Source organism: Roseibium porphyridii (assembly GCF_026191725.2).
In the GTDB taxonomy this organism is placed as follows: Bacteria; Pseudomonadota; Alphaproteobacteria; order Rhizobiales; family Stappiaceae; genus Roseibium; species Roseibium porphyridii.
This window is the reverse complement of sequence record NZ_CP120863.1, coordinates 3,496,631-3,552,501: the sequence shown is the minus strand read 5'-3', so window position 1 is coordinate 3,552,501 and position 55,871 is coordinate 3,496,631. Positions and strand designations below refer to the sequence as shown.

General features: G+C 52.8%; 57 protein-coding genes and 2 tRNA genes (2 of these 59 running past the window's edge). 24 read left to right on the top strand and 35 right to left on the bottom strand.

What is annotated here, in order from left to right:
- The 3 genes from K1718_RS16540 to K1718_RS16530 all read left to right on the top strand — a co-directional run.
- Positions 1 to 449 carry the 3' portion of a hypothetical protein gene (locus K1718_RS16540; protein ID WP_152502000.1) on the top strand. Its footprint begins 109 nt before the window's first position, so the window shows 449 of its 558 coding nt (coding positions 110-558); its start codon lies off the left edge, out of view; its stop codon occupies positions 447 to 449.
- 309 nt (positions 450 to 758) lie between these two features.
- A tRNA-Pro gene (locus K1718_RS16535) sits at positions 759 to 835 on the top strand.
- 283 nt (positions 836 to 1,118) lie between these two features.
- A complete protein-coding gene (locus K1718_RS16530; RefSeq protein ID WP_152501999.1) occupies positions 1,119 to 1,829 on the top strand; it encodes a hypothetical protein in 711 nt (236 codons plus the stop codon).
- On the opposite strand, the gene K1718_RS16525 is transcribed toward K1718_RS16530, so the two are convergent.
- Together K1718_RS16525 and K1718_RS16520 are read right to left on the bottom strand one after the other, a co-directional pair.
- Positions 1,801 to 2,307, bottom strand: a complete 507-nt coding sequence (locus K1718_RS16525; RefSeq protein WP_265681509.1) for a hypothetical protein — start codon at positions 2,305 to 2,307, stop codon at positions 1,801 to 1,803. The two genes, K1718_RS16530 and K1718_RS16525, sit on opposite strands and share 29 nt — an antisense overlap.
- Before the next feature lie 24 nt (positions 2,308 to 2,331).
- A complete protein-coding gene (locus K1718_RS16520) occupies positions 2,332 to 2,565 on the bottom strand; it encodes a hypothetical protein (protein ID WP_152501997.1) in 234 nt (77 codons plus the stop codon).
- A 331-nt stretch (positions 2,566 to 2,896) separates the two neighbouring features.
- Here K1718_RS16520 and K1718_RS16515 point away from each other — a divergent pair, with 331 nt between their 5' ends.
- On the top strand, positions 2,897 to 3,202 hold the full coding sequence (locus K1718_RS16515) for an ETC complex I subunit (protein WP_265681510.1): 306 nt from the start codon (positions 2,897 to 2,899) through the stop codon (positions 3,200 to 3,202).
- Between the two features lie 136 nt (positions 3,203 to 3,338).
- Positions 3,339 to 3,415: transfer RNA gene (locus tag K1718_RS16510), tRNA-Arg, on the top strand.
- A 143-nt stretch (positions 3,416 to 3,558) separates the two neighbouring features.
- On the opposite strand, the gene K1718_RS16505 is transcribed toward K1718_RS16510, so the two are convergent.
- On the bottom strand, positions 3,559 to 3,816 hold the full coding sequence (locus K1718_RS16505) for a hypothetical protein (protein ID WP_152501995.1): 258 nt from the start codon (positions 3,814 to 3,816) through the stop codon (positions 3,559 to 3,561).
- Positions 3,817 to 4,044: 228 nt separating this feature from the next.
- Here K1718_RS16505 and K1718_RS16500 point away from each other — a divergent pair, with 228 nt between their 5' ends.
- A complete protein-coding gene (locus K1718_RS16500) occupies positions 4,045 to 5,988 on the top strand; it encodes a BTAD domain-containing putative transcriptional regulator (protein ID WP_265681511.1) in 1,944 nt (647 codons plus the stop codon).
- A 6-nt stretch (positions 5,989 to 5,994) separates the two neighbouring features.
- Here the strand turns inward: K1718_RS16500 and K1718_RS16495 are convergent, their stop codons facing one another.
- On the bottom strand, positions 5,995 to 6,276 hold the full coding sequence (locus K1718_RS16495; protein ID WP_265681512.1) for a hypothetical protein: 282 nt from the start codon (positions 6,274 to 6,276) through the stop codon (positions 5,995 to 5,997).
- Between the two features lie 68 nt (positions 6,277 to 6,344).
- Entirely contained in the window at positions 6,345 to 6,635 is a 291-nt protein-coding gene (locus K1718_RS16490; RefSeq protein ID WP_265681513.1) for a hypothetical protein, read from the bottom strand.
- Between the two features lie 267 nt (positions 6,636 to 6,902).
- On the opposite strand from K1718_RS16490, the gene K1718_RS16485 reads away from it, so the two are divergent.
- Positions 6,903 to 8,294 carry a YcaO-like family protein gene (locus tag K1718_RS16485; protein ID WP_265681514.1) on the top strand — a complete coding sequence of 464 codons (1,392 nt, stop codon included), beginning with the start codon at positions 6,903 to 6,905 and terminating at the stop codon, positions 8,292 to 8,294.
- A 176-nt stretch (positions 8,295 to 8,470) separates the two neighbouring features.
- Here the strand turns inward: K1718_RS16485 and K1718_RS16480 are convergent, their stop codons facing one another.
- Positions 8,471 to 9,022, bottom strand: a complete 552-nt coding sequence (locus tag K1718_RS16480; RefSeq protein ID WP_265681515.1) for a CAP domain-containing protein — start codon at positions 9,020 to 9,022, stop codon at positions 8,471 to 8,473.
- The gene (locus K1718_RS16475; protein WP_265681516.1) at positions 9,019 to 9,855 is read right to left on the bottom strand and encodes a phosphodiesterase; all 837 of its coding nucleotides are present in this window, start codon (positions 9,853 to 9,855) and stop codon (positions 9,019 to 9,021) included. The genes K1718_RS16480 and K1718_RS16475 overlap by 4 nt, the downstream gene beginning before the upstream one ends.
- 163 nt (positions 9,856 to 10,018) lie before the next feature.
- On the opposite strand from K1718_RS16475, the gene K1718_RS16470 reads away from it, so the two are divergent.
- The 4 genes from K1718_RS16470 to K1718_RS16455 all read left to right on the top strand — a co-directional run bounded on the left by K1718_RS16470 (position 10,019) and on the right by K1718_RS16455 (position 13,906).
- Positions 10,019 to 11,863: an ArnT family glycosyltransferase gene (locus K1718_RS16470; protein ID WP_265681517.1), complete on the top strand. Its 1,845-nt coding sequence runs from the start codon at positions 10,019 to 10,021 to the stop codon at positions 11,861 to 11,863.
- On the top strand, positions 11,847 to 12,758 hold the full coding sequence (locus K1718_RS16465; RefSeq protein ID WP_265681518.1) for a phosphatase PAP2 family protein: 912 nt from the start codon (positions 11,847 to 11,849) through the stop codon (positions 12,756 to 12,758). The genes K1718_RS16470 and K1718_RS16465 overlap by 17 nt, the downstream gene beginning before the upstream one ends.
- The gene (locus tag K1718_RS16460) at positions 12,755 to 13,516 is read left to right on the top strand and encodes a glycosyltransferase family 2 protein (protein WP_265681519.1); all 762 of its coding nucleotides are present in this window, start codon (positions 12,755 to 12,757) and stop codon (positions 13,514 to 13,516) included. The genes K1718_RS16465 and K1718_RS16460 overlap by 4 nt, the downstream gene beginning before the upstream one ends.
- A 75-nt stretch (positions 13,517 to 13,591) precedes the next feature.
- The gene (locus K1718_RS16455) at positions 13,592 to 13,906 is read left to right on the top strand and encodes a lipid-A-disaccharide synthase N-terminal domain-containing protein (protein WP_152501986.1); all 315 of its coding nucleotides are present in this window, start codon (positions 13,592 to 13,594) and stop codon (positions 13,904 to 13,906) included.
- Positions 13,907 to 14,020: 114 nt separating this feature from the next.
- Here the strand turns inward: K1718_RS16455 and metC are convergent, their stop codons facing one another.
- Positions 14,021 to 15,199 (bottom strand): cystathionine beta-lyase, encoded by a 1,179-nt coding sequence (gene metC, locus K1718_RS16450; protein ID WP_152501985.1) that lies wholly within the window; start codon positions 15,197 to 15,199, stop codon positions 14,021 to 14,023.
- Positions 15,200 to 15,660: 461 nt separating this feature from the next.
- Between metC and K1718_RS16445 the strand changes: the two genes are divergently transcribed.
- The 5 genes from K1718_RS16445 to K1718_RS16425 all read left to right on the top strand — a co-directional run bounded on the left by K1718_RS16445 (position 15,661) and on the right by K1718_RS16425 (position 20,872).
- On the top strand, positions 15,661 to 16,680 hold the full coding sequence (locus tag K1718_RS16445; protein WP_265681520.1) for an amino acid ABC transporter substrate-binding protein: 1,020 nt from the start codon (positions 15,661 to 15,663) through the stop codon (positions 16,678 to 16,680).
- A gap of 228 nt (positions 16,681 to 16,908) precedes the next feature.
- Positions 16,909 to 18,114 (top strand): amino acid ABC transporter permease, encoded by a 1,206-nt coding sequence (locus K1718_RS16440; protein WP_173006246.1) that lies wholly within the window; start codon positions 16,909 to 16,911, stop codon positions 18,112 to 18,114.
- A 13-nt stretch (positions 18,115 to 18,127) separates the two neighbouring features.
- Positions 18,128 to 19,279: an amino acid ABC transporter permease gene (locus K1718_RS16435; RefSeq protein WP_265681521.1), complete on the top strand. Its 1,152-nt coding sequence runs from the start codon at positions 18,128 to 18,130 to the stop codon at positions 19,277 to 19,279.
- Between the two features lie 69 nt (positions 19,280 to 19,348).
- Positions 19,349 to 20,152 carry an amino acid ABC transporter ATP-binding protein gene (locus tag K1718_RS16430; protein ID WP_152501981.1) on the top strand — a complete coding sequence of 268 codons (804 nt, stop codon included), beginning with the start codon at positions 19,349 to 19,351 and terminating at the stop codon, positions 20,150 to 20,152.
- Positions 20,153 to 20,173: 21 nt separating this feature from the next.
- Positions 20,174 to 20,872 (top strand): TIGR02117 family protein, encoded by a 699-nt coding sequence (locus tag K1718_RS16425; protein WP_265681522.1) that lies wholly within the window; start codon positions 20,174 to 20,176, stop codon positions 20,870 to 20,872.
- A 32-nt stretch (positions 20,873 to 20,904) separates the two neighbouring features.
- On the opposite strand, the gene K1718_RS16420 is transcribed toward K1718_RS16425, so the two are convergent.
- Positions 20,905 to 21,516 (bottom strand): TetR/AcrR family transcriptional regulator, encoded by a 612-nt coding sequence (locus K1718_RS16420; RefSeq protein WP_265681523.1) that lies wholly within the window; start codon positions 21,514 to 21,516, stop codon positions 20,905 to 20,907.
- Between the two features lie 72 nt (positions 21,517 to 21,588).
- Here K1718_RS16420 and K1718_RS16415 point away from each other — a divergent pair, with 72 nt between their 5' ends.
- Together K1718_RS16415 and K1718_RS16410 are read left to right on the top strand one after the other, a co-directional pair.
- Positions 21,589 to 22,401, top strand: coding sequence for an HD domain-containing protein (locus tag K1718_RS16415; protein WP_265681524.1), 813 nt, complete (start codon positions 21,589 to 21,591; stop codon positions 22,399 to 22,401).
- Positions 22,402 to 22,680: 279 nt separating this feature from the next.
- On the top strand, positions 22,681 to 24,027 hold the full coding sequence (locus K1718_RS16410) for a globin-coupled sensor protein (RefSeq protein ID WP_265681525.1): 1,347 nt from the start codon (positions 22,681 to 22,683) through the stop codon (positions 24,025 to 24,027).
- Between the two features lie 19 nt (positions 24,028 to 24,046).
- Here K1718_RS16410 and sseA read toward each other — a convergent pair whose 3' ends face one another.
- The 8 genes from sseA to K1718_RS16370 form a co-directional block, all read right to left on the bottom strand.
- A complete protein-coding gene (sseA, locus tag K1718_RS16405; RefSeq protein ID WP_265681526.1) occupies positions 24,047 to 24,892 on the bottom strand; it encodes a 3-mercaptopyruvate sulfurtransferase in 846 nt (281 codons plus the stop codon).
- A 9-nt stretch (positions 24,893 to 24,901) separates the two neighbouring features.
- Positions 24,902 to 25,375 carry a GFA family protein gene (locus K1718_RS16400; RefSeq protein WP_265681527.1) on the bottom strand — a complete coding sequence of 158 codons (474 nt, stop codon included), beginning with the start codon at positions 25,373 to 25,375 and terminating at the stop codon, positions 24,902 to 24,904.
- A gap of 21 nt (positions 25,376 to 25,396) precedes the next feature.
- Positions 25,397 to 26,113 carry an alanyl-tRNA editing protein gene (locus K1718_RS16395; protein WP_265681528.1) on the bottom strand — a complete coding sequence of 239 codons (717 nt, stop codon included), beginning with the start codon at positions 26,111 to 26,113 and terminating at the stop codon, positions 25,397 to 25,399.
- Positions 26,114 to 26,222: 109 nt separating this feature from the next.
- Complete coding sequence (locus K1718_RS16390; RefSeq protein WP_265681529.1) at positions 26,223 to 27,140, bottom strand: NAD(P)/FAD-dependent oxidoreductase; 918 nt, start codon at positions 27,138 to 27,140, stop codon at positions 26,223 to 26,225.
- Positions 27,140 to 27,784, bottom strand: coding sequence for a LysE family translocator (locus K1718_RS16385; protein WP_265681530.1), 645 nt, complete (start codon positions 27,782 to 27,784; stop codon positions 27,140 to 27,142). The genes K1718_RS16390 and K1718_RS16385 overlap by 1 nt, the downstream gene beginning before the upstream one ends.
- 127 nt (positions 27,785 to 27,911) lie before the next feature.
- Positions 27,912 to 28,412 (bottom strand): hypothetical protein, encoded by a 501-nt coding sequence (locus K1718_RS16380; protein WP_152501972.1) that lies wholly within the window; start codon positions 28,410 to 28,412, stop codon positions 27,912 to 27,914.
- 116 nt (positions 28,413 to 28,528) lie between these two features.
- Positions 28,529 to 30,043 (bottom strand): cardiolipin synthase, encoded by a 1,515-nt coding sequence (cls, locus tag K1718_RS16375; RefSeq protein WP_265681531.1) that lies wholly within the window; start codon positions 30,041 to 30,043, stop codon positions 28,529 to 28,531.
- Positions 30,044 to 30,072: 29 nt separating this feature from the next.
- The gene (locus K1718_RS16370; RefSeq protein WP_265681532.1) at positions 30,073 to 31,107 is read right to left on the bottom strand and encodes a cysteine synthase A; all 1,035 of its coding nucleotides are present in this window, start codon (positions 31,105 to 31,107) and stop codon (positions 30,073 to 30,075) included.
- A 317-nt stretch (positions 31,108 to 31,424) separates the two neighbouring features.
- On the opposite strand from K1718_RS16370, the gene K1718_RS16365 reads away from it, so the two are divergent.
- Positions 31,425 to 32,081, top strand: a complete 657-nt coding sequence (locus K1718_RS16365) for a ChrR family anti-sigma-E factor (protein ID WP_152501969.1) — start codon at positions 31,425 to 31,427, stop codon at positions 32,079 to 32,081.
- A 67-nt stretch (positions 32,082 to 32,148) separates the two neighbouring features.
- On the top strand, positions 32,149 to 32,955 hold the full coding sequence (locus tag K1718_RS16360; protein WP_265681533.1) for an SDR family NAD(P)-dependent oxidoreductase: 807 nt from the start codon (positions 32,149 to 32,151) through the stop codon (positions 32,953 to 32,955).
- Positions 32,956 to 32,989: 34 nt separating this feature from the next.
- Here the strand turns inward: K1718_RS16360 and K1718_RS16355 are convergent, their stop codons facing one another.
- The 5 genes from K1718_RS16355 to K1718_RS16335 form a co-directional block, all read right to left on the bottom strand.
- Entirely contained in the window at positions 32,990 to 34,222 is a 1,233-nt protein-coding gene (locus tag K1718_RS16355) for an SAM-dependent methyltransferase (protein ID WP_152501967.1), read from the bottom strand.
- A 19-nt stretch (positions 34,223 to 34,241) separates the two neighbouring features.
- Complete coding sequence (locus tag K1718_RS16350; protein WP_265681534.1) at positions 34,242 to 35,093, bottom strand: DUF1365 domain-containing protein; 852 nt, start codon at positions 35,091 to 35,093, stop codon at positions 34,242 to 34,244.
- Positions 35,090 to 36,385 carry an NAD(P)/FAD-dependent oxidoreductase gene (locus K1718_RS16345; RefSeq protein ID WP_265681535.1) on the bottom strand — a complete coding sequence of 432 codons (1,296 nt, stop codon included), beginning with the start codon at positions 36,383 to 36,385 and terminating at the stop codon, positions 35,090 to 35,092. Before K1718_RS16345 ends, K1718_RS16350 begins: the two co-directional genes overlap by 4 nt.
- 285 nt (positions 36,386 to 36,670) lie before the next feature.
- Positions 36,671 to 37,270 carry a hypothetical protein gene (locus K1718_RS16340; RefSeq protein ID WP_152501964.1) on the bottom strand — a complete coding sequence of 200 codons (600 nt, stop codon included), beginning with the start codon at positions 37,268 to 37,270 and terminating at the stop codon, positions 36,671 to 36,673.
- A 1,072-nt stretch (positions 37,271 to 38,342) separates the two neighbouring features.
- Positions 38,343 to 38,786: a MarR family winged helix-turn-helix transcriptional regulator gene (locus tag K1718_RS16335; protein WP_265681536.1), complete on the bottom strand. Its 444-nt coding sequence runs from the start codon at positions 38,784 to 38,786 to the stop codon at positions 38,343 to 38,345.
- 292 nt (positions 38,787 to 39,078) lie between these two features.
- On the opposite strand from K1718_RS16335, the gene K1718_RS16330 reads away from it, so the two are divergent.
- Positions 39,079 to 39,306, top strand: coding sequence for a hexameric tyrosine-coordinated heme protein (locus tag K1718_RS16330; protein ID WP_152501963.1), 228 nt, complete (start codon positions 39,079 to 39,081; stop codon positions 39,304 to 39,306).
- 180 nt (positions 39,307 to 39,486) lie between these two features.
- Here K1718_RS16330 and K1718_RS16325 read toward each other — a convergent pair whose 3' ends face one another.
- The 5 genes from K1718_RS16325 to K1718_RS16305 are packed head-to-tail and all read right to left on the bottom strand — an operon-like array spanning position 39,487 to position 44,919.
- The gene (locus K1718_RS16325) at positions 39,487 to 40,932 is read right to left on the bottom strand and encodes a M81 family metallopeptidase (protein WP_265681537.1); all 1,446 of its coding nucleotides are present in this window, start codon (positions 40,930 to 40,932) and stop codon (positions 39,487 to 39,489) included.
- 19 nt (positions 40,933 to 40,951) lie between these two features.
- Positions 40,952 to 42,862 carry a beta-N-acetylhexosaminidase gene (locus K1718_RS16320; protein WP_265681538.1) on the bottom strand — a complete coding sequence of 637 codons (1,911 nt, stop codon included), beginning with the start codon at positions 42,860 to 42,862 and terminating at the stop codon, positions 40,952 to 40,954.
- A gap of 4 nt (positions 42,863 to 42,866) precedes the next feature.
- Positions 42,867 to 43,667, bottom strand: a complete 801-nt coding sequence (locus K1718_RS16315; RefSeq protein WP_247649250.1) for an SDR family oxidoreductase — start codon at positions 43,665 to 43,667, stop codon at positions 42,867 to 42,869.
- Complete coding sequence (locus K1718_RS16310; RefSeq protein ID WP_152501959.1) at positions 43,660 to 44,526, bottom strand: MurR/RpiR family transcriptional regulator; 867 nt, start codon at positions 44,524 to 44,526, stop codon at positions 43,660 to 43,662. The genes K1718_RS16315 and K1718_RS16310 overlap by 8 nt, the downstream gene beginning before the upstream one ends.
- A gap of 6 nt (positions 44,527 to 44,532) precedes the next feature.
- Entirely contained in the window at positions 44,533 to 44,919 is a 387-nt protein-coding gene (locus K1718_RS16305; RefSeq protein ID WP_265681539.1) for a RidA family protein, read from the bottom strand.
- 87 nt (positions 44,920 to 45,006) lie between these two features.
- Here K1718_RS16305 and K1718_RS16300 point away from each other — a divergent pair, with 87 nt between their 5' ends.
- The 3 genes from K1718_RS16300 to K1718_RS16290 are packed head-to-tail and all read left to right on the top strand — an operon-like array spanning position 45,007 to position 48,118.
- Positions 45,007 to 45,528, top strand: a complete 522-nt coding sequence (locus tag K1718_RS16300) for a hypothetical protein (RefSeq protein WP_371419537.1) — start codon at positions 45,007 to 45,009, stop codon at positions 45,526 to 45,528.
- Between the two features lie 2 nt (positions 45,529 to 45,530).
- On the top strand, positions 45,531 to 47,054 hold the full coding sequence (locus tag K1718_RS16295; RefSeq protein ID WP_152501956.1) for a M81 family metallopeptidase: 1,524 nt from the start codon (positions 45,531 to 45,533) through the stop codon (positions 47,052 to 47,054).
- A complete protein-coding gene (locus K1718_RS16290; RefSeq protein WP_152501955.1) occupies positions 47,051 to 48,118 on the top strand; it encodes a D-TA family PLP-dependent enzyme in 1,068 nt (355 codons plus the stop codon). The genes K1718_RS16295 and K1718_RS16290 overlap by 4 nt, the downstream gene beginning before the upstream one ends.
- Before the next feature lie 91 nt (positions 48,119 to 48,209).
- Here K1718_RS16290 and K1718_RS16285 read toward each other — a convergent pair whose 3' ends face one another.
- The 8 genes from K1718_RS16285 to K1718_RS16250 form a co-directional block, all read right to left on the bottom strand.
- Entirely contained in the window at positions 48,210 to 49,337 is a 1,128-nt protein-coding gene (locus tag K1718_RS16285; RefSeq protein WP_152501954.1) for an ABC transporter ATP-binding protein, read from the bottom strand.
- A gap of 70 nt (positions 49,338 to 49,407) precedes the next feature.
- Positions 49,408 to 50,622: an ABC transporter substrate-binding protein gene (locus K1718_RS16280; RefSeq protein ID WP_265681540.1), complete on the bottom strand. Its 1,215-nt coding sequence runs from the start codon at positions 50,620 to 50,622 to the stop codon at positions 49,408 to 49,410.
- Positions 50,623 to 50,663: 41 nt separating this feature from the next.
- Entirely contained in the window at positions 50,664 to 51,506 is an 843-nt protein-coding gene (locus K1718_RS16275) for a carbohydrate ABC transporter permease (protein WP_152501952.1), read from the bottom strand.
- Positions 51,503 to 52,393, bottom strand: a complete 891-nt coding sequence (locus tag K1718_RS16270) for a carbohydrate ABC transporter permease (protein ID WP_152501951.1) — start codon at positions 52,391 to 52,393, stop codon at positions 51,503 to 51,505. The genes K1718_RS16275 and K1718_RS16270 overlap by 4 nt, the downstream gene beginning before the upstream one ends.
- 8 nt (positions 52,394 to 52,401) lie before the next feature.
- Positions 52,402 to 53,568, bottom strand: coding sequence for a Gfo/Idh/MocA family protein (locus tag K1718_RS16265; protein ID WP_265681541.1), 1,167 nt, complete (start codon positions 53,566 to 53,568; stop codon positions 52,402 to 52,404).
- The gene (locus tag K1718_RS16260; RefSeq protein ID WP_265681542.1) at positions 53,565 to 54,329 is read right to left on the bottom strand and encodes a copper homeostasis protein CutC; all 765 of its coding nucleotides are present in this window, start codon (positions 54,327 to 54,329) and stop codon (positions 53,565 to 53,567) included. Before K1718_RS16260 ends, K1718_RS16265 begins: the two co-directional genes overlap by 4 nt.
- Positions 54,326 to 55,237 (bottom strand): ROK family protein, encoded by a 912-nt coding sequence (locus K1718_RS16255; RefSeq protein ID WP_265681543.1) that lies wholly within the window; start codon positions 55,235 to 55,237, stop codon positions 54,326 to 54,328. The genes K1718_RS16260 and K1718_RS16255 overlap by 4 nt, the downstream gene beginning before the upstream one ends.
- 262 nt (positions 55,238 to 55,499) lie before the next feature.
- A protein-coding gene (locus K1718_RS16250) for an N-acetylmuramic acid 6-phosphate etherase (RefSeq protein ID WP_265681544.1) crosses the window boundary here: on the bottom strand, positions 55,500 to 55,871 show its 3' portion. It continues 510 nt past the right edge of the window; only the last 372 of its 882 coding nucleotides appear in the window; its start codon lies beyond the right edge, outside the window; the stop codon is at positions 55,500 to 55,502.

Genomic DNA, 55,871 nt, shown 5'->3' with positions numbered 1-55,871 from the left:
GAGGACGCGGCGGATACCTGGACGACGAAAAAGCGATCAAGTTGCGATTCATGCCTAGGATAGGCAATGCGCGTCATGCCAGTACGCTCGCAAACGAAGCTGTCCACGCAGCGACCCATTTTTACGAAATACCGCACAACATGTTGAAAAACGAATACGTCTCAACTGTTGCCGGTGCGGTTGCAATGGGCGTGACGAGTGAACGCGTCTTGCGGCGTTACATCAATCCTCGGCACTTCAAGAATTGGGGTTACTACTATTCAGGTTGGGTCTGGCTCAATGACTTTAAACCTCGTGGCGGCTGGTCGATTACCCTCGATGACCTGGACCATCAGTTCGAGCACCCATATTTGTCGACCACAGCGAACCCGGTGAGCGAGCTCAGGGTTTCGATGGCAGGCAGCTATGGCTGGAAGGGGAAGGTGGAAATCATACCTGAGTGGGACTGACCATCTGCCGAGGATAGCTGGACACTCTTCGGTTGGGGGCTCTGGTGTGTTCAAACACAGAATTCGACTTGGAACCCGATCTAACCCCAAGAAACTTGAACCTTGGTTGGTTATGAAGGCACCAGGCTAGAGCAGTTTCTTGCGCGGTCTCTCGGAATACTAGATCGAGAGGTGAGGGAACGGGCATTCGATGCAGCCCAGAGTTCGATTGGCCTGTTGGACCTCTTTCCACAAGCCTTGGATTGCTCTTAAATTCTTCGCTCTTGACGCCAACGCCGAACGCGGATACACCCCTCGAAATCAACGGATCGGGGTATAGCGCAGCCTGGTAGCGCATCTGGTTTGGGACCAGAGGGTCGCAAGTTCGAATCTTGCTGCCCCGACCATTTTTCCCAAAATATTGGTTTGAATACTGGACTGCACCATCGTGGTGTCGGGACTTCTGGCTTGTGTTTGCTGACGCGATTCTTTCTTTGGACGGGTTGGGAGCGACGGCGCATGCATTGCTGCTGCTAATCATAGGGCAATTATTGATTATGCCGGGATAACTTGGCGCGCACACACAAGCGACCTTGTGCATCACGCCTCAGAAGAACACTCTGGCACTCCGACGAATTTGATCCTTCAGGGGAGGCGCTTTCACAAGTTGGACGGCGCCAGGCAGGGCAGATGGGACCGGACCCGGACGAGCAGGGCACGCTGGAAATATCCGCGGCCATTGCCGCCATTCAAACCAGAATTCATAAAACCGGGCTGTCCTTGAAGGAGAGCGCGGATTTTGGGCTATTTGAAAAAACGATCCGATCCACCGAAGACAAATATCTGATGGAGGATTTCTCGCCCAGGTTCTTCGATCTTCATGGCGCGACTGCGTTCTGGATCGGCGCTTATAACAGCAGCGGCAATATTGTTTCCGTTCAGGCAGCCAAAGTGGAGGACCTTAAGGACAGGAGCCTCGCAGACCATTGGCAACAGCAGCAACGTAGGATGTTTGTCGACCCGAACCCACAGGTTCGTTTTGGCAGTGAGCATGCCCACGACGCCTATTTCATGCGTGGCAGGATCGTCTATCACGGAAATCTATGGCTGAGAGGTGACATTCGAGGCAAGGGACTGGCCGAACCGCTGACACAGCTTGGTTTCCTCGTTTCCTTGTTGAAATGGTCGCCCGATTATCTCTATGGCCTTATGGCGTCAAAGGCTGCAGAAAAGGGCTTTGGCGTCCGGGTTGGGTACCGCAGGTTTGTTCCGAGAGGTACGCACTGGCACATCGCGCCAGGCCACATCAGGCCGGATGACTGGCTCGTCTATTCGACCAGGAGCGACCTGTTCGGGCTGGCGAAATTGATCGTCAGGACTTTGGCTGAAGATCCTGAATGACGCCGAGATACGCGCAGATCCGGTAGTTGGCTCTGATATGCGGACGTACGGCAATAATCAGTCGCTCGAAAGCAATCTCATATTCCTGTCCATCGACGGAAATGGGTGTCCTGGCGTAGCCGTAATAGGGTCTGCCTGATAGCGCACTGCGGTAGCCTTCAGCTGACGCTCTTTCAAGGTCGGCATCAGGTGTGCGAAGTGCAGAGTTTGAGCCGGTCGAGGTTGCCCAATCGTCACCAAAAAGCTGACGTTGCCCACTTTCCTTGCCAACGTAAAAGATTGGCGGCGGTGCGAAATCGGTTACCTTGTCCGAACACAGGCTCAGGTGCGGCAAAAAAGGTTGCATTGTTTGCCTGAAACTACCGTCAGCGGACGTCATGACTGCCTCGTAAAAGCCAGCCAGCAACGGGTCAGCAAGGCCATTTTCAATGGCCTCGGTCCCGAGTTCCGTAAAAACTGTTTGTGGGCGGTTCAGCAAATAAATTCCGTGGTCAGTTCAGGGTTATCGATTGAAGGCTTTCAGAAGCAGGGACATGACATTCAAAAACTCATCCTGCTTTTCCGGGCTAAGTTCATCAACTTCGGACACACCATAATCCAGTGTCAGGATCATGTCCCACATTTCAGTCAGGTTTGCCTTGTCGATTGATGATTTCAGATTGACCGGTTTTGCGGCCGTTGGCTGAATGTGCTCCGGTATGGAGGCGCCCAGGTTTTTGAGAAACGGGTAATGCATAAGCCATCCTGTTGTGTTGTTCTTTTTGGTCCCGCCATACCCACATGAAAAGACCGGCTGTATCACGCATCTGATTGTGCATTTGTCTAAGACGATCCCTTTTGATTGTTATTTTATTCAAAAGTTCACGTTAGGAGAGTTGATAGCACAAGTTGCAGCTTTCGTCATCTCACGTGATGTCACAATCCAACGAGTGGTAAACGCAAAATTTGCAATTTGGTTTGTTTTGGAGCGCTGTCAGAAGGCTAGGTGTTGACTTCCTTCCAAAAGGCAGGAAAAAGCTTGTGGAACAGAAGTGATACTCTGCGAAATCGTTTAAGGGCACAGGCACATGGTTGCGCGCATCTATCGTCCGGCAAAAACCGCCATGCAATCGGGCAAGGCAAAGACCCATCGCTGGGTGCTGGACTATGAGCCGGAGGCCGCGAAATCTGTTGAACCGCTTATGGGCTACACGTCTTCATCGGATATGAAGCAGCAGATCAGGCTCTATTTTGAGAGCCAGGAAGATGCCGTTGCTTACGCCAAACGCCACGGAATTCCGTATCGGGTGGAAAAGGCTCAGGAGCGCAAGGTGCGCGGCTCGGCCTATGCGGACAACTTCAAGTTCAACCGGGTGGCTCCCTGGACGCATTGAGGTCTTTCAAGCTCTCGGACCGGTGCGAAATGTCCCGTAGGTGCCGATTGTTTGTTGAAAGAGGTTCTGCCTATTGCATTCCGACGTTGTTTTCAGCCGCTCAGTAAATTATCAGCAGCGTCAGAACAGCAAAAGTGGCCCCGTAGCTCAGCTGGATAGAGCACTCGCCTTCTAAGCGAATGGTCGCAGGTTCGAATCCTGCCGGGGTCGCCACTTTTCCTTTTGTTTGTGCGGGACAATTCATGCGGGTTACCGCTCCATATCCCGATGTCCGGACTTAAAAAAGTTTTGCTCACAAAAATGCCGCACACCGGTAAGGCGCGCGGCAAGCTGTTGCTGCTTTAAGTGTGGAACCGTCAGGCGTTTTCTGACTTGGAGCTTTCCACACTTTGTTGCCCCACCATGAGCGGTGTGATCTTCGTCTTCAGGAGGCTGTCGAGATCCTCGGTTCCGTCTTCCAACGACTGCAGAGCCATGTCGAGGAAGTAGGAGCAGAAAGTCCGCCCGTCCTTGTCCGATTCCTTCTTGGTGTACCGGATCATGCGTTTAATCGCTTCAACTGCCGGTTCCTGTTGGGATTCGGTAAGGTCCGGTTTGCTGACTGTCTTTGACATTTTACTACCCACCAGTATTCGATTCGCCGTTTGCAGCTTCGCGCTGCGGTGACCATCCATTTAAATCATGCTGTTGCGGCGTGAAATAAGCGTGATAAGCTGTTGTTGTGTTTGCGGTTGCGTATTATCCGCGGTTGCGTGACCACGACAACATTGATGCTGATGTTCAAATACGGGGAATTGATGGCAAAGGCGTATTGTTTCGCTTGCCTAGGACGGCCCTTGCTGATGAGCAAGGACTTGGAGCCGGTCGCAGTCAAGACCCGTAAAGCCCTGGCAATCATGGCCTATCTGAGCCGGATGAGTGGACTTACTGCGCCGCGTGAGACACTGGCCGATCTGTTGTGGAGCGGTACGGACAGACACAAGGCGATGCAGTCGATGCGCCAAGCGCTGCGACAGCTCAAAACCGCAGAAGAAGCCGCGGGCATTGATGTTGTGCGTTCGTCGCCTGGTCATGTTCAGCTTGGATCTTCCGCATTTTACACTGATTTGGACGAGGTGATGCGCCTGCTTGAAAACGGGCGCGCTTCCGATTTTCGTGAAGCCACAGATTTATGGCGCGGAGAGTTTCTGGCAGGCTTCGAAGATATTGACCCGGAGCTGAATGACTGGATCCAGGTTGAACGCGAACGCGTGCGTTCTGAAGTTTCAACAGCCGCCTTTCGGCATCTGGACGAGATATCTGTAGACGATGGCGGACAGCAGGTTGAGGCCGGAGGCAAGTTTCTTCTCACCATAGATCCTGCCTTTGAAGCCGCTCACCGTCTGCTTATCCGGCTCTACAAGAAGCTTGGCCAGCCCGAACGCGCTGAACAGCAGTTCAAGACCTGCGAGCGCGAAATGCGTCTTCATCTCGATGCGGAGCCAGATGAGGAAACACGGGCGCTTCTGATTGCGGAAGAAGCCGAAGGCAAAAGAGCTGGAGTTTCGCACCACCCTGGGGATATTGGTGCGACCCATAGTGTGCTTTCAAACAACGAAGAGGTCGTCAAGCTTCCTGAGATTTCAATTATCTCTTCATCGCTCCACAAGAAGGGGCTGAACGACGCGGTCCACCTTCGCGAAGAGATTGTCTCAGGCCTGTCTTCCTTCAAGTCTTTCGATCTGTATGAGTCGGAGTATTTCGGCGAAGAAAACTTTCCAAAACCGACACTGGTTCATGGTCATGAATTGGGCAGTTACCAATTGCGGTTCAGGCATGATGAACGCAGTGGAAAGATTGCGATCCAGTTTGAGGACCGCAGCAATGGGCAGATTGTCTTTAACGAAATCATTGACCTTAGTCTCTGGGACGGCATCGCCCCGGCAGCAAGTCAGGTCGTTAGCAGGGTCCATTCGGTTGCAACGACGAGACTGAGAAACCCCTCAAACACCTCAATTTTCGCTCGTTGGTGCCAAGCCGAAGCATTGTTGTGGGATTTCACTCCGCAGTCTGATGAGAAGGCAATGCGATTGCTCAATGATTTGGAACGGTCAAACGGTTCGTTTTCATTGATCTATTCTGGCAAAGCATCAATCATCATGAAGCAGGAACTGCATTTTCCGCTCCATGACAAGACAACCCACGATGGCATGGGCGGTCTACTAAATTTAGCCGAAAAGGCCATTGTCCTAGATCCTTGGCAGGCGGCAAACCAACGTGTCTACGGATGGGCGTTGATATTGTCCAACATGCCAGATGAAGCGCGGCGCGCATTCCAAAACGCTGGTCGTTTGAGATCGTCAGACCCTGCTAATCTCATGTCAGTCGCCGAAGGACTTGCATTTTCAGGTGATGTGGATGAAGCGCGCGCAACCGCCGAACGGGCCTTTAACCTGTTCTCGTTTGTGCCACGGGTTTTCTACGAATATCTTGCCAACATCTATTTTGCGTCGGATGACTTTGAGAGCGCAATCACGCAAATCGAAAGAGGGGCAGGCATCAGTGTCGGTGGTTTGACAACCCGTGTCGCTGCGCTGATTTGTTCTGGAAGAGAAGACGAGGCGTTGCAGACGCTTCAGCGTTTTACGGACCAGAGAGCTGCTTTGTTGGATAGTGCTCCTGAATTCACTGCAGACCCTGTCACATGGCGCACAAGAGTGAATTTTTTCCAGGACAAAGCTGTTCGTCAAAATTTCGACAAGGGGGCAGCTCTCGTCCAGAAATTCCTTTTTGAAGGAACAAGGTAGGTGAGCCTACTGCAGTAGCTGGCCCAGCTCTGACAGATATTGAGGATTGGATTGCGCCAGCTTCTTGCCATTTAATCTGAAAGGCAGGGCAATTGTTGATCTATCGGTTTCTGCTTCCACGACTTTGAAATTAAGAAGCTCTGTCGCTTGTTCTGGTAGACCAAGTTCTGACAGCACTTTATTCGGGTTCTCAACCAATTCTCTTTTGAGAGCTGGGTCTAAGGAAGCCTTTGCAAGCAACTCACCCAGGGCTTTCGTATTTCTTTTGTAATGCGGGAACCGAGCCATTTGACTAACCTTTTGCCAGCAGCCACCCGGACATAGTTGCCCGGGTAACAGCGCTGTTTGATCCAAAATTACTCAGGCAGATCTTCGTAGTAGCAGCTTCCCAAGGCAGCTTTGCCGAGTTCCTCGAAGTATGTTTCGTCGCCTGCAGCAACTCGGGCTGTATCGATATTTGCCGGAATAACCAGATGAACCGTGTCGGCTGTGTCCGCAAGCAACTGAACATCCGAGGCAGCGCCAAGGTCGCCGAGAACTGCTTTCGGATCATCAATCAGTTTGGCGCGGTCATCAGCATTTTGAATGATTGCACCGAGTTTCGCGCCGAATTCCAGGTTTTTCTGTGAAGTAGTTTTGGCGTGCATAGTGAGCCTCCTGAAGTTAAAATTGCGCCGCGCCGTGTTAAATGGTGGGATGGTCACGCGGCTATTTGAAAATCAGTCAAACTTTAGTAAAAGTTGGTGGGTAATTTAACTTTACTAACGCTTGACTGACTTCGAGAATTACTAAATTCGATTTTAAAAAGTGGCTCAATAGTAATTCAAATAATCTACAAGTGCTGCAATTATAGGGTGAAGCAAAGTGTCCTATGGATACTTAAACTTGGTCGGCGGGTAGGTATGGCGGAGAAGTTGGACGGGTCGAAAATTCCGACTGAGTTGCGTGATGTGTCGACGGAAATTCTTTCCGATCTCCAGCGGGTCGGGCTGTTGCATCTCGGCTCGAATGATGGGCCCTCGGAAATCCAAATAGCCGATCAAAGCCTGAACCTCTTTCTTCCATTTCTGACTTCGCACGACGTGAAACTGGTTCCGATGGATGTTGAATTTTGTCCGGTTGCTTTCTGCACTGGTCTGTTGAACCTGGTTGAACATGTTGAAGATGAAGCGAAGAGGGCATCTCAAACTCTTCCCGGTGGAGGGCAAGGCTGGGAACGTCAAAATGCAGCCATAAGTTGTATTGGAGAGCTGGCTGAAAGAGTAAGCCTTTGGACTTGTGGGTATAAAGACGGAAGGGTTTTTTTAGGTAAGTCCGAACAACCAAAGGTAGCGTTTATGGACGTGATCGGGCTAAGTGATCGTCAGGAGCGCGCAGCAAGGACGCAGCTGCAGTTAGAGATGCGGAATGGAGCGCATGCCGCAGCGTCCTGGGAGGAGCTTTTTCAACGTCGAGTCTTCCTTAGAAACCTTATAAAAGACGAAGTATTGTCGTTTCCAAGTATCGGAATACTCTTCAAGGAATTGGAGCAATTATCTGGTCGCACCATGTCCTTCGCTTCCAGCGCAGGCTGCGCTGTTTGGTCGAGCCTGGAAGGTGCTCGAAACAGAGCCTTGAGGGAGTTGGTGGAAAGGGATGCCATCGCGCAAGCATGGTACAACCGCCTGGGGATAACTCTTCTGAGGGCGGGGTTTTTGAATGAAATCTTGCGCAATTCTCTGATCGAATTTTTAAACCAAAGATCGCGGCATTGGTGTGTCTTGTCGGTTGAAACCGACTTGGATATTCAGGTCGCCCTGGCGGTTTCGCACAATGGATCAGGTGGGCGCTGCGTTATTGGTTCGGCGGCAGCTGGTACGCTCGTTGAGGCGTGCGAAAGCGCTTTGCAGGAAATGCTCCAGGCTGAAAACTCTCTTGCCTTGATGGATCGGGCATATCCAGCCCAAACTGAAAGCGGCGGTTCGGCTGCACGTGTGCCGCGGCAACTGGCGTATGCTCGCAATAACTCGATCTTTGACGATTTGCCTCTGGAAAATGCAGCGACAGCAGATGAGAGACAGGCGCTAGTGAGTTTTTCCAGCGACGACCTGTTGCAAAGCTGTTTTGACCGGAAATTGCGTATCTACGAGTTTGATGCCACGCGCCCGGACTTGAATATTCCTTGCGTAAAACTCGTTTCACCGGACCTTTGCACTTGGGAACCACGGTTTGGCAAAAGACGCCTTTATGAGGGTGTTGTTGAGCGCGGTTTGAGAGCGACACCAGGAACAGAGGAAGAGTTCGCGTCGAGGCCATTTCCGTTCTAACAGGCTTTGAAATCGTCAATTGACAGCGCAGCGCACGCGCGGTACTAAAAACATGACTTTCGTACTCAGGTTTAGTGCGGCGTCCGGGTGGTCCTCGGATCATCCAATCTCTGGAAGAAACTCATGGTGGGGGCGACCCCGCCATTTTTTCGTTCATGGATCAGGGGTTTTGACAGCTAACGCGCCGTTGGCCGCCCGTCTTCATTGGGACGCGACAAGGTCATGACCCAGAAGTTTCGCCATTTTCCGGTGTTGCGATTGGTCCGCGCGATACCGACGCGGGTTACATAAGGGTTGAGCAGATTTTTGTTGTGCCCCTCAGAACCCTGCCACCCCTGAAAGGCAGCATTCAGATCGGCATATCCAGCGCCGAGATTTTCCGCCCCCGCATAGTTTGCGTATCCGGCTTTATCCAATCTTTGAGACAGACCGAAAGCGCTGTGTGCCCACGTGTCCATGCTGTCACGTTCGGCAATGTGACGTGCCATGTCCTGCGATACAGAATCAAGTTCCGGATCGTGACGTAGCGGCGGACGCCCGTTCTGTTGTCGATATGTGTTTATCATCGACAGCATTTGAGATTTATCGACGGTCTGATCTGTAAGGATGGTCTTGTCTTCAAGTTCACTGCCGCCCGGCAATGCTCCGCAGGACATGAGAACAAGAGCCAACAAGATAAACATGCCTGGCCATAGGCCGCGCCTTTTCGCACGAGCGATTTCTATCATGCCTCGTCACCCGGCCATACAACACCTTCATCGGCAAAGAAATGATGGGGGCCAGGGAACGCCTCAACATATGCCATGTGAGAAACCACTCCCGTCGCTTCAGAATGGTAGTGAAGAAAATAGGCTGGGGGCTCGAAATTGAACAAGGCTGGCCCGTTTTCTGTCAGGTCGAGAACGACTTGATGACCGGTGCTGGGAGCAAGCGTCATCACCTTTCCGGCAAAACTGGCAATGATTGGCCTGTGAAGGTGACCACAGATGATCCTTTCAACATGGGCATGTGGCGCTATGACCTCCGCCAGAGCGTCCGCGTCAACCAGACCCATGTTGTCCATGTGAACGATGCCGGAGAGTGCCGGTGGATGGTGCAGGGCAAGCAGTGTTGGAACCTGCGTTTCCTTCAAACGGGAGTCCAGCCATGCCAGTTGCCAGGGACCCAGCTCACCCTTAGGACTTCCAGGCAAATGGCTGTCCAGTGCGATCAACTGAACATCGCCAATTTTTGCGGTGTAGCAGATCTTGCCGTCGCCCGTTTCGGAGATCCCGGGAAAACTGCTCATTTCACGCCGCATGCCACTGGTGCTGTCGTGATTTCCAGGCAGAAGGAAGACCGGCATGTCGAGACGGGAGAGCAGTTCTCGTGCAACGGCATATTCACGCGGGTCGCTTCGGTCGGTCAGATCCCCGGTTATGACAAGAGCATCCGGTTGTGGATCAAGAGACTTCAAACACCTAATGGCTCGTTCGGCAAACATGTTCGTGTCTGAAACCCGATAGCACGCCAGGCCTCTTGGTCTCAGGTGCAGGTCGGTCATATGGGCAATCAAAGTCATGGGAAACCTTGGGACTCAAGTGAGGAAAAAACAAAATGGACGATAGCGAACACACCGCTCAGAGCAAGCTCTTGTTTCCCTTTTTGAAAAGCTCATGTAGGAGAAGCTCTATGGCAACGGGCTGGCGGGCGTGGCTTGAGTGAGACATCGGAATTGAAACCAGATGGCAGATGAAACTGTAAAGCCGAAGAACCAGGTAGAGGTCTCTTCCGACGAGCAAGATGCATCGTCTGAGCAAACGTCAGTAAACGACGGTCAAGAACAAGACACTCAAACGCCACTTCCAAAACCGAAGAAGCCGATTTGGCTGCACATTTTTGGTCACGATATCACCGCACCGTTTCTGCTTCTGCTGTTGTCTCTCGTGCTGTTTGTTCCCGGTCAATGGACAGTTCCACCCCTAGATCGTGACGAGCCGCGCTTTACTCAGGCAACAAAGCAAATGCTTGAGACGCAGGACTACATCGATATTCGCTTCCAGGAACAGGCCCGCCACAAGAAACCCGTCGGCATCTATTGGCTACAGGCTGCGGCAGCAAAGATATCCGGCAAGGATGCCGAGGCCCCGCTGTGGGTCTATCGGTTGCCGTCGATAATAGGTTCGACCATTAGCGTTCTCGCTGCATTTTGGCTCGCTCGTGCGTTTATGGGGCCAGCCGGCGCGTTGCTTGTGGGAGGGTTTACGGCGCTTGCTATCATTGTGGGTGTTGAAGCAAGGCTAGCGAAGACTGACGCCGTGCTACTGGCAACAATCATCATTGCGCAAGGGGCTCTGGCGCGGATTTGGCTGAAGCAGCAGAGCCAGCGATTGTGGACGCTGAGTTTTGTTTTTTGGACAGCATTTGCCGCAAGTATCCTGATCAAGGGGCCTGTCGGCCCGATGGTCATCGGTCTTACAATTGTCGGTCTAATGGCCATGAAGCGTCAGTTTGCCTGGTTCAGGGCTGCTTCTCCGCTCGTCGGCCTTGTCTGGACTATCCTGCTCGTCTCACCCTGGTTGGTTGCCATCTGGATAGCAACAGACGGAGCCTTCTTCACCGAAGCGATCGGAAAGGACCTTCTTGGCAAGGTTCGAGAAGGGCAGGAAAGCCACGGAGCGCCGCCGCTAACACATCTTGGCGCGATGCTGGGCGTGTTCTGGCCGTTGCCGGCATTCTTCCTGATTGCGTTGCCTTTGATCTGGCGCGAGCGGAAAAGCCCGCTGGTGGTATTTGCAACAGCATGGTTTCTGCCGAGTTGGGTAATCTTCGAGCTTGTCGCGACCAAATTGCCTCACTACACGATGCCGCTCTTGCCAGCGCTTGCCTTACCGGTTGCTGCTGCGCTGATTGAGGGGGCAGGGGCGAATTCCAAGAAATCGGTCCGCTGGGTTGCGGCGATACTTCTTGCGGTGCCTGCGGTTGGTCTGGCAGTGGCGTCATTTGCAGGTCCGTTTGTACTTGGCACCTGGCCATCGCCTCCGGGTGCCGTGATTGTCGCTCTTGGCGCAATGTTCGCAGTTGCAGCAGCTTCAAGGATCCTTCGTGGTCCTGCGCTCTATTCGTTGCCTGCGGTCACAATGGCCGCCGTCTGTGCTGCCATCGGCGTTTGGGGCTTTGTCGGTCCGGCACTCACACCGATCTGGGTAAGCCCACGCCTGGTGGCTGCGCTCGACGAGGTTCCTGGCTGCGCGGATGCTTCTCGCCGACAGGTCGTAACTTCTGGCTTTCACGAACCGAGTTTCATCTTCCTCGAGGGCACTGGAACAAAGATCATTTCACCCAAAAATGCGGCCGAATTTTTGAATGAAGCTGCATCTGCTGAAAAGGGATCTTGCCGGATTGCTGTCATAGAAAGCCGGGAAGAAGCTGCGTTTTTGGCGGCCTCCAAGGAGATTGGCCTTGTGCCCGAGGTTCGAAAAAGGGTAGACGGCCTCAATATCAATGGTGGCGATGACGTCGATATCGCGCTTTATCAGAATGTCAAAGCGGTCACAGGTACAGAAGAAAGCGATGCAGAACAGCAGTAATTATGTCCGGCATATTCTTGCACGCATGCGCGGGAACATGCGTCGGGCTGCTATCCTGCTTTCCGGTCGAAAAGGCCGGGCGATGCAGAACCGTGACCCTTTGCCGCCTGGACAAAGACCTCAGGACATCCTGGCTGTGTTGCTGCTGACCGTCGGGATTGCAGTGGTGGCATTCGATATTCCGACCTATCCCTGGCTACAGTCTCTGCCGGGTGAATACAGATCAGCATTCCGTGCTGTTACCGATTTCGGCAAGGCAGACTGGATACTAATCAGTACTGGTGTGACGTGCCTGTTTCTCCTGGCTCTGGACGCCGGCCGGTATGCCTTCCGGCTGCGAATGGCAATCGGGTCGATTTTCACCTACAGCGCCTTCATCTTTTATTCCGTTGCCGCAACAGGCCTGTTGGCGATTGCCTTCAAGTGGTCGCTCGGACGTGCACGGCCAAAACTCTATGAGGAAGTAGGGCCGGTTCGGTTCGATTTTCTGGCGTTCGATGGAACCTTCACGAGTTTTCCTTCCGGTCACTCGACCACAGTCGCAGCGCTGGCAACTTCGTTGGCTTTCATTTTTCCGGCCTATCGCTGGCTGATCATAGCGGCTGCTTTCTGGCTCGCTTTCAGCCGGGTCATGGTTGGTGCTCACTATCCAAGCGATGTCATCGCCGGAACGTTGCTCGGTATGACCTTCACATTCTTCACTGTCCGCGCCTTGGCACGACGCAGGATCGGCTTTCATCTGTCTGCTGCCGGAAAAATAGAACCGAACATGAATGTCAGGTCCGCCAGCGCTTGCGTGCGGGCAGTGTGGCAGGTTCTGCGTGGTCAACGCGGGGCTGATCGCGTTCCGATGGAGCAGTCGACGGCAGAGCAGACGGAACGGACAAGCGCATGACACAAAGTTATCTGGAAGCCGTCGCCGCCAACAAAGGGGCGCTGGCCGTAACAGTGGTAGTGCCTGCCAAAGACGAAGCAGAAAATCTGCCGATCCTTTTGAATGAAATCGAAACGGCCCTGTCTGGTCATTCATTTGAAGTGATCGTCATTGACGATGGATCTTCTGACGGCACAGACATTGTTCTCCAGGATTATGCAGCGACTCATGACTGGTTACGGCCCGTGCGGCATGAAACGTCCTGCGGTCAAAGCTGCGCCGTGCGCACCGGTTTGTTACATGCGCGCGGAGATGTCGTAGCCACCATCGATGGCGATGGTGAAAACAATCCGGCTTACATACCCGATCTTCTGGATGCCTTGAATGCAGCGGGCCCCTCCGTTGCTCTTGCGGCCGGACAAAGGCTCGGCCGAAAGGCAAGCCTTGCCAAGCGTTATGCGTCGAAATTTGCGAACAAGCTTCGTGGGGGCATTTTGAAAGACAACACCCGAGACAGCGGGTGTGGTCTGAAGGCTCTTCGTCGGGAAGTTTTCCTTCAACTGCCTTATTTCGACAGCTGGCACCGTTTTCTACCGGCCCTTGTAATCCGCGAAGGATATGAGGTCACACATATCGATGTTCAGGATCGAGAACGTCGACATGGAACCTCGAAATATGGAATATTCGACCGCGCTCTTGTCGGTGTTCTGGACCTCTTCGGTGTTTGGTGGTTGCGACGCCGTAGGAAAAAAATTCCTCAAGTCCGTCCTCTGACCTGATCCTCACCGCATTCTGGCTTCAAATAGACCAAGTTGCCGGGCAATCGGCCCGAAGAACCTGACTGGACCTGCCTCATGAACGCTCTTGTTGATTGGCTAAACGCCGTTTTTGTCGAGCAATTCGATTTCTGGATCGTGCTGGGTTTTGTTGCTCAGTTCATGTTCATGATGCGCTTTGTCATTCAATGGATAGCTTCGGAGAGGGTTGGCAGATCCATCGTCCCCGTCGCGTTCTGGTTCTTTTCCATTTCGGGTGGTTCTTTGCTTCTGGTGTACGCCATACAACGTCAGGACCCGGTCTTCATTGCAGGGCAGGGCCTGGGCTTGCTGATCTATTTCCGTAACCTCTGGCTTATCTTCAAAGAAAAGCGCAACGACCCGACGATTTGAGGCAAGTGAGCAGCCGCTGGGTCTAGAACGATCGCGATTGAGGGCAAAAGAGCTTGCAACGCTGTGAGCGTTCACCCACAGCGTCTTCAATATTTTCGGTAAATTTTTTGCCGATTAGTCGAATGCCTCGGTCAAAGCCTGTTCCATATCTTTGATGAGATCTTCCGGATCTTCCAAGCCGATATGCAGACGAACCGACTGAAGGTCTGGATCGAATGGCGCAACAGTTCTTTGACCCTTCAATCGAACCGGAATGGCCAGGCTTTCAAACCCACCCCAAGAAAACCCAAGACCAAAAAGTGTAAGTGTGTCCAAAAATTTGAACGCTTGCTCTTCACTGGTGCCTGACACGAAGTCAAATGCGCAAAGCCCCGAGCTGCCGCTGAAATCCCGACGCCAGATTTCATGGCCCGGGTCGTTTGCAAGGGCAGGGTATTTGAGAGCTCCAATTTCAGGCCGTCCGCTCAACCAATTCAAGATTTCCATCGTGTTGCGTTGGTGGCGCTCTAGCCGCACCGAAAGCGTGCGAAGTCCGCGAAGACCCAGGAAGACGTCGTCTGGCGCGGCATGACAGCCCATGGCACCATAAAGAGTGTGGAGCTTGCCCCATGCACGCTCGTTTGCAGCCACAGTGCCCAGCATGACATCGGAATGACCGACGATATATTTGGTGCCGGCCTGGATCGACAGATCCACACCAAGCGACAAAGGTTGGCAAAACAGCGGGCTCGCCCAAGTATTGTCCATCAGGACAGTTGCATCGATCGTGCGTGCCGCGGCAGCAATGGCTGGAACGTCCTGCATTTCAAAGGTTAGTGAACCGGGAGCTTCTGTGAAGACCGCTGTTGTTTCCGGTCGAAATAGAGACCTGATTTCTTCACCCAACGAAGGGGCGTAATATTCGACTGTGATGCCGAGACCTGGCAGTACCGTGTCGGCAAAATGGCGTGTCGGTCCATAAGCCGTATCGGCAATGAGGATATGATCGCCAGCCTTCACACAGGAAAGAACGGCAAGCGCGATGGCGTTCAGCCCAGAGTTTGCAATTTTGACGCCTGCCGCCCCTTCGATCTCCGCAAGTGCGCTTTCAAGCGAATCTGTCGTCGGATTTCCTCTTCGAGCATACGAGTAGGTCTGCTGTCCCGTCACAAGAGTTTTGGTGTCAGGATACAAAACCGTCGAAGCATGAACCACCGGGGGATTGACGAACCCGTGAAATGCCAGTGGGTCTCGACCTGCATGGGCAAGTTTGGTGTCGGCTTTGAGAGCCGAAGTGGATTTTTGCGATGACATGGATGCTCTTGAATGCTGATCTGGGTAACGCCACAACCTGACGGTGGGCAGGAAGCGACACTTTAGTCATTCGACCATCGCCTGCAACCGGGTTGTTGCGCTCAAGAGTAGTGATCGCATCCGATAAAACTCAAACTAAAGTTAACGGTGGCGTTACGGGAATTAAATGGATTGAACTCTTTTTGGGCATTGAATGATTTCGTTTTAGACATGTTCGTGTTTTGTGCAGCTGTTTCAGTGGCAATTGTTCCAAGGCACTAGAATTTTGACGAGATAACTGCAGCAAGTACTTGACCCGAACGGCTAAATGCCATCGTATGGGGTCGTTGGGTTGGGACGGGAGACTTCTGGAGGAAACAGTCAGCAAGGCTGCATACTGTCCGGATAGCGAGACAGGGAAGACGTCTTCCGAATAAGCCCGACAAGACAAAGTATGGGTAACAAATAAAGGCTGCATATCCATGTCCAATAAAATCCTTCCGCTCGTACTCGGCGCTGCTATGGGAGTCGCCGCAACGACGGCTGCGGGTGCAACGACGCTGGAAGACGTCAAGGCAAAAGGCTTCATTCAGTGTGGCGTGAGCCAGGGCCTGCCGGGTTTCTCTAATCCGGATTCACAGGGGAACTGGACCGGGCTTGACGTTGACCTTTGCCGCGCAATGGCTGCTGCGGTATTCGGTGACGCGTCCGCTGTTAAATTCACTCCGCTGTCCGCTAAAGAGCGTTTCACCGCTCTGCAGTCCGGCGAAGTTGACGTTCTGTCCCGTAACACCACCTGGACCATGTCCCGCGATACTCAGCTCGGTCTGAACTTCGCAGGCGTGAACTACTATGACGGTCAGGGCTTCATGGTTCGCAAGGACCTCGGCGTTACGTCCGCTCTGGAACTCTCCGGCGCTTCCGTGTGTACAAACACGGGCACGACGACTGAGTTGAACGTTGCTGACTACTTCCGTGCGAACAACATGCCGTACGAAATCGTCGCTTTCGAAAAAGCAGACGAAGTTGTTGCTGCATATGACGCCGGCCGTTGCGACGTTTACACCACGGACGCTTCCGGGCTGTATGCTCAGCGCCTGAAGCTGACCAATCCGGGCGACCACATGGTTCTGCCGGAGATCATCTCCAAAGAGCCTCTGGGTCCGGTTGTTCGCCAGGGCGACGATGAGTGGTTCAACATCGCAAAGTGGACCCTCAACGCAATGCTGAACGCTGAAGAGCTCGGTGTTACGTCTGCAAATGTTGATGAAATGAAGGCTTCCGACAACCCGTCCGTCAAGCGTCTGCTTGGCGCAGAAGGTGCGTTCGGTGAAGCTATCGGCCTGTCCAATGACTGGGCTTACAACATCATCAAGAACGTCGGTAACTACGAAGAGTCCTTCAACGCAAACGTTGGTCCGGACACTCCGCTCGGCATCTCCCGCGGTGTTAACGCACTGTGGAACGCTGGCGGCTTCATGTACGCTCCGCCGGTCCGCTAATCCTCTTGTAATTTGAGGATTTCAGGGGTTCCGGCGGTCTACTGCCGGAACCCTCAATAAATTCCGCGCATCAAAACTGGAATAATCCAGTAACGCGTGGGGGAACAATCTGCTTTCGCCGACTGGGGAGCGCAAAAGCGCAAGACGTGAAGCAGATATGGACACGTCAGAGGAGAGGCTTCGTGCCGGGCTCTTTCGTGACAACTTGGGCGAGGTTCTATGTCAGTAATGGAGCAGGACTCGGCGGGGGCGCCGGCGCGTGCTTCGCTGTTGAACGATCCCAAAGCCCGTGGCCTTTTTTACCAATTGGTATTGATCGTCGCGTTGGTGACTTTGGGATACGTCATCGTTACGAACACGATAGCCAACCTGGAACGGCAAAACATTGCCTCTGGTTGGGGTTTTCTGGAAAACACTGCCGGTTTCGGCATCATTCAGTCTTTGTTTCCCTATTCGGAAACATCAAGTTACGGCACGGCCCTTCTGGTCGGTCTCTTCAACACAATACTTGTTGCCGTTGTCGGCATCTTCTTTGCCACGATCTTCGGTTTCGTCATCGGGATCGCGCGGCTCTCCAACAACTGGGTCATCAGCCGGCTGGCATATTGCTACGTTGAGCTTGTCCGAAATGTCCCGCTGCTGCTGCAGATCTTTTTCTGGTATTTCGCGGTTTTGCGCGCTGTTCCGGGAAAGCGTGAAAAGTGGTCGCTGTTTGATACCATCCACTTGAATATTGGTGGTTTGAGATTGCCAAAGCCGATCTGGGAGCCTGGTTCCCATATGATCGGCATTGCGCTGATCGTGGCCATCATTGCCTCAATCGTCATCTCCAGGTGGGCTCACAAGCGCCAGGATGCCACTGGGCAGCAATTCCCGATGTTCTGGACTGCTGTCGGCCTTATCGTCGGTCTGCCGGTGCTGGCTTACCTCGTTATGGGCATGCCGATGTATTGGGAGCATCCCAACTTCGTTGAAACCGGACCAATCCTGCGTCGTGGTTTTGAGTTGAATGTCGGTATCAACGTCATACCGGAGTTTTTGGCTCTTACCGCTGCTCTTGCGATCTACACCGCCGCCTTCATCGCCGAAATTGTGCGTGCAGGTATTCAGGCTGTTTCGCATGGTCAGACGGAAGCCGCCCATGCGCTGGGGCTGCGTAACGGTCCAACATTGCGCCTGGTCGTCATCCCGCAGGCAATGCGCGTGATCATTCCACCGCTGACGAGTCAGTATCTGAACTTGACCAAGAACTCTTCTCTGGCTGTAGCCATTGCCTTCCCGGACCTTGTGTCCGTCGGTGGCACGGTTCTCAATCAGACGGGGCAGGCAATCGAAATCATTGGCATCTGGATGGGAGTTTACCTTTCGCTCAGCTTGCTCACATCCGCCTTCATGAACTGGTATAACCAGCGCATGGCGCTCGTGGAACGGTAAGGAGCGCTTGATCATGTCAGACACAAAAATGTTCCAGATAAGAACCGAGGAGGCGCCGCTTTTGCCGGCGCCGGTCTCGACCACCGGTGTTATTGGCTGGATGCGGCAGAACCTGTTCTCATCCATAAGCAACACCATATTGACGGTCGTTGGTATTCTGATCGCTTATTCGATCGTGGCACCCTTCGTTCAGTTTGCGCTAGTCGATGCAGTCTGGAATGGCGAGAACCGCGAGGCATGCCTTCCTCAGGACGGTGCGCACGGCGGTGCCTGTTGGGCCTACGTGAAAGCCTATCTTCCGCAGTTCATCTACGGACGGTATCCCACTGATGAAATCTGGCGGGTGAACATCGTCTATGCGTTGTTCGTTCTGCTTCTGGTGCCACTTGCCTGGCCAAGTGCACCATTCAAACGTACCAATGCCATCCTGTTTCTGGTGGTCTTCCCGATCGTGGCATACTTCCTGTTGACCGGTCTGGTCATTGGCGGTTCCGTGATCCTGCCGATCGTTGAAACAGCCCGCTGGGGTGGGTTGCTTGTTACGCTCGTCATTGCAGTAACAGGTATCGTTGCCTCGCTGCCCCTCGGGATTGCGCTTGCGCTTGGCCGTCGGTCAAAAATGCCGATCATCAAGATGGTCTCCATCATCTTCATTGAGTTCTGGCGCGGTGTGCCGCTTATCACGGTTCTGTTCATGTCTTCCGTGATGCTGCCGCTGTTCCTGCCGGAAGGCGTGACCTTCGACAAATTGCTGCGTGTGCTCATTGGTGTGACACTGTTCTCCGCAGCTTATATGGCGGAAGTGGTCCGTGGTGGCCTGCAGGCTATTCCCAAGGGTCAGTATGAAGGTGCGATGGCACTGGGACTGAGGTTCTGGCCGATGATGTATCTCATCATTTTGCCACAGGCCTTGAAACTGGTGATCCCGGGCATTGTGAACACCTTCATCGGTCTGTTCAAAGACACGACGCTGGTCTTGATCGTCGGCATGTTCGACCTGCTTGGTCAGATCCAGTCATCCTTCACGGATCCGACCTGGTCGACACCAAGCCAGGGTCATACCGGCTATCTCTTTGCAGCCATTGTGTTCTTCATCTTCTGCTTCGGCATGTCGCGGTACTCCATATTCATGGAGAACAAACTGCACACAGGACACAAACGCTAGGACCGAGTTTCCGGGGCGCGCGCCAGACCGCAGCGCCCCGGCCAAAAGACACTCATGGAGTAAAGTCTCATGACTGAGAATGCAGTAAACCCGGAAGAGATCGCTGCAGATCGTTCCAAGATGCAGATTTCCGAAACGGATGTCGCAATCGAAATCAAGAACATGAACAAGTGGTATGGTGACTTTCACGTCCTGCGTGACATCCACCTGAAGGTTATGCGCGGCGAGCGGATTGTCATTTGTGGGCCTTCCGGCTCGGGAAAGTCGACCATGATCCGTTGCATAAACCGTTTGGAAGAGCACCAGGCCGGCCAAATCATTGTCGATGGCATTGAGTTGACGGACGATCTCAAGAAGATCGATGAAATTCGTCGGGAAGTCGGCATGTGCTTCCAGCATTTCAATCTGTTTCCACATTTGACAATCTTGGAAAACTGCACCCTGGCGCCGATCTGGGTACGCAAGATGCCGAAGAAGGAAGCTGAAGACATCGCGATGCACTACCTGGAACGCGTCAAGATCCCCGAGCAGGCCTTGAAATACCCTGGGCAGTTGTCCGGTGGTCAGCAACAGCGCGTGGCCATTGCGCGGTCCTTGTGCATGAACCCGAAGATCATGCTCTTCGATGAGCCTACATCTGCTCTCGATCCGGAAATGATCAAGGAAGTTCTGGACGTGATGGTCGGTCTTGCCGAAGAAGGCATGACGATGCTCTGCGTGACCCACGAAATGGGCTTTGCGCGCAAGGTGGCAAACCGCGTGATTTTCATGGATGCAGGTCAGATCGTTGAACAGAACGAGCCTGAAGACTTCTTCACCAATCCGCAGCATGAACGGACAAAACTGTTCCTGAGCCAGATCCTGCACCACTGATCAAGGCCGGAATGAAGTAGAATGATCAAGCTGGTCAGGCGTGCGATCGTAGGTCTTTGTCTGGTCGCTATCCTGCTGGTTTTATTGATGGGTCTCGGAACGCTTGTTCCGAGACCCCTTTTTGACTCTACCCAAGCCGAAGCCAGCGGATCGGACAAAAAACGGACAATTCTGGTACTCTCCAATCCGATCCATACTGACATCGCCCTGCCTGCTGACCCGGATGTTCTTGAAACCTTTTCATTTGTTTCTGACGCAGGCCTGCCTCTCGACTATCAAGGTGTGTTCTGGGTGGTCTTCGGATGGGGAGGGCGATCTTTCTATGTTGAGACACCAACCTGGGGACATCTCAGACCTGGTCCTGTCATTGATGCGCTGACCTGGGACAGGTCAGTCATGCATGTGAGGAGAACAGGGCCCATAGCCGTCGAGCTGGAAAGCGTCCGCGAGTTGCATCTCTCAGAAATCGAATTTGAACGGCTACTGGACCACATAAGGTTGAGTTTCGAGTTGGACAAAGATGGTGGTCCAATCCCCATACCGAATGCTGCCTATGACGCGCACGATTTCTTCTTCTCCGCCAAGGGCGGGTTTAACGCTTTGCTCGGCTGTAATACCTGGACCGCCAGAGCCCTTCGGTCAGCGGGGCTGCAAACGGGAACCTGGACACCTCTGCCAATGACGCTGAATTGGTCACTCGATTTGCACAATCATCCTTAGGGGACTGGGGTTGTCATGAAACTTGCCAAAGCCTAATCCGGTATCAGCCTGTCGACGGCACTGGAAGACAATTTCTTCAGTTTTTCAGGGTCTTCGCCGGAGCGCGCACGAATCGAGAGGCCGTGGAGCACCAGTGCAAGGTGTTGTGCAATTTCCTCCGCCTGGGCATCACACATAGATCCTTTGGTCTCGTGCAATATGAGGCGAGCAAATCCGGTGTCCATGCGTAGAAGCACACTTCCAAGCGCCAACTGGAAATCCGGGTCCTGTGGCGCTTCCGAAGGAAGCGTGGAAACAGCAAGGCATCCATGAGCTGCGGCGGTAAGGTCACTCTTTCCTGTGTAGAGGTCCACTGCAGCCGCCATGATGTCTTTCATGCGGGCCTTGGCGCCTGTCGCCCGAGAGCCTGCCTTGCGCAAATGAATTTCCATGCGGTCCGCAAAGCGCTCAATTGATTTGAGAAACATGTCCTTCTTGCTGCCGAATGCAGCGTAAAGACTGGGTCTGTTCAGACCCGTTGCCTCTGCGATCTGGTCAAGACTGGTGGCGGCATATCCATGCCGCCAGAAGACCTTCATGATCAGATCAAGGGTCAGTTCTTCATCAAATTTTCGCGGTCGACCGCGTTTGACAGGTGGTTCCATTTTTTACTGTTTCGCACAAAAAGTTCGACATGTCTATTTATGTGCGATACGGTACAAAAAAAGGAGTGCCGCATGAATATGAACTGCGAAACCGCAATATCAAACGAACCTATGGGCACTGTTGCGTGGGGAAAGCGTTTGGGTACCTACAGCAAGGGACGTCTCACGCGTCTGGAAAAAATTCAGGTTTTGGGCAATCTTGGTCGAATGGCCTTGCTTGAAACTGCTGACGTTCTCAAGGAGCGAGCGGGGATGTTGAATGCCTTTGGCATGGATCTCGATGGCCTTCAGCCGCCAGACACTGCACTCACCCGAGATGCGTTTGACTTTGCAGATGATGTCCAGGGGCTGGAATTGATGCGACACAGCTGGCGCACTTACTATTGGGCCGTTTTGTTCGGCAAACGCGCAGGGTTGAATACGGATCTTGAGTTGTTGTTCTCGGCAGCCATTCTTCACGATGTCGGGCTCGCAAGGGACAGGGTGTCAGAACCGGGAGACTGCTGTTTTGTGCTCTACGGGGCGGAACGCTGCAAACAGCATTTGGTGGGTAAAGGTCATGATCGGGCAAAAATCAGGAAAATAGCGGACGCTATTGGCTTGCATTTAAATGGCTATGTCAGCAAACGGCTGCACGGCGCCGAGGCGCATTTGCTTTCCCGAGGTGCCATGTGTGATGTCTTCGGACTTGGGCGCCGCAGACTGTCAAGTCAGACGCGAAAGCAGATTTTTGCTGAGCAGCCAAAAGGAAACTTGATCGATGATTTGGAAATTTGGCCAGGTCACCATCTTTCTGGGACGCGCGCGGACTTTCTCATTCGGCTCAACCATAAAGACAAGAGTACGTCCCGACCCAGTAGAAAAATGCAACCAAAGGAAGTTTAGGCATTTGCTGGAATTTGCGAGCGCATGCCGGCTAAGAACGGTTATCCCACGTCTGGAAAACTTGATCGAAAACGAATCAAAAGCTCGGATTTAAGCCAAAACGGGCGAAGCTAAGTTGGTTGTGTCAAGGTAGTATCTAAATTTTTGATAGATAAAAATAGCAATTGAGAATTGGTATTTTTTCACAGTACCATTGAGAAAAATAGCAATTAAAAATACAATTTAAAGTTTATTCAGATTTGCACGGTGAAGTTGTGTTGGCTAGAGGGGTTATCCAACATGAAAGCTGTGGCAGACGATTTTGCGGTTCGGCTGGAATTTGCGCAGATCGACCAAAGTACGATCGTATCTCTTCAAAAAATTTGGCCGGTGATAAAGCCGGATTTGGATTCGATCCTTGATGATTTTTATCTTCATCTAAGAGGTCAGCCAAAGTTGGCCGAACTGGTTGGAGATATGCAGCCGCGTCTGGTGTCAGCGCAAAAAAGCCACTGGGAAAAACTGTTTATGTCGGGTTTTGACCAGGACTACCAGGACAGCATCAACAGAATTGGCCATGTGCATTGTCGAATTGGATTGGAACCCAGATGGTACATTGCAGGCTATAGGTTTGTTCTGACGCGCCTTCACGAAGGAATTATCAAGAAGTATCGCCGCAGTTTTAGAGACATAAGCCAATTGCTGGATGCCGTAACCACTGCCGTAATGCTTGATATGGAATTGGCAATTTCGACCTATGAGGAACGGTTGCTGCAAATTCGTGAAGCTCAGACGGCCCGGTTGAACGAAGCGATTGAAAGCTTTCAAGGAAAGGTGGAAACGCCGTTGGAGGATGCTGATGAGGGTGCCCGTATTGTCGCCGGTCAAGCGGAAGAATTGACATCTGTGTCCGCGTCCGCGCTTAACCAGGTCTCGGCAGCGGAAGCAGCGGCAAAGAACACCAGCTTGAGTGTCCAGACGGTTGCAAGCGCGACAGAGGAACTGTCCAGCTCGATACAGGAAATAGCAAAGCAAATTACAGGTGCCTCTGAGATCGCCAGTCAAGCAGCAGGAGGAACCGAGCAGTCCAGCCTCAAGGTTTCAAGTCTTGCAGGTGCAGCACAGAAGATCGGCGACGTTGTGGGTCTCATCCAGGCCATTGCCGAACAGACAAATCTTCTTGCACTCAATGCGACGATCGAAGCCGCTCGAGCAGGTGATGCAGGACGCGGTTTTGCTGTTGTGGCGAGTGAGGTGAAAACGCTGGCTGAGCAAACCGCCAATGCAACGGAGGAGATCAGCCAGCAAGTTTCGGAAATTCAGTCATCGACAGAAAGTTCCGTTGCTTCAATTCATTCGATTTCGGAAGTTGTCAGGCAGCTGGACGAAATGACGGCCTCAATCGCGGCTGCGGTCGAGGAGCAAGGTGCGGCGACCAGGGAAATATCCGAAAGCATACAGTCGGTGTCTTCGGGCGCGAAGGAGCTTGACGAAAATATTTCGGGCGTCGGCATGGCCATTGGAACGTCGGACAAGGCGGCTGCCAGATTTTTGCAGGCGGCTGAAAAAGTCAACACAAGCGCCAGCTCAATTTCGCTGGAAATCAGATCTTTTTTCGAGGAACTGAAAGCAGATACGGGAACTTGATCGGTAAGGCCTGTCGCAATCAGTCCGGTTTGGTGGCAACGTCAACATCTTCACGGCTGCCCCATTCCGCCCAGGATCCGTCATAAAGAGCCAAGTCTCGCGTTCCCAAGATGGAAAGTGCCAGGGTCAATATTGCGGCAGTAACACCTGAACCACACGTCGTCGTCACGGGTTTTTCCAGGTCTATGCCAGCATTTTTAAAGGCCGCTTCGAGGCCGGGTTGGTCCTTGAAGGTACCATTTTCACCGATCAACTGGGTAAACGGTAGATTGTACGCCCCAGGCATGTGGCCTGAACGCAGTCCCACGCGGGGTTCCGGTGCCTTTCCATTGAACCGGTCGAAAGACCGGGCATCAAGAACCTGCCTGGATCCCGTAGCAAGCGCGGCCTTTATGTCGGCAAGGTCTGCTACAGCACCGTGGTTCAGCCGCGACGTGAAATGGCTCTGAACTCGCCGCTGTTCCTTGTCTTCTTCAGCTCGCCCTTCAGCTCGCCATTTTGGGAAACCGCCATCCAGCACGAACACACGTTCCGCGCCCATGGTTCGCAAGGTCCACCAGACGCGTGGGGCCGAATAGAAGCCAAAATCATCATAAACGACCAGAGTTTGACCATCGCCAATCCCCAGCTTCCGCATCGCGGAGGAAAAGACATGCGGGGCCGGCAGCATGTGCGGAAGATCGGAGTTCGTGTCACAGATTTCGTTGACATCGAAGAAGACTGATCCTGGAATATGAGCATTCGGATATACCGGTGGCGCGTCGGGGTGCGTAACCGGTGGCATCCAAGCGTTGACTACGACCAAATCGGGAGACGCGAGATTGTCTGCAAGCCATTGGGTTGAAACAAGCGGGTGTTCAGTCATTGGTGGATCTCAGTCTTCGTAAAGGTCATGGGATTTGTGCCATTCTTCAATCGACAAGTCCGGATAACGCTGGAAGTGAACATGTCCGGGACCGTCTGGCACATCAATCCAATCAGGTTTGAATTCGAGCATGATGTGTAAGGTCTCGGGTGGACGTGGCAATGGCGTGTCGATGGCCCCGGCGTGAGGATGGATCAGCTCCGGCCAACGTGGATCCCATAGCCAGAGATGCGAGCCGCAAGACTTGCAAAAATGTCGCTCTGCTTGGCTCGCCTTTCCGTCAACAACAGCATTGTAGACACCCTTCGCATCAGCACCATGTATCTTGATGCTGTCGGCCTCTGCCATCAGGTTTATCGCATAGCCTCCGCTGCCACCGACCTTCCGGCATATCGAACAGTAACAGCGCATGTAAGGGTAAGGCGTTTTGCTCTCCATCTCAAAGCCGATGGAGCCACATTGACAGCTGCCCGATAATTTCATCTTGTCATCCAAACAGGTTGATCAGTCCATCAGTCGAATTCGTACGCGTCTGTTTTGCTTGCCCTTGTTCTCGATCTTTCCGAGCGTCAGTTGACCAATCTCGGAAGTACGGCTGACATGCGTTCCTCCACAGGGTTGCAAGTCGATGTCGGCACCAATCCTGACCAGACGCACTGCACCTGATCCTCTTGGCGGTTTCACTGACATCGTTTTGACGAGACCTGGATTGGCATCGAGTTCAGCATCTGTGATCCACTCGCTTGTTACGGTGTGATCGCTTCCCGCCAGATTGTTCAGCGTTTCCAGAAGCGTGTCCTTGTCGATGGCCTCAGAGCCCATGTCGAAATCGAGACGGCCCTCGGACTCGCCAACCTGTCCACCTGTAACCGGATAGGGCAGAGCGACCGACAGAAGGTGCAACGCGGTGTGCATTCTCATCAGTCGATAGCGTCTGGTCCAGTCTATGTGTGCTGTCACACTGGAACCGTCAGGTGGGACACCCTGGTCTGCATTCGGAACGTGAACGATCGTTGTCTTGTCATCGTCATAGACGGTTGTGGCGATCTCGATCCGGCTGCCATCCTCAAGTTCCAGATATCCGCAATCGCCTGGTTGACCACCACCCGTGGCATAGAAGACGGAGCGATCCAGCAGGATACCGCCCCGCTCATTTACGCCGATTACCTTGGCTTCGCATGTTCGTAGATAGGCGTCGTCACGAAACAAAGGTGTTGTCATGTGTTTATCCCGATATTCCCAGCCATCAGATCATCAGATGCCGGCCGGCCATGAATTTGGTTTAGGTGTAGCCTGTCCATAAGGCACGCGCCATTCTCGTTGCTGCATGTCATTTTTTGAAACATAGATCCATAACAATCGTTGCTGCAGCCATGTTTCCCATGTGTAGCGCTGTTGGTGTGTTTTGATGACCAGCGTATGTCATGTCTCCGGCCGCATAGATGCCTGACACCGACGTTCTAAAACCCTCATCGACACCAACGTAGCCGTCAGATGTGAGCTGCAGATCCAGCGCTGTGACCAACTCCGTTTGTTTCTGGAATGGAAACACCAGCATGCAGTCGATAGCGATTGGCTGCTGATCGGAAAAAACAGCTTCAGTCAGCGATCCGCTCGTGCCGTTAACCGCAACCGGAAGGGCCTCGCATATGCTGATGCCGAGGCTTTCAAACTGGGTGCGACGCTCCTCTGTCAGATGCAGTGAGGGGTCGATGAAATAAGTTAATTCATTGGACCAGTGCCGATAGACCTCGGCTGCATCGAGGACTTCCTGACGATCGGCGTAAATGCCCCACCGCGTATTTCGCCATTCATATCCATGGCAAAATGGGCAGTTGATTATGCTGGACCCCCAGTAGTCAGCCAAGTTGGCAACGTCCGGATAGATGTCGACCATACCCATCGCGAGCAAGACTTTGTCGGCAAAAACGGAGGATCCGTCCGAAAGGTCGAGCTGAAATCCGCCGGCTTGGTCCTGAAGCGCAGTTGCATCGGAATTTCTAAAACGCGCAAACGGATAGGAAAGAATGTCTTTGCGTATTGCGGCGCGAACTTCTGCAGGGGAGTTGCGGTCCATGCCGGGCAGGGCAGCGACGAATGGTGAGGCCGTGTTGCGAGGCGCTGTACTATCTGAAGATATGACAATCGTCTCTACCATTGAACGTGAGAGCGTGAGCGCACAGGCAAGTCCCGAGGGGCCTGAACCCAGAATGGCAACTGTCGTCCGGTCCGACGTGTTAGTTGGCATCAGTTGTTTGCCTTTGCAATCATGAGCTTGATTGCAAAACTGCCCATAATTCCAGCGAACGCCCAGTCGAAAAAACGCATCGCTTTTGGTGACGTCTTCAAGAACTTAGCGAATGTACCGGCGCCAAGCACCATCAGCGCGCAAATTGGCATTCCAAGCAAAACAAAATAAGCGCCAAGAAACAGCAATTTACCAACGGCATTGGGATCACTCGCACTTATGAATTGGGGCAGGAAAGTTACAAAGAACAATACGATTTTCGGATTGAGTATGTTGACGCCAAGACCTTGAAGCCAGATTTGATAAAAGGGTTGCGTCTTCGCTCCGGCAGATTCAATCGCAAGCGCTGAGCCATGGCGAAGTGTTCGGTAAGCAAGCCAGATAAGATAGGCGGCGCCCACAATTTTCAAAAGAGTAAAGGCGAGCTGGGAGGCAGCCAGTAGCGCTGAAACACCTATTGCTGCCAGAATTGTATGGATGACAAGACCGACGGTAACGCCGAAAACGGCGGTTAAGCCCGCACGGCGACCCTGGGTCAGCGTTTTGCTCATAAACAAGGTCATGTCCGGGCCGGGCGTTATGGTCAAAACCAATGCCGCGGCTGTGAAGGCGAGCAAAGTGGTCATATCCGGTACAAAAGTCATGGCTTGTCCTGCAGTGCAACGGTGGCAACCACACCAACGTATCAGACTATCAGGAACACTTGCACCTGCTGGACCTCTATCCTTTGCGGCAATCGGTCATCAACACGAGCAGGGCTGTCCTTTTCAATCATCGGCGCTTTCCGAATTGTGTCCGACGGGCTGCATGTGTTGGTAGAGACGCTGCTGAACGAACCTGATGTTCAGTGCCGGGCACTGATGGCGCGGACGCTCTTGATCGTGATTTCGTGCCGGACAAGCTTCTGATGAGAATAATCAGCGCGAAGATCGGAAAAGCGACTGCCGTCGCAATTCGGTTGAAAAGGTAGTTCTGTCCGACGTCTGAGGTAATTCCACCCGTCGAATTTCCGCGCATTAGTTCAACAGTCTCAGGTGCTCCAAACGAAAGAAAGAAATAATCCTGATCCAACTCCTTTTGCTGGAAAACATAGTCGTAGCTGCAATGATGGAAGATGAACAAATTCGATCTGCATCGCCGGTTTTCGGTTGGAATGTAGGCGGGAGACAGTGTTTCCGCCTTTAATTTCAGATCTTTGACGATTGACCCGTCTGTGAAGAAGAAAAACGGCCCTGCAAGCACTAAGGCAAGGAAAAAGACAAGCGCTCTCATGAAAACCTCAATCAGAAATGGATTGTGCAACCTGAATGCAACCCGTTTAAGATTGAATGAATCTGGTCTCACAGATTCCGTTAACGCGACAGTTTTTATGCCGGTCGAGGTAAAAATTACAAAATCGGCGACAGGAGACGAGCGCCCTGAGCCAGAACCTGAAAAATGTAACTGCGAGACTGAAAGGCATCAGGCCAGGTCAGTCTGGCATTTTGAAAGTCAGTTTCGAGCATGCTCTCCACGTTTCGAATTGTTCGTTCATGTGTGAACCAGAGCGTGAGTTCAAAATTGATCTGAAATGAGCGATTGTCGAAATTCACCGTGCCAATGGAAACCAAGTCTTCATCCATCAAAGTGACCTTCTGATGTAGGAAGCCCTCGGAATAGCGATAAACCTTGACCCCGCGTTGCACGAGGATGTGCTCGTATGCATGGCTTGCCAGCCACACAGTCCAGTGGTCACGTTTTTCAGGGAGCAGTATGCGAACATCAACGCCCCGCATGGCTGCGGAACAAAGCGCTGTTTGGACATCAAGCGAAGGTACGAGATAAGGCGTCGTGATCCAAAATCGCTGTTTTGCTTGAGCTGCAGCCTCAACAAATGCGATGGCGCACTCTTCCAGTTTGTCGGCCGGCCCGGTCGGCATGACAAGAACGGATTCATCTCCAGGCATTGGTATTTCAGTGACTTGTGGCAGCTCGATGCGTTCGCCGCTTGCCCAAAGCCAGTCTTCGACGAAGGACAAGGCGCAAGCAACAGCGGCAGGACCTTCCACGCAAACATGCGTGTCGCGCCAATGGCCAAACCATTTGCTCCGTCCAACATACTGGTCCGCAACGTTATGTCCGCCGACGAAGGCAATCCTGAAGTCGGTAACAACCAGTTTTCGGTGGTTGCGATAATTCAGGCGCATCGGTCCAAGCAGGCGCAAGAAGCGGTGATTTTCATTAAACCCGCAAACATTGACCCCAGCGTCTTGCAGGCGAACGATGAATTCGTTCGAAAGTGAATGGCTTCCGACATCGTCGTAAAGAAAGCAGACTTTCAACCCGTCCTTTGCACGCGCAATCAATGCGTCGGCCATCTCCCGGCCGAGCTCATCGTCATGAATGGCAAAAAACTGGAAAAAGATACTGTGGCTGGCCTCTTCAATGGCCTGCTTAATGGCTGTAAATGTCGCCGGTCCGTCAATCAGAAGGTTCGTCTTGTTGCCCGCCAGAAATGGAACGCCTGCAACACGGGAAAGAACGGGCCAATCCCTCGTTTCTTCGTGGTCTGTCAATCCAAGTTCGTCGGCGCGACGTGCACGTTCAGCCCGGCCAAGCGTTGCCTGGATTTTCGCGTAGTCCGCAAAGGAGCGCCAGCCAAAAACGAAATAGAGCGGCACCGTAATGTAGGGAATGAAAAACAGGGACAGAAGCCAGGCGACGGATCCTTGGGATGTCCTTGAGTTCATGACCTCCCGAACGGCGCATATTCCTGCCGTAATATAGATCAAAGCGACGAAGGCTGCGACCAATCCGAGATTGTTGGCCACCACATCCAAAATGCCGATATCTGTTACGGCATCCTGAATAACGGTTTCGGCCGCAGCTCCATCCCTATCTAGCGCTTGAGGTTCCGGCTCCATTTATCGTCGGTCTCAAAGGTTCAAGCGTGTCACGCAAACGGGGGCTCGATGTTGACGGTCCGCTCAAGCCAATGGGGAACTGTCAGGTTCTTCGATCTCAAGAATTCCGGATTATAGAGCTTCGACTGATAACGGGTTCCGTGGTCGCACAGGATGGTCACGATGGTTTTTCCTGGCCCCAGTTCCTTGGCCAGGCGCCGAGCGCCAGCCAGATTGATGGCGCTTGAGCCGCCAAGCAGAAGGCCTTCGTTTTCAGCAAGATCGAACACCAGGGGCATCGCTTCCTCGTCAGGAATTGTATAGGCGTGATCCACCTTAAGATCTCCGACGATTGCAGTCTTGCGGCCAAGACCAATTCCTTCTGAAATTGAACCACCTTCTGAAGCAACTGCTTCGCCGGTTGTGAAAAGAGACTGCATAGCAGCGCCTCGCGGGTCTGCGCAGCCGATGACAATGCCCGGTTTGTTCTCCTGCAGAAACTTTGAAACACCGCCAAGGGTTCCGCCGGAACCGACAGCGCATATGAACCCGTCAACCTTGCCGTCTGTCTGGGAAAGAATTTCTGGGCCGGTCGTCAGATAGTGGGCTTTGCGATTGTCCAGGTTGTTCCATTGGTCCGCGAAGATCACCCCATTGGGTTCGCTTTTTGCCATGTCTTCAGCAAGGCGACGGGCAACATGCTGATAGTTGTTGGGGTCCTTGAAAGGCTTTGCAGGCACTTCGACGAGTTCCGCTCCGCAAAGTCGGAGCATGTCCTTCTTCTCTTGGCTCTGCGTTTCAGGAATGACGATGACTGTTCGGTAGCCTTTTGCGCCTGCAACGAGCGCAAGACCGATCCCGGTGTTACCAGCAGTGCCCTCGACGATGACGCCGCCCGGCTTGAGGTCTCCGCGAGCTTCGGCCTCCAATATCATCTGGCGCGCCGGGCGGTCCTTGACCGACTGCCCGGGGTTCATAAATTCAGCTTTGCCAAGAATTTCGCAACCCGTTTCATCTGATAGGGCCTTGAGTCGGATAAGTGGCGTGTTGCCGATCGCATCAACAACTGAAACGGACACAGACATTTAGTACTATTCCTGGCTGAATGGGCAGTTCGAATGAACCGGCCATAAGTCTTGAGGTGAGCTCCGGACGCTAAAGCTCCTGAGGAGGTTGTTCAAGATTCTATGTAAGTCTCTTGGGCATGGAATGCCATAATTGGCGGGAAACACACGGGTGAATTTCTCCAGATCGATTGAAAGTCGTCGCCGAGTTGTTCTCATGCCCACCTAGATCAGGATTTTGAATCGGTTATTTATAGTGTAGACAATGATCTGGAAAAGGTTGTTACGCGTAATGGCTACAAAGCAACCTGGGCTCGCGGAAATATATGAGAGCGGTAATGGAAAAGAATGTGACTGGCATGGATGAGCTGCTAGCCGGATATGCGGCTGGAAGCCTGTCCTATCCAGCACAAGCCCTTGTCGGCGCGCATTTGGAATTGAGCGACCGGAACCGTGGCTATGTGTCGTCCCTGGAAACCCTGGCCGGGGTGGGGCTTGACGATGCCGCGCCGATTGATATTTCAAATCGCGACGCGGCTTTGTCTGCAATATTCGATGGTGACGACACGCTGCTGAACGACAACGTCCCGCTTTCGGGTACGCATTCGGAAGCCGCGAGTGATGTTCCTGAATCGCTCCTGTCTATCGTCGGCACCTCCATGGACAAGCTTCCCTGGAAAACACTTCTTCCAGGTGTAAAAGAATGCAAGTTCGGGGAGATTGACGGCTGTGTGAGCAGTCTTCTGTGGGTGCGTGCCGGGCGGGCAATGCCGTCGCATACACACCACGGAACCGAACTTACCCTTGTTCTCAAAGGCGGGTTCAAGGATGAGGACGGTCATTATATTTCCGGCGATGTCGCATTCGCTGACGGGGATGTCGACCACAAGCCCATCGCTGACGAGGGTGAAGACTGCATTTGCTTCGCAGTGACTGCCGGTCGTCTGGAACTGACCGGACCTGTGGGCCGCTGGTTCGCACCTTTCATGCGATAATTTCACATAATCAGATCCACTCTCCAGGCGTTTTGCGTAGACAGTGTAAACGCTTGGAGAATTCAACTTGAGAAACCAAAACTACGTTGCAAAACCGGATGACGGCTGTGCGTGGGTGACAGGCGCAAGTTCGGGCATCGGCAAAGAGCTCGCACTTGATCTTGCCCGGTCCGGATGGACGGTGGCTGTCACTGCCAGATCTTCAAAAGACCTCGAAGCTCTTTCCATTCAGGCACAGAACCTACCCGGATCCATTCACCCTTATCCTGGTGATGTATCCGACACGCAATCAATGTCGGACATCTGCAAGTCGATCCTGGCTGGTATCGGAAAAATTGCGTTGATGATTGCCAATGCCGGCGTCTATCTGCCCCAGGATGGGCTGAAGGCAGAGGCAGCTGCTTTCAAGAAGAGTTTTGACGTAAATCTGATGGGCACAGTCAATGTCTTGTTGCCCGTGATTGAAGTGATGAAGCCGGAGGGCAGGGGGCAGATTGCCGTCGTTTCCTCTGTTGCCGGGTATAGCGGCCTACCGACCTCAGCCGCTTATGGCGCTACCAAGGCAGGGCTCATAAATCTCGCAGAATCCCTGAAATTCGATCTTGATCGAGCCGGTATTCGCATTCAGGTCGTCAATCCAGGTTTTGTCGACACACCGGCAACGCGTTCAAACCCTTTCCCGATGCCGCATCTCCTAACGGTTGAACAAGCGGTTCAAAAAATTAGAGAGGGTCTGGAAGATAGCAAACGCTTCGAAATCGCGTTTCCAACGATCTTTGTGCTTCAGCTCAAGTTTTTGAAGCTGTTACCTTATCGGCTTTATTTTGCCTTTATGTCGCGTGCGACTGGTTGGAACAAGAAAAAGGCCGGGTAAATCCCGGCCTTTTCCTTGTCTTCTGCGATTTTGGTCAGGGCGCTTTCACGTACACCATCTGTCGCACATCGATGTTGCCTGAGCGGAACCCGGCTTCACAATAGTGCAGATAAAACTCCCACAAACGCTTGAAACGCTCGTCGAAGCCTAGTGGGCGGATTTTCGGCCAAGCCTGGCGGAAACTGTGCCGCCACTCAGCCAACGTGCGCGCATAGTCCTGACCGAAAATTGTCTGGTCTTCGAGATCGAGCCCGAGTGACTTGCCAATGTCTTTCAATCGGCCGGGAGGAGGCAACATTCCACCAGGGAATATATAGCGCTGAATGAAGTCGGTTCCGCGCCTATAGTCCTCAAACATCTTGTCTTGAATGGTAATGATCTGAAGACCTGCTTTACCACCGGGTTTCAGGCATTTGGAGAGCTGTTCGAAATAGGTCGGCCAATATTTTTCACCAACCGCTTCAAACATTTCGATCGAGGCTATCCGGTCGTAGACGCCGCGTTCATCTCGATAATCCTGGAATACGACATCGACCTTTTCGTTGAGGCCAGCCTTGTAGATCCGTTCGCGTGCATAGTCGAATTGTTCCTGCGAAATGGTCAGGGCTTTTACGTGAGCACCAACGGTCTTTGCAACATGTTCTGCAAAACCTCCCCAACCACATCCGATCTCCAGAACCTGATGCTCCGGACGAATGCCTGTTTGCCGTACAAGCGAAGCGTATTTTTCCGCTTGGGCTTGCTCCAGGTTGTTGGTTTCATTGCTGTAAATGGCTGAGGAATAGGTCATCGAAGGATCGAGCCATTCCTTGTAGAACGCGTTTCCAAGATCGTAATGCGCGGAGATGTTGCGTTTCGATCCTCGTTTCGTATTGGCGTTCAACCAATGACGAAGGGAGAGCAGGAAGCGCGAGAACGGCCTGCCTTGCAGAGCCTCCAGGGTGGATTCCTGATTGATGCAAAAGACCTCGAGAAAGGTCGTAACATCAGGTGAGGACCAGTAACCTGCCATAAAGGCTTCTCCGACCCCGACATCGCCTGCTTGTACAACCATTCTGAAGAAACGCCAGTTGTGGATCTTCAAAACGCCGTGCGGACCGTTCTCGCGGCCTTCAATCAGATAGCGGCGACCATCGGGAAACTGAACTTCCAATGAACCGTAGCGGATCTTGACGGCAAGATTTGCTGCCATTCGAGCGAGGCGGGGAGTACCCTTCAACTCGCTGCGAAGGTTGTCTTGTGTCAGAACAATAGGCTCACTACTCATGGCAGAACCTCTTGAAATGTTATTCATTTGATGCCAGCGAGGCGTGGCGGTTGTGCCGATCCGGCCCCCCATCCAATGCATCCTGCGCGGGCCGAGGGTGAAATGGTACACGCTTCCGCCAAATTTTAAAGGCTTCCCAATGGATGGCGGCCATGATTTTGAAAGTCAGAAATGGCACCCGCAGGCATTCTCCAAGTATGGAACCTGTCGAGAACTTCTTTCTTTCCCCGGAAAACGTTGCTGAAAGAATTGGACCTTTGGCATCCTTTTCCAGAATCCGTACGCGAACACTATCGCCCGGTGGCAGCATCCTGAAACAATAGTGTTGCTGCATGCTCAGGAACGGAGACACATAAAACTCCTTACGCTGTGTCTGTCGAACACCGGCGTCGGACATCTGGCCCGGTTCCACGGGGAGGGCATAAGTGTGCAGTCCCCCGAATGTATTGCGAACTTCGTAGACGACACCGGTCAGCATCTCATCTTCGTCGTAGGCGTAGTAGACACTCAAAGGGTTGAAGCCGTAACCAAGCAGTCGCGGATACGCCAGAAGCAATATCCGTTTTGGGGCAGCAACGCCCTTATCTGCCAACAACATCTCTACATGCTGCCTAAGACAGCTACCGTCTCGAGGGCCGTGGTCCTTGTGGTGAAACGACAGCAAGTTGAACTTGTCGACCGAAAAGAGCCAGCTGCTGCGCGATGCCTCTTTCAAGCGGTCGAGATCCAACAACATTGAGAAGACCCGATAGTCAAACCTGTGAGTCTTCGGCTTCATGCGATGATGCATGACCGAACCCGGATAAAGCGAGACTGCGCTTTCAGGCGCAGGCCCGTTGTCGCGTAACCTGTTGTTCCGCGATGAGATCATTCGGCAGCTTCCAGAAAGGTGTCATTGTCCTGACGTTCCCAGGGCAATTGAGCCCCAAGCGATCTGGCTACACTCAGGCCGGACGAAAGCCCGTCTTCATGGAAACCGTGGCCACCCCAGGCACCGCAGAACCAGGTATTCCTGACACCTTGAATATCTCCCAGGCGCTTCTTGGCCGCCAGCGCGGACGCATCGAATTGAGGGTGATCATAAATGTATTTGGCGAACGTCTTGTCTTCGTCCGGCGCTTCGAACGGGTTGAGCGTCACAAACACAGGCTTGCTACGATCAATGTTCTGCAATCGATTCATCCAGTAGCTCACCGTTACGTCGCGTGTTTCTCCTGCTTCACGGTCTGACATGTAGTTCCACGATGCCCAAACGCGTTTGTTCTTTGGCATCAAAGCTTCATCGCGATGCAAGTAGACTTCATTTGGACGGTATCGGATTGATCCCAGAATTTCGCGTTCTTCCGGACTTGGGTCGCCGAGCATGGCCAGGCTTTGATCCGTATGGCTCGCCAGGATCACATGATCAAACACATCAGTATGGCCAGTGGTGTCTGTGACGATAACACGCCCGTCTTTACGGAGAACCTGAGTGACAGGTGTTCCCAATCGGATTTTTCCAGCCAAGGGCGCGATGAGACGGCTGACATAGTTTCGGCTACCGCCGGAGATCGTGCGCCAAAGCGGCCTGTCGGTGGAAAGCAGGCGATGATTGTCGAAGAAGGCGACAAAGCTTTCTGCGGGATAGGCGCGCATTTCGTTGATCGGAGTCGACCAGATAGCGGCTCCCATGGCGAGCAGATAGTCGTTGATGAAGCCGCTCGAATAGCGTTCTTCTTCGAGGTAGCCACCGAGCGTCTTCCCGGAAAGTCGTCCGGCCTTCAAGTCTTCAACCGACGCCTTGTTGAAACGAAAGATGCCACGCAGCATACCCAAAAAGCGTGGAGAGAAGATGTTTTTGCGCTGTGCGAATATCGTATTGATAGAGTCGCCCGACCATTCGAGTTGGCCCCTGTCGGCGGACAGTGCAAAGCTCATGTCGCTGATTTCACTGGCAACGCCAAGATGGTCAAGCAAAGCGGTAAAATTGGGGTAATTGAGTTCGTTGTAGACAATAAATCCCGTATCGACGGACATTTTTGTGCCGTCATAGTCAATGTCTTCTGTCGCGCTGTGCCCCCCAGGGCGGGTCCGCTTCTCGTACAAAACTACATCGTGTCTATCGCTTAGTGCCCAAGCTGCGCTGTTTCCGGAAATACCGGAGCCGATGACGGCAATCCGCATGTTTGTTCCTTTATGTGACTGGGCAGGCCTCTGAAGGTTCTCGCCATGGTGAAACTGTTTTTTGTTTTCTTACCCACTTACGGCTCTACAGGAAGCGCGGATCACGCAGGCCAATGAATTTTAATATATTTTTGTGATTGAGTTTGAACAACACCATTGCTTGGCGGATTGCAGCAAAGGTTGGCTGGAAAGAAAAAACGCCCCACCAATAAACTGGTCGAGCGGTCTTTCCAACAATCCAGCAAGCCCGATTTTCGCAGGCTGCTTGAGAAGTTTGTCTTGTCATCAAGCCTGGATGGTATCGACAATCCAATTCCAGGCAACTTCAACACGGACTCTGGCGGCGTCGAAAAATGCGACCACCTTGTCCCAGACCATCTGTCCGAAGTCGGCAACATGAAGCATGGGGCCTGTTTTCGGATCCCGCTCTTCACCGGATTCGATCAGTTCGACAGTGGTAGCGTCCAAACCGTCATTGACGACACGACGGGTCACAGTCAACGCTCCTTCGGTCACGAGCCTGGACTCATCCTTGCCGGCGACGACTGTGTTCTGGTCCATGGCGCGAACAACTACAGCCCTTCCATCCGGAAGCAGGTGAGTCTCGTTCGTGCTGACTTCGGAATCGTAAATGACTTCACCATAGGAATCGATCAGTTCGACCCAAACGGCCTTACGACCATCAAGTTCGATTTCACCAACCCAGATCGTGAGCTCACTTTCCAGTGGGTCCATTTGATCCAGTGATGCTGACGCTACCGTCACGGCCAGACGGTCTTCAGGCAGCGTTATCGTTTCTTGAGGTAATGGCGCTGCGGCTGCGCTTCCCGCCAAGGCGAGGATGAGGCCAAGCGCAAATGTTCCTGCTCTGGTATTCCGTTGCATGTTCGCCTCCCAAGGCAAATACAACTCTATTTTACCGCGCCTGAGACTTTATTTTGGTCCTTTTGGACTCTTCAGCCTTTTCGGCAATTCCGTCTATTGCGGATGCGCCCCTAGCACGCGGCCACGATTTAGCCATTATCGCACCACAATCTCGCAATTAAGTGTAATAAAGATCACAAAATCGGTTGATTCCGGTTACTTTCAGTTAATAAGTGTGGTCTGCAGGGGTCAATTCAAGAAGCGTCACGGGTTTGTGAGCTAAAATGACCTGTAAAAACTGCCAATATACGTAGCGTAACTTTCTTGACTGTGACTTTTTTACAATGGTTGCATTCAGTATATGTCGTGCAAATACAGGTCAGTTTTCTTTACCTAAATTCCGATGATTGTTTGTGTGCACCGGTATTATAGCGCCTGATTGTACGGCATGCTTGGGAGCAATTTGGAAAGCGAAGTCTTCAAATGAAAACTCCGCCGGATCTGTCCGGCGGAGCTCTCTCGGGAACAATACGGTCGATGGGGTTACGTATCGCGATCCCGTTGTGCCTCTCAGGCCTAATTTGCGGTGTTATTTGCTGCCGCTTAAGGGTTCAGGTCGGAGGCGAAGTCTTCGATATCGGAATGAAATACCAAGTCGCTGGGGAGAAAGAATCCACCTGTTGAATTTGTTCTACAAATCCAACAGAGATGAGTGCTCAGTCACATTCAACCCTGTAAAAATTGACAATAAAAATAGAGATGTGGATTTTTTGTGTCTATAATCTGGCAACTAAATAACGGAAAACAAAAGGGAATGAACACTTTGCTGGGTGCTTTTGCTTTTTTTTGTAGCCTTAATTAATTGCGCCGGAAAGTTAGGCGAAACTGAATTGCTTGTTGTTTATTGCTGCCAAGGGGGCTGAGCTTCAAGAGTCTAAGCCGTTGTGCGATCTGAAGGTTTCAAGCCCTATAACTTCTGCAGAACCGTTATTCGAGGGTTCGCAAAAGCTGTCTTGCCCGTCTTGAGCGTAGAGCGGCATCGCAAGATATGACTAGGTGCTGTGCCAGTCGAATCTTTCAGTGGTCCAAAACGCTAGTCACGAGCAATTTTCGCACAGATCCGAATGACTTGTTGCGCCTCAGCCACGGATAGGCCAGTGCGTTCAAATACATCCAGGGAAATATCACAGCATTTGGCCCAGGTTTTATGGCCTGCCTCGGTCAGTGCGATAATCTTTTGGCGTTCGTTTCCCTCCTGAATTTGGCGGATCAGGAGACCCTTGCTTTCAAGTCTTCGGAGCATTGGTGTCATTGTTGCCTTTGACACTTCCAGGCGGCGGGCAAGTCTGGAAATCGAAATGCCGTCTTCTTCAGCTAAAGCCATCAAAACCAGGTATTGCGAATACGTCAGATCATAGGACTTGAGGAGCGTTTGGTAATGCTGCCCAACCGCGTTCGATGCTGCGTAGAGGGCGAAGCACAATTGATTGTCTAGCCTGATCTTCGGTTTTTCGTTCGGTTCGGTTCGATCGGGCAATGGGTTCAGGCCTTTGATCTCGTGTGGATAAGAGTTGGTAACATCACGTGAGTTTCTCGCAAGATATTTTTGTTGCAAAAAGTAAGCAAGCAAACTATTAGATAGTTTATTAAATGAGTGAGTTCAGAGCACAGTGTGACTGGCCCTGGTTACCGGCAGAGTATTGTCGTCGATTTTTCCAGGCCTTCGACTGGACGTGAAATTGTTGCTGGGGGAAGGCAGCGCCTGTGTTGAGCTTCTTTCGCAGTGCCACTGAACACCATTGATCAATCATGAACAGAGGGAGTTATTCATGAGCTGGCTACCGAGTTTGAAAACTGCCACACCCGAAGAAGGCTACAGCCTCGCGATAAAGATGTCGCGAATGGCCGTAAAAATGACCCAACCGGATGACGAGATCAGAAGCAAGCTTCGCGCTGATTATGCCAATAATGCTGACAGCCTGACGATGGCGTCTCACGTCGTTGCGACGAACTTTCAAACCGTCGCCCAGGCCAACAATTTTTGGATCCAGTCCTAAACACTCACAACGCAATTCTGCGGATGGTTGATCACTGATCATCCGCTGGTTGCAACAGCATTCTGAATTACGCCCCAGTGGCTGCTCCGTGCGCAGTTTGAAGGTTAAAGGTGTTCTTGTTTGGCATGGCGAAACGGCAAAAAGCAGCTGGGAAACTGCGACCGGTGCAATTTCATGGGCTTACGACGCTTTGTTCGCAACTCTTGCAGAAAGCCTTGCCGTTGGCAGCCAATCGAAGTCTTGTTGAAATGGAAAGGATGGTGATTGGCGCTGTTCGTTTTGCAGAGCGCGGATGTCCTGATTTACGGCTCCGTTTGTCAGCGCCATTCGTGGCGGACAGGCGATCGGCGCTAGTTCAGGAGACAGATATCCAGATTTAACAATCAGGTATAGGGCGCTGGTGGGGTCGATACCGAATGCTTTGAAATCATCCAGCTTGTGGAATGGACGGCGAAATTCCGACAGGATCACGAGGTTCTTGGCAACCTCGAGCAACAGCTCTCTCGACTTGGTATCAGGATCGCCGCGTTTCAGTTGCACTTTCGCTTGGCACGCCACGGTTGGGCAAGAGCTTCCATGGGCTCCTCCAATCATGAGATCAAGCTCGGTATCAATTTCAGACCACCAAGCCGCCTCGACCGCTTCCGGGTCTGCAATGCCGGCGAAAACTCCACCTTCCATACCTTTTTCAAGCCAGAGGTGAAGCACGTCCGTCCTGTCCCCTACGCCTCCACCGGTCGGGTTGTCGCCACTATCTGCGAGTATAAAAGGATGAGTTTTGCAGTCCCTGGCATCTGCCAGGCAGTCCTCAAGTGACTTCGTTGGAACGCCAAACCGGCAGTTCTCACGATTGTTCCAATAACCGGCCGCGATGAGCTCGGCAGCTTTCTTGGTCGCCGCGGGATCTGTACCGGTCACAACGGCAGAAGCTGTCGCTCTTTCAGTATCGGCCCAAACGTAGCCTACCATCAAATTGCTGTCTTCTACGCCGTGAGATGCGTCAAACAACGGCAAGCCCGTGTAAAGCGACTTCATCGGTTCGTCTTCAGTGCTCGTTCGCTCCCCGGGATGAAGAACTGGTACCGGTACCCAGGCAACACATCGTTTGGGGCCGCCGTTAAGTTGGTCTATCAACAGATTGGCAGCGCGTTGGTGGGTTTCCTGAATGTCAATATGGGGAGCTGTCCGATAGGCGCAGAAAATATCGATCTGATCTATGATTTTTTGGGTCAGGTTACCGTGTAAATCATAGCTGACCGCAATCGGTGGATTTGGTCCGACGATTTTCCGAACAGCTGAAATCCAATCACCTTCCGCGTCGTCCAAGCCGACAACATGCATTGCGCCATGCATGATCAGAAGTACACCGTCTACGGGAAGACTGTCCTCAAGCTGTTTCAGAAAGTCTCTTTTAAAGGATTGATAGCAGGCCGCATCGACTGGACCTCCAGGGACAGAACGGGCATGAAAGAGGGGTTGAAAGGTGATTTCGGCAAACCGGCCACTTGCCAATCCTGCCTCTCTCATAAGGTCTTCGCCGCGAACAATCTTAAAGTCGTCTGCGGTTTGGATCAGAGGAGAATAAGTGCTGCATTCTGTATGGATACCGCCAACCGCTACTTTCATCGTTCGCCTGTCGTCTTATTCAAAGGGTAGGGAAGATCGCACTTGCCGCTGCAAAGCGTTGCCAATTTTTCCGGTCAGGTGACGTCCAACCTGATTCCGCAACAGCATAAATTCTCGGAAAGACCATGTGATTGAAAAGCGCGTTGTCAGTGAGGTGCTCACTCCAGATGCAGGCTTGAACACCTTTCAATTGGTTCAGTTTGCTCTCATCAAGACCGTCTGAAGGCTCATAAGCATAGGATGCTTCAGGCGTGGAAACGCCAGCCCAGCTTGCGCCAGGTTCCCTCCAACCGGAGGCCTGAACCATGTCGAGATAATAGTGTTGCCCAGGCGTGCTGATCACATCGTAGCCCTGGTCAATCAACTCCTTTGTCACCTCGCGCTTTTGCCAGGCCATAAGGAGGACGCCGTCCGGATCTATTCCGCCACCGTGTGATACCTCATCCCATCCGGCAAGTTTCTTGCCGTGCTTTGCGAGGATCTTGCGCACTCTGCCCATGAAATACGCTTGCAATTCCAGCGTTCCGGTGAGGTTCTCTTCACTCATCAACCGCTGTGCTTTGGGCGACTCCAGCCAGGAGTGGACATCAACCTCGTCGCCGCCAATATGAATGAATTCGCTGGGAAACAGGCTTGCGACTTCCGCGAACACCTTTTCCAGAAAGTCATAGGTTTCATCCATCGCCGGGTTAAGCGCGTTGTTGGGATAGCCCTGAATGGAGTGATAGCTGTTGTCGGGTTCGGCCTGATCGGCAAATTTGGGATAGGTTTTCAGGACCGCGGTTGAATGACCCGGTGCATCGATTTCCGGAACGATATCGATGTTGAGATCAATCGCGTGGGAAACGATGTCTCTGACATCATCCTGAGAATAAGATCCTTCGTAAATCTCTGATGAAAACCCGAGTTGCCCAACTTGTTGGCAACCAGGACCGCGTTTGGCTCCACTGCTTGTGAGTTCAGGGTAAGCCTTGATCTCAAGACGCCATCCTTCGTCATCTGTCAGGTGCCATTGCAGAACATTCATGCGGCCCCAGGCCAGAATGTCGAGCAGGCGAAGCACTTCATTCTTCTGTCTGAAGTGGCGTGAAACATCCAGATGCGTTCCTCGCCACCCAAACCTGGGAGAATCTGCAATCGTCCCCGTAGCGGGAAAGCGGTAGGTGCCTGGGTCGACATAAGCGCCGTAGGCGATTTGTGCCAGCACGGTCAAACCATAGTCGCGGCCTGGTTGCCCTCCATAGCTGAGTACCGCCTGGTCGTCCGAAAACTCGATGCCGTAGGCTTCGTCGGACAGAGCAACATCATGCCTCAAGACAAGTGCGTGTGTATTAGCAGAGGCTGAAAACCTGAACGGAAAGGGGGCGTCTGGAAACAGGCGCTTTGAAAGACCGTTTATTTTTGCAGCTGCCGCCTTTTCTTCAGACGTTCCTTCAGACAAATGGAATGCCGTTATCTTGTCTGTCCACGCCGAAACACCGATTGACTGGGGCCAAGGCACGATATGGATTGGCAAGTCCACCATGCCGATTGGCACATTTCTGCGCTCACCGGTATCTGAATCCGGTGGCGTATCGAGATCATTGCAGAGGACCTCGATAATTTGACCAAATACGGTGATATAGGCTGATTTTGGCCCATCAAGTCGGTGACGGGCCGGATTTACGAGGCCTTGAACAACGAAGTTCCAGCTCTTTCCTGGCTCAAGCTGAAACCCGGATGGCGGTGAGAGCTCATGAAAATTGGCAATGCGCGTCAGACCTTCCGCATTTTCCAGAGATGCGTTTGCGGCTGCGCGTGTCATTGCTGAATATGCGAGCGTGAAGGATTGCAGCGTCTTCTTGCCCGTATTGGTCAGGCTAAACTCCAGGCGCGCAACTGCGAGGTTTTCTGCGGGACGATAGAAACAGTCGAGGACAACTTCGGTCATGAATTCAAGTTCCGTCAAAGTCGGGCGATTGCGTAAACGTTCTGGGGAGGGCGGGGGAACCAGCAGTCAAGCCGCTGTCGACCGGAAGGCAGACGCCGGTGATGCATCTTGCCGCTGGACTCAACAAAAATGAAACAGCCTCGGCAATATCGGCCGGTTCCGGAAGTGCTTTGAATGGGTACCAGCGAAGAGCTTCTTCAAAAACTTTCGGATTGTCCGACTGTCTTGTTTTCCAGGCCTGAGTCTTCACGGTTCCGGGGGCGACGGCATTTGCCCTTAGTCCATATTTTCCGTATTCGACAGCGATTGCTTTTGTCGCGTGTATCAACCCTGCCTTGGCCGCACTGTAAGCAGGATGACCATAGGTCCCAAGCCCGTTCACCGAAGCGATATTGATGACGTTGGCATGCCCGCAGGCAATAAGATCATCTTCAAGCACCTTGAAACAGTTGAGCGCAGCTTCCAGGTTCAGACCAACGTCCTGCGCCAGATCTCCCCGTGTCATATGTTGGAGCGAGAGCGCGCTTGCCGCCCCGGCGTTGTTGATCAATGTCTCGACGGAACCAAGCGACCTGGCAAATACCGCCAACTCGACAAGACTGTCAGCGCTTGTCAGATCAAACGGAAGTCCCGACGCTCTGAAGCCTTGGTCTTGAAGAGATCTGACTGTCTTTTCAAGGCCGTCTTGGTCCAGGTCGACCGCAGCAATGGTGTAGGTGTTTGCCAATTTCTCCGCAATGGCGGCACCAATGTCACCAGCGGCACCTGTAACGACGGCGACCGGTTGTGAAGTCAGTTCAGTCACCAAGTGCCTCCTTGTCATCCTGATCACGGGTATTGGTAAGCTGATGTTTGACCCTACGCAGGGTCTCACGAGCTTCATCTCCGCGTCTCACCGCAATCAAAGTCGAAAGCAAATCGACGACAAAGAGAAACGCATAACGACTGCAGCTTGGTCTTAAGATGTTGTCGCCCTCCGGCAGATCGATCCCGATGGTGATATCAGCAAGAGCTGCAACAGGGCGATCAGGCCGGGTGAGTGCAATTATGGTCGCGCCATACGTTTTGGCAGCTTCAAGCGCGCGGGCCATCTGGACATTGCGTCCTGAGACGGAAGAAGCCACGACAACATCTCCGGGGCGCAAGGTTGCCGCGTGCATAAGCTGCATGGCGTGATCGGTAATGCTGACAGTGCGCAATCCGAGGCGGAAGAAGCGGTTCTGTATCTCGTCTGCAACCATCGACGAAGTGCCGCCAGCACCATAGGCTGCAACAAGGCCGGCATTGCTGAGCAGCTCTGCCGCATTCTGGACCGTCTCCATATCCAACGCGGACCTGGTATTTGCGGCCGTTTCCTGGAGCTGAACCATAAGACTGTCGGCAATGTCTTGCGGAGCCTCGGAAGCGGCATTGGTCGCAAGATAGCGGGTGCCGGCAAAAGTGACCTGGGCAACCTGCACCTTGAAGGCCGTATAGCTTTCACACCCAAGTCTGCGGCAAAACCGCGTCACTGTCGGCGGCGACACGCCAGCACGTTCGGCAAATTCGGTAATGCCCGCGTTGACGATAAATTCTGCGTCTTTGCGTAATATCGACGCCAGAATCCGTTCCGACTTTGACAGTTCAGGTTCAACACCCTGCAACACCGACAGAATGTCCCGCATAACCGATCAATCCGGTTTCTTGTAAGCGATACAGTCGATTTCCACCTTGCAGTCGACCATCATGGACGCTTGGACGCATGCGCGTGCGGGCGGATGCTCGCCAAAATAGGATTTATAGACTCCATTGAAAGACCAGAAGTCTCGCGGGTCATCAAGCCAAACACCAACACGAACAATGTGTTCAAGCCCGTATCCGGCTTCCTCCAGAATGGCGATGACGTTCTTGATTGTCAGATGTGTTTGTTCAACGATGCCGCCATTTACGATCTCTCCATCTTTCATTGCGACCTGTCCGGAAACATGAAGCCATCCGTCGGCTTCTACAGCGCGCGCAAAGGGAAGATTTTGGCCGCCGGCTCCTGATTTGTCGACTCCATATCGCGTAATGCTCATTTCAAGCTCCAAAATGAAAATGATTTACATAGTGGTTTGACATTGGTTTCATTTCACTCCTATATTTTGGAAAAATCAACCATACAAATGAAAATGGTTTCCGAAATGCGGGATAAATCTGAAAATCAAATCAATCCATTCTCGGGTCAGGATCCCGATCGCGCGGAAATCTGGGAAATGCTCGTTGAACGAGATATTACAGCCTTTCTCGCCGCCGACTGGGATCTCGTTTCAAACGACTTTGAGGAAGCTGCATTTTTCGGTATCGACGGAAAGAAGGTGGCCAATCCAGATGAATGGCAACTCGGTTTTCCCGATCTCGAAACCTATAAGAATGAATGGCTTCGTCAGGCAGAGGAATTTTCCAAGACCGATTTTGCGGAAGACACAAGAGCCGCGATCTTCAATGCAACCCGATTGACCAATATCGAAATCAATGGTTCCCGGGCCATTGCTCGCAAGAAATTCGATGGTCGGATCAAAAAGGCAGATGGTAGCGAAGACCGTTTGCTTTGGCAGACACTTTACTATTGCGTCAAAAACGACGGACGCTGGAAGATTTGCAGCTTTACAGGCTACTTGCCAAATCCGCTCGGCACTGCAATCTGAAGATGACCCAACGACGTGCCTTCACAGCCGTATTGGCAACAGAAACCAATACATTTTCACCAATTCGCATCGATATCGACGCTTTTGAAGCGTCTTTGCTCGCGCGTCCAGGTGAGCATCCAGACACACCGACACTGTGTTCTGCGGTAGTGACCGTTGGCCGGAAATTTGCCGAGGACAATGACTGGCAACTTATTGAGGGCACTTCCGCCTGGGCGGATCCTGCTGGTCTGGTGTCGCGTGACTGCTATGAGCTTCTGCGGGATGAAATCCTTGAACAGCTGAGAACCAACGGTCCTTTTGATGTTCTTGTCCTCGGCCTGCACGGCGCGATGGTTGCAGCAGAATATGACGACCCTGAGGGAGACTTCCTCACGAGGGTTCGGAAGATTGTTGGACCGACTGTTCCCATCATTGCGACCATGGATCCGCATAGTCATCTGACCCGCAAACGGGTGTCAGCAGCCAATGCTTTGATCGCCTTCAAGGAATTTCCTCACACCGACTTTGTGGAAAGAGCTGAAGATGCCTGGCGCCTTGCCGGAGAGACAGTTGCCGGTCGCACGCAGCCCGTCATGAGTGTTTTCGATCCCAAAATGATCGATGTGTTTCCGACAAGCAAAGAACCAATGCGCGGTTTCGTCGATGAGATGATCGCACTCGAAGCCGGAACCCCTGGCATTCTGTCGCTCTCGCTTGTTCATGGTTTCATGGCAGGTGATGTTCCGGAAATGGGTTCGAAGATCCTTGTGGTCACTAATGATGATCGCCTGTTGGGGGACCGGGTTGCAAAGGAACTTGGAGCGAAGCTCTATAGCTTGCGGGGCAAGGTCCGAAACCCTGAACTGACCCCCAGCGAAGCATTCGACAAAGCGCTTGGCTGTAAAGGGTGTCCGGTCACGATTGCTGATATGTGGGACAATCCGGGTGGGGGGACGGCAGGAGACTCGACGATACTTCTCGCTGAGGCCTTGAGACGTGGGATCACCGGGATCGCGTTCGGCAGCATCTGGGACCCGATTGCCGTCAAGCTCTGCCATGCTGCAGGCGAGGGGACGTCGATGAAACTTCGGTTCGGTGCCAAATCTGCACCCGAAACCGGAAATCCAATAGACGCTGAAGTGGACGTCATTCGCAATGTGAAGAATGCGACGCAGATCTTTGGAGACAGCATCGTCCCGATCGGCGATGCCACCTGGATCAAAGTACATGGGATCGACGTAATCTTGAACTCAACGCGAGCCCAGTGTTTCGATACAAGTCTCTTCACCAACTTTGGTATTGAGTTGGCGGATCTCAAAATAGTGGTCGTTAAATCGACCAATCACTTTTACCGGTCTTTTGCCGAAATCAGTCCGCTCATACTGTACTGCTCAGCTGGGCAGCCCTATCCGAATGATCCAAGAAAGACGCCTTATGAAAAGGCGCCTCGCGACATCTGGCCGATCTTGGACAACACGATGGCACCAGCTGAAGACGAGCAGGGAAACTTGAAAGCGACCGGCCGTTCAGGAGGCTTATTATGAGTGTCGGATACTCCATAAACGACTTGCTTACACCAGTCGTCGTGATTGATGAAACGGTCATGGAATCCAACATCAATGTCGCGCAGCAGTATTTCAATCGGATCGGCCGAAACTTCAGGCCTCACATCAAGACTCACAAAATACCCGCTCTTGCGTCATTGCAGGTCGCAGCAGGAGCAAAAGGTATCAACTGCCAAAAAATCAGCGAAGCTGAGGTATTCGCAGACGCGGGTTTCACAGACATCCTGATCACTTTCAACATGCTTGGTGATGCGCGATTGGACCGGCTCAAAGCACTGAATGCAAAGGTGGACCTTCAGGTGGTTGCCGACAACGGTCTTGTTGTTGAAGGCCTTGCGACCCGCTTTAACGAGAATGCCCCTTTGAAAGTGTTGGTCGAGTGCGACACCGGTTCGGAACGAAATGGCGTCCAGACACCGGAAGAGGCGGTAGAGCTTGCCAAGCAGATTGACCAAAAATCCGGTCTTACGTTCCATGGTCTTCTGACGTATCCAAAACCGTCGAGCGAGGCTGACGTTGAGGCGTTTTTCGCAAAGACAATCGACCTCCTGAAGCGCGAAGGGCTTGAGTGTCCGGTTGTTTCTCACGGTGGATCACCCAGTCTCTTTGATTCAGACCTGGTCAAATGTGCCACTGAACACAGAGCTGGCACATACATATTCAATGATCGCTCGATGGTGCGCGCTGGAATGTGCGACTATGAGGATTGCGCCATGCATGTGATTGCCACGGTGGTGTCCAGACCTACCGAGAACAGGGCCGTGCTTGACGCCGGTTCCAAAGCACTCACATCCGATCTGCTCGGCTTTGCCGATCATGGTCGGATGATCGGCTATCCAGAGGCCTCTATCGCGAAATTGAGTGAGGAACACGCCGTTGTCGATCTGAGCAGGTCGCAACAGAAACCTCAAATTGGCGAGCGAGTGCGGATCATACCCAATCACACATGTGTGGTTTCAAACATGTTCGACAAACTGGTTTTTCATCGGGACGGAGTGGTGACGCGCATTGAGCCCGTCTCTGCTCGAGGGCAAGTCGTCTAGGGCAATTTCGAAAGAAAAATTGCCCCGTCCTCCAGACGGCTTGCCCGATATTTGCACCTGCAATCAGGTCTACTACTCGGCCTGCGTTAGATCAGATTTGCATTTTGGCGGGGTCAAGATCTGACAATGCGACCCTGCGTTCGAACGCCACGCCATTTTCTTCAAACAAATGGCAGTCAGACCCGTTTAGACCCATTGCGACCGGCGTGCCGACCCTGGCAGGCGCAGAGCCCGGCAACAAAGAGCAAAATGTGTCTTTTGCTCCGTCCACCACACTGTAGGTGACTGTGTGGATACCGAGATGTTCAACCACGTTCGGGACGACTTCGATAGAAGCGTCGGCAGGGTTCAAGGTCAGGTCCTCGGGTCTGATGCCGAGGGTAAGGGTTTTACCCGAAATGTCGTTGTTGGCTGATACGCCAACCAGCAACTCTTGCCCATTCGGCATGGTCACTCTTGCGCCTTTTTCGTCAGATCCTATCCCTGTCACTTTCAGGAAATTCATTTTCGGGTTGCCGATGAAACCGGCCACAAAGAGGTTCTGCGGTTTGTGGTAGAGATCAAGTGGTGTCCCGACTTGCGAAATAACACCCTGATCTAGAACGACAATTCGGTCAGCCATTGTCATGGCTTCAACCTGATCATGCGTCACATAGATCATGGTAGCGTCGAGTTCGTCATGGAGCTTGGCAAGTTCCACCCGCATTTCTGCCCGCAGCGCTGCGTCCAGGTTGGAAAGTGGTTCGTCGAACAGGAACACCGATGGTTCCCGAACAATTGCACGACCGATCGCAACCCTTTGTCGCTGGCCGCCCGAGAGCTGGCCGGGACGGTGCTTTAGCCGTTCTTCCAGTTTGAGAATACGTGCAGCCTGGTGAACCTTCTGCTCAACCAGATCGTTGGAGAGCTTTTCGACCCTGAGCGGAAATGCAATGTTCTCGTAAACGGACATATGCGGATAAAGCGCGTAGGACTGAAACACCATGGCGATGCCACGTTCGACCGGCGGAAGGTTGTTGACCGTCTTGCCGCTGATCTCTGCGGTGCCACCGCTGATTTCCTCCAGCCCGGCGATCATGCGAAGCAACGTGGATTTGCCACATCCCGAAGGTCCGACGAATACAACAAATTCGCCATGACTGATGTCCAGTGAAACGCCCTTGATCACTTCCAGGTTGCCGAAGGATTTACGGACGTCATCGAGGCGTAGTTCGCCCATCGGAATTCCTCATATGTCTGAAAAGGTCCGGGCCCTCAAGAATGAGGGTCCGGACGAGTTTGCGGGAGGATTATTTGAATTCTTCCAGTTCCTCAGCGGCAAATTCCACCGCTTCGGACGGGTCGACATCGCCAGAGACAACGCCTTGGACAGCTTCGTTGATCGTGTCCTGAAGACCGACATAATCGGTTAGGAACGGCTCCGGTCCGCCTGTCGGAATTGCATCAAGAAATGCAGCCCAGGTCGGATCTTTTTCAACGAGGCCCTTCACCTCAGGCAGGTCACGCAGTGGCGTGAAACCTTCGGCCAGTTCAAAGGCCATCTGGTTTTCCGGATTGGTCAGCAGTTTTGCAAGTGACAGTGCCTGTTCTTCGACACCGCTTCCTTTAAAGACTGCCAGGGAATCCGTGATCAACAGTGTACCAGGTTTCCCACTCGGACCCACCGGGATCGGAGCGACACCCCAGTTGACAGAGTCGCCAACCTGTCCGCGTTCCCACGGACCGGAAATAAACATGCCGATCTTTCCTTCGGAAAAGAGCGGACGAAGCTTTGCGCGGTCATAGGCGATGGGGCCAGGTTGAGAGACGCTGGCCATCTTGCCGTAGAAGGCAAGCGCTTCCACGTTGTTCGGTGAATTGAAGACGATCTCGCCGTCGCTGTTAATGACTTCACCGCCGTTGGTGTAAACGTAGTTCATGAACTGGTGCATGGTGTTGTCAAAGGACGCTGCAGCCAGACCGAACCCGTCGGCGTCTGTCTTTTCCTTGATTGCCGAAGCGGCATTGTACATTTCGTCCCAGGTTTTGGGCGGCGTTTCTGGATCAAGTCCAGCTTCTTTGAAAAGGTCTTTGTTCCAGTAAAGGGCCTTTGTCGAAAACGCGCGCGGCAAACCCCACTGCTGACCACCGGCAGTAATTGTGCCGAGGATCGGCGGAGCATACGTCGCCTTTTCGTCTTCGGTCATGTTCACCGGAATGATCAGATCGTTGGCGGCCAGCTGCTTAAGCGTGCGAGACCCCATATAGGCGATTGCCGGCGGGTTACCCGCACTTGCAAGCGTCGTGGATTTTTCTTGACACTGACCCCAGGGAACAAATTCCACTGTGACATCATATCCAGGATTTGCAGACTTCCATTCCTCGATCAACTGCGCCTGGAGCGGGATGCCCGCACCTGTATCGTCGCCGCAGTTGATCATGTTGATCATCTTGTCTTCCGCAGCGGCTGCGCCGGTCAGACCGACTGCAAACACGCTTGCCATCAAAATGGACTTCATAGTCATTTTCCACCTCCGGTTATTGTGTGTGGGTTGCTATGCGGGACTTACTCCTTCACGGCACCGGCGGTCAGGCCCGCGACGATGTAGCGTTGGAGGAAGACGTAGAGGAGCAGCACTGGAAGGATGCCGACCAAACTTGCAGCCATCAGTTCGTTCCATACGACCGTTTGGCGACCAAAGAACTGGAACAGTCCGACTGGGAGCGGGTTGAGCTCATTCACCGAATTGAAGGTGAGAGCAAAGATGAATTGTTGCGCGTATGCCGCAATGAACGTTGCGATAGCGACGACCATGATGCCGGGCAGGGCGATTGGCAGTATGACCCGGATCATGGTGTAGAGTTTGCCGGCGCCATCAACCCAGGCAGCTTCTTCAAGCTCTCGCGGTATCTTCATTAGGTAGGAGCGCAGCAACCAGATACCTGTCGGGATAACAAACGCAGTGCCTGGAACAATCATCGCGAAATAGGTGTTCAGAACACCGAGCTGCTGCATCACCTTGTATAGCGGGATGATCAGAACCGCGCCGGAGACCATGTTCACGGCCAGGAAACCGGCGAGAAGGCCGGTGCGTCCAGAGAACTCAAATCGCGCAAATGCATAAGCAGCCGGAACGATGGCCAACAACCCGCAAATGGTGATCGCACTGGAAATGAAGATCGAGTTGACCATGTAGCGCGCTAACAAGGGAACGCTGCTCCACATTTGCCAGTAGGCTTCGAACGTCATGTTTTCCGACAGAAACCGATAGGGGATCGAAAACAGCGACTGCATTGGTCGCAATGACACGGTGAAAGCGGTGATAAACGGCGCGAGAATGAAGGTCAAAAACAGGGCGAGCCCGGCATAGATCAATACAAACTCGTACCAGCGATACTTGTTGATCATACCTCTTTGTCCTTCTTGGATAGCCTGGAAATCATCAGGAAGTAGAACGTTGAGAACAACGACAGGAAGACCACGATCATGACGGCACGTGCTGCGCCTTCGCCGTATTTGAACCGGCTGATCGCAGTCTTGTAGGTGTCGATAATCATTGTCGTGGTCGCGTTGCGAGGACCGCCTTCCGTCAGGATCCAGATGATGTCGAAAGAATTGAAGGTCCAGATGGCGGACAACAATGACATCGTCGCGATGGCTGGCATAATGAGCGGCAGCGTTATGCGGCGAAAACGATAGAACCTGGAAGCTCCGTCGACCCACGCCGCCTCGTGCAGGTCAGGCGAAATAGCCTGCATTGCCGCCAGTAGATAGACGGTGACAAGCGGGGTTCCGATCCAGACATCCGTGACAATGGTCGAGAAGAAGGCAGAAGACTTGAAAGCCAGAAATTCGAATGGCCCTTCAAGCAGTCCAATGGACTGACCAATTCCGGAGATCATTCCGAACTGCCCGTTATACATCCAGCCCCAGATGAAAACGCCAATCGGGATTGGGATGATCCAGGGAGGCATCACCAATACACGCATTAGAGTTTTGCCGGGAATGGCGGCGTTAAGAAGCACTGCTCCGAGTGTTCCGACGACTATTTTGAAAATAACAGACAGGGCCATCCAATAGAATGTTCGCGCGATTACCTCCGGAAAACGCCGGGAAAACATCTTTTCGTAGTTGGCAAAACCAACATAGTTTTCGACAGGCCGCAGCGAGGCATCAGTGAAGGACAAGCGGATGGTCTCCACAAGAGGCCATGCGACTACGATCAACGTCACAACTGTTGCCGGTATCAGCAATAGGTACGGGAAATAGTCAGTTTTTCGAGTGTTGAACGCCATTGTCCCCTCTAAGCCAACCCATAGCTGTCAAATTGGTCCCAGGTATCTTTCAAGTCGATAACGGTGCGTGTGTGACGTGCTTCATCGAGTTTGATTGCAGTGAGCCCTGCTTCAAGCGCATCAAGAACACCGACTGGCAACCCGCCGCCGATTTTGAAGTAGTGAACGAGGTCCTTTGCCATAGCTTCGTCAGCGCCGTAGTGACCGTCGCGCGCTTCAGCGAGCTGCGGTTTGTCGACAAGACGTTTCGATGTCAGCGCATCGTGCACTCGGAAATAGTTCCGGATGAAATCACCTTCTGCCATGCCCTTGGTGCCCATGATCGCAAAGCGCCGGAATTCATCGGGGACATACATATTTGTATGAAAGCAAAGGTTCGCACCGTCTTCATATTCAATCAGTGCTGTCTGGTAGTCGATGATGTCACCATCTGAATCGAAGTCTGCGTTTCCACCACCCCATCGAGGTGTGAACGGGTCGACACGGCCTGAGACTTCTGGTGCAGGGAAGCTATGGTCCTGTTCGGGACGGTTTTCCGGAACGAAGCTCTTCCGGCCACCGAAACTGGAAACAAATCTCGGACGGCATCCGACGACGCCTTGATAGAGATCGAGGTCGTGGCAGCATTTCTCGAGCATGAAGCCACCGGAATTCTTCTCATAACGGCGCCAGTCCCGCATGAAAAAGGAGCCATGGTAAGGACCGATATGTTCTGCAGCCTCGATTGAAACGACTTTGCCGATCTGACCTCCGTCCAGGCTGCGCCGAAGTTCGGTGTAAAGTGGCGAATAACGCAAGACCAATCCGACAAGTACTCGTTTCGCTCCGTCATTCGCCTTCATCAATGACAGCAGCTCAAAGGTTTCCTCTTCGCTGACGACAACCGGTTTCTCGCAGAAAATGTAAGGCACGTCGGATTGAAGAGCTGCCCGGAGGTGGTCGAGGTGCATGAAATTTGGAGAACCGATCATCAGGAGATCAAGGTTTTCCTTTGCCAGCATATCAACGGGGTCTGAATAGCTTCTCAGGCGTTGCCCGGATTTCTGCTCAACATGTTTCAAGCCGGCAGGGGTAGGGTCCACATAGACTGCCGGTTCGAGGTCCGTGGAAACATCCTGAAGGCAATTGCTGACATTGGCTATTCGGGCGCCAAGGCCAAGGTAACCGGTCTTCATGCTGCGGCCTCCAAGTATTTGTCCATGGCATCTCTCAATGCACGCACGAGCTTCGCATCTGTTGATCGGACGCCGGTTTTGGCAACAAAGCCGAGTTTGTTTTCAAGGGCATCGGGCGACGGCGCATCCACATAGGAGGCACAAGATGCGTGGAGTTCTCGGACGCCTGCGTGCAGAAGAAGTCTCTCTGCACTGGCCGCTGAAACACCGGAACCTGCCATGATCGAAATCCGGCCCGCAGCTTGTTTGACGGCAGCTGCGAGTGCGTCGCGGCCAAGATCCGCTGTCGTGGCTTGGCCGGAAGAAAGAATGCGTTCAAATCCGAGTTCGATAGCGGTTTCCACCGCTATTGAGTAATCCTTCACTGTATCGATTGCGCGATGAAGGGTGACGGGCAGTGTTGTGCTTTCAATAGCTGCAGCCAGAAAGTCTCGATCCAACTCGCGCCGTTCGGTAACAGCACCAATGACAACCCCTTCCAGACCAGCGCTTTCGGCCATCTGGATATCGCGCAACATCAGTGCCTTTTCTGCGTCCGAAAAATAGAAGTCGCCTGCACGCGGTCGGATCATGGCATAAACGTCAACAGGCAGCTTTGAAGCTGCCGACATCATCCCGGCCGATGGCGTCAGTCCGCCGTCGCCCAGTGCTGCACAAAGTTCAATGCGATCAGCTCCACACTCTGCAGCCGTCCAGGCACCTTCAAGAGTATCGACGCAAATCTCGAGGATGAGGTTGTCGTTTGAGGGGGGTAAACTCATGCGGCCCACTCCCTGAACGACATGCGGGCAACGATACCCGCGCCCTGCAGGCCACCATTTTCCGCAAAATGGCCTTTCAGAAGCAATGCCTGATCATATTTCGCCAAGACAATCTCGCGGGTCTTGCGATCAATCAGATCAAGCAAAGTGGTGTCGTTGGAAAGCCCCCCGCTAACCGGAATAACGTCAGGTCCAAGCGTATTGACGAGGACTGAAAGAGCACGAGACAGAAGCGTTGAATAAGCATCAATCGTTGACGCGGCTTTCACATCTGCCTGGTGCCATGCCTCGGTGATTTCCTTGCTGGAAGCGGTAATGCCGTGAAGCGACTGGTGGATCCTTTCCAGGCCGCGTGCGGAACAGATCGCGTCGATGCAGCCAATTTGACCGCACCCGCATGCATAGTGACCGATACCCTTCAACTGGCCACCTGCGGTCGGGTCCAAAACGGGACCATGCCCCCATTCACCTGCTATGCCCCCAAAGCCCTTTACCAGCTTGCCATCTATGACAAGACCACCGCCAACGCCGGAACCCAGTATTATACCGAACACGACGGATCGACCTCTGCCGGAACCGTCGACGGCTTCGGCAAGCGCGAATGCATTTGCATCATTTGTGATAACAACGGGGCGTCCCAGAGCTCTTTCCAGATCGGACAACACGGGACGTCTGTGGAGGCAGGGAATATTTGCAACGTCGGCAATTCCAGACCGTTCATCGAATGCGCCGGCAAGTGAGATTGAAATTGGAGTGCCCGCACTTTCGGCGCACGAGTGAATGGCGCTTACAAAAGCTTCCCAGTCAGCGCCAGGCGTAGCGACGCGGCCGTTTTCTATAACGGAGCCATCTTCACGCAGCGTCCCGTGCCGAATGAAGGACCCCCCAATATCGAAACAGGTGATCATCGCCTGTATTAACGCCTCTGGATCTATTTGTTTGTGTCCATTTATAATACCAATATGCAACCAATTGAGGTGTTAGTAAACCAAAAAAATAATTGGCCTGATTTTTTTAACGATTATGGCCGTGAGGCAGCGCCCGTTTCAAGCAGCGCAATCAGCCAACGAATAACTGAAATATTACTGCGCGCGAACGTGGAGCCAACTGCCTGAATAGGGAGGAGCTTGTCACGAATTCACAGAATTGGATGAGCGAGTGGGGTGCAGATCAGAGCAGGGCGCGCAGGTTGCCGTCGTATCTATTCAGGATGTCTTCCGCCTTGTCGACGCTGACATCCTCCCGAATCATGACAGCTGCGATTTTTACCCGACCATTGGCCTGATTTAGAGCATTGGCTGCGGTTTCTTCGGTGCAGCCGGTCAAATCCTGCAGCATTCTCTGGGCGCGAGACCGCAGTTTTTCATTGTCGGCAACCAGGTTGACCATATGGCCGCGTACAGCGTGACCGAGCCTCAGGGCAACCAGAGTTGACAGCATGTTGAGTGCGGCCTTTTGCGCGCTCGCTGCCCCCATGCGCGTTGAGCCTGCAATGATTTCAACGGGGGTGTTTAACAAGACCGGATAGTTCGATTGCTTGGC

Coding starts and splice junctions, on each gene's coding strand:
- K1718_RS16530 (WP_152501999.1), top strand. CDS start 1,119: ATGGGACCGGACCCGGACGAGCAGGGCACGCTGGAAATATCCGCGGCC.
- K1718_RS16520 (WP_152501997.1), bottom strand. CDS start 2,565: ATGCATTACCCGTTTCTCAAAAACCTGGGCGCCTCCATACCGGAGCAC.
- K1718_RS16515 (WP_265681510.1), top strand. CDS start 2,897: ATGGTTGCGCGCATCTATCGTCCGGCAAAAACCGCCATGCAATCGGGC.
- K1718_RS16505 (WP_152501995.1), bottom strand. CDS start 3,816: ATGTCAAAGACAGTCAGCAAACCGGACCTTACCGAATCCCAACAGGAA.
- K1718_RS16500 (WP_265681511.1), top strand. CDS start 4,045: ATGAGCAAGGACTTGGAGCCGGTCGCAGTCAAGACCCGTAAAGCCCTG.
- K1718_RS16495 (WP_265681512.1), bottom strand. CDS start 6,276: ATGGCTCGGTTCCCGCATTACAAAAGAAATACGAAAGCCCTGGGTGAG.
- K1718_RS16490 (WP_265681513.1), bottom strand. CDS start 6,635: ATGCACGCCAAAACTACTTCACAGAAAAACCTGGAATTCGGCGCGAAA.
- K1718_RS16480 (WP_265681515.1), bottom strand. CDS start 9,022: ATGATAGAAATCGCTCGTGCGAAAAGGCGCGGCCTATGGCCAGGCATG.
- K1718_RS16475 (WP_265681516.1), bottom strand. CDS start 9,855: ATGACTTTGATTGCCCATATGACCGACCTGCACCTGAGACCAAGAGGC.
- K1718_RS16470 (WP_265681517.1), top strand. CDS start 10,019: ATGGCAGATGAAACTGTAAAGCCGAAGAACCAGGTAGAGGTCTCTTCC.
- K1718_RS16465 (WP_265681518.1), top strand. CDS start 11,847: ATGCAGAACAGCAGTAATTATGTCCGGCATATTCTTGCACGCATGCGC.
- K1718_RS16460 (WP_265681519.1), top strand. CDS start 12,755: ATGACACAAAGTTATCTGGAAGCCGTCGCCGCCAACAAAGGGGCGCTG.
- K1718_RS16455 (WP_152501986.1), top strand. CDS start 13,592: ATGAACGCTCTTGTTGATTGGCTAAACGCCGTTTTTGTCGAGCAATTC.
- metC (WP_152501985.1), bottom strand. CDS start 15,199: ATGTCATCGCAAAAATCCACTTCGGCTCTCAAAGCCGACACCAAACTT.
- K1718_RS16445 (WP_265681520.1), top strand. CDS start 15,661: ATGTCCAATAAAATCCTTCCGCTCGTACTCGGCGCTGCTATGGGAGTC.
- K1718_RS16440 (WP_173006246.1), top strand. CDS start 16,909: ATGGAGCAGGACTCGGCGGGGGCGCCGGCGCGTGCTTCGCTGTTGAAC.
- K1718_RS16435 (WP_265681521.1), top strand. CDS start 18,128: ATGTCAGACACAAAAATGTTCCAGATAAGAACCGAGGAGGCGCCGCTT.
- K1718_RS16430 (WP_152501981.1), top strand. CDS start 19,349: ATGACTGAGAATGCAGTAAACCCGGAAGAGATCGCTGCAGATCGTTCC.
- K1718_RS16425 (WP_265681522.1), top strand. CDS start 20,174: ATGATCAAGCTGGTCAGGCGTGCGATCGTAGGTCTTTGTCTGGTCGCT.
- K1718_RS16420 (WP_265681523.1), bottom strand. CDS start 21,516: ATGGAACCACCTGTCAAACGCGGTCGACCGCGAAAATTTGATGAAGAA.
- K1718_RS16415 (WP_265681524.1), top strand. CDS start 21,589: ATGAATATGAACTGCGAAACCGCAATATCAAACGAACCTATGGGCACT.
- K1718_RS16410 (WP_265681525.1), top strand. CDS start 22,681: ATGAAAGCTGTGGCAGACGATTTTGCGGTTCGGCTGGAATTTGCGCAG.
- sseA (WP_265681526.1), bottom strand. CDS start 24,892: ATGACTGAACACCCGCTTGTTTCAACCCAATGGCTTGCAGACAATCTC.
- K1718_RS16400 (WP_265681527.1), bottom strand. CDS start 25,375: ATGAAATTATCGGGCAGCTGTCAATGTGGCTCCATCGGCTTTGAGATG.
- K1718_RS16395 (WP_265681528.1), bottom strand. CDS start 26,113: ATGACAACACCTTTGTTTCGTGACGACGCCTATCTACGAACATGCGAA.
- K1718_RS16390 (WP_265681529.1), bottom strand. CDS start 27,140: ATGCCAACTAACACGTCGGACCGGACGACAGTTGCCATTCTGGGTTCA.
- K1718_RS16385 (WP_265681530.1), bottom strand. CDS start 27,784: ATGACTTTTGTACCGGATATGACCACTTTGCTCGCCTTCACAGCCGCG.
- K1718_RS16380 (WP_152501972.1), bottom strand. CDS start 28,412: ATGAGAGCGCTTGTCTTTTTCCTTGCCTTAGTGCTTGCAGGGCCGTTT.
- cls (WP_265681531.1), bottom strand. CDS start 30,043: ATGGAGCCGGAACCTCAAGCGCTAGATAGGGATGGAGCTGCGGCCGAA.
- K1718_RS16370 (WP_265681532.1), bottom strand. CDS start 31,107: ATGTCTGTGTCCGTTTCAGTTGTTGATGCGATCGGCAACACGCCACTT.
- K1718_RS16365 (WP_152501969.1), top strand. CDS start 31,425: ATGGAAAAGAATGTGACTGGCATGGATGAGCTGCTAGCCGGATATGCG.
- K1718_RS16355 (WP_152501967.1), bottom strand. CDS start 34,222: ATGAGTAGTGAGCCTATTGTTCTGACACAAGACAACCTTCGCAGCGAG.
- K1718_RS16350 (WP_265681534.1), bottom strand. CDS start 35,093: ATGATCTCATCGCGGAACAACAGGTTACGCGACAACGGGCCTGCGCCT.
- K1718_RS16345 (WP_265681535.1), bottom strand. CDS start 36,385: ATGCGGATTGCCGTCATCGGCTCCGGTATTTCCGGAAACAGCGCAGCT.
- K1718_RS16340 (WP_152501964.1), bottom strand. CDS start 37,270: ATGCAACGGAATACCAGAGCAGGAACATTTGCGCTTGGCCTCATCCTC.
- K1718_RS16330 (WP_152501963.1), top strand. CDS start 39,079: ATGAGCTGGCTACCGAGTTTGAAAACTGCCACACCCGAAGAAGGCTAC.
- K1718_RS16325 (WP_265681537.1), bottom strand. CDS start 40,932: ATGAAAGTAGCGGTTGGCGGTATCCATACAGAATGCAGCACTTATTCT.
- K1718_RS16320 (WP_265681538.1), bottom strand. CDS start 42,862: ATGACCGAAGTTGTCCTCGACTGTTTCTATCGTCCCGCAGAAAACCTC.
- K1718_RS16310 (WP_152501959.1), bottom strand. CDS start 44,526: ATGCGGGACATTCTGTCGGTGTTGCAGGGTGTTGAACCTGAACTGTCA.
- K1718_RS16305 (WP_265681539.1), bottom strand. CDS start 44,919: ATGAGCATTACGCGATATGGAGTCGACAAATCAGGAGCCGGCGGCCAA.
- K1718_RS16300 (WP_371419537.1), top strand. CDS start 45,007: ATGAAAATGGTTTCCGAAATGCGGGATAAATCTGAAAATCAAATCAAT.
- K1718_RS16295 (WP_152501956.1), top strand. CDS start 45,531: ATGACCCAACGACGTGCCTTCACAGCCGTATTGGCAACAGAAACCAAT.
- K1718_RS16290 (WP_152501955.1), top strand. CDS start 47,051: ATGAGTGTCGGATACTCCATAAACGACTTGCTTACACCAGTCGTCGTG.
- K1718_RS16285 (WP_152501954.1), bottom strand. CDS start 49,337: ATGGGCGAACTACGCCTCGATGACGTCCGTAAATCCTTCGGCAACCTG.
- K1718_RS16280 (WP_265681540.1), bottom strand. CDS start 50,622: ATGACTATGAAGTCCATTTTGATGGCAAGCGTGTTTGCAGTCGGTCTG.
- K1718_RS16275 (WP_152501952.1), bottom strand. CDS start 51,506: ATGATCAACAAGTATCGCTGGTACGAGTTTGTATTGATCTATGCCGGG.
- K1718_RS16270 (WP_152501951.1), bottom strand. CDS start 52,393: ATGGCGTTCAACACTCGAAAAACTGACTATTTCCCGTACCTATTGCTG.
- K1718_RS16265 (WP_265681541.1), bottom strand. CDS start 53,568: ATGAAGACCGGTTACCTTGGCCTTGGCGCCCGAATAGCCAATGTCAGC.
- K1718_RS16260 (WP_265681542.1), bottom strand. CDS start 54,329: ATGAGTTTACCCCCCTCAAACGACAACCTCATCCTCGAGATTTGCGTC.
- K1718_RS16255 (WP_265681543.1), bottom strand. CDS start 55,237: ATGATCACCTGTTTCGATATTGGGGGGTCCTTCATTCGGCACGGGACG.